The organism is Cupriavidus sp. R6-3 (genome assembly GCF_059772245.1).
Genome location: NZ_JCBAJO010000020.1, coordinates 1 through 43855 on the forward strand (window position 1 = coordinate 1; position 43855 = coordinate 43855).

General features: G+C 67.3%; 39 protein-coding genes and 2 pseudogenes. 29 read left to right on the forward strand and 12 right to left on the reverse strand.

Annotation, left to right across the window (positions count from 1 at the left end; genetic code table 11):
* The first annotated feature begins 51 nt into the window (after positions 1-51).
* The 4 genes from AC6EI8_RS06085 (at position 52) to AC6EI8_RS06100 (ending at position 4156) form a co-directional block, all read left to right on the forward strand.
* A complete protein-coding gene (locus tag AC6EI8_RS06085; protein ID WP_498381522.1) occupies positions 52-1101 on the forward strand; it encodes an ABC transporter ATP-binding protein in 1050 nt (349 codons plus the stop codon).
* Positions 1102-1129: 28 nt separating this feature from the next.
* Positions 1130-2665: an ABC transporter substrate-binding protein gene (locus AC6EI8_RS06090; RefSeq protein ID WP_498381523.1), complete on the forward strand. Its 1536-nt coding sequence runs from the start codon at positions 1130-1132 to the stop codon at positions 2663-2665.
* Between the two features lie 83 nt (positions 2666-2748).
* A complete protein-coding gene (locus AC6EI8_RS06095) occupies positions 2749-3276 on the forward strand; it encodes a carboxymuconolactone decarboxylase family protein (RefSeq protein WP_498381524.1) in 528 nt (175 codons plus the stop codon).
* A gap of 28 nt (positions 3277-3304) precedes the next feature.
* Complete coding sequence (locus tag AC6EI8_RS06100) at positions 3305-4156, forward strand: SDR family NAD(P)-dependent oxidoreductase (protein ID WP_498381525.1); 852 nt, start codon at positions 3305-3307, stop codon at positions 4154-4156.
* Positions 4157-4239: 83 nt separating this feature from the next.
* Here the strand turns inward: AC6EI8_RS06100 and AC6EI8_RS06105 are convergent, their stop codons facing one another.
* From AC6EI8_RS06105 to AC6EI8_RS06115, 3 genes are all read right to left on the reverse strand, one after another.
* Positions 4240-5019, reverse strand: coding sequence for a GntR family transcriptional regulator (locus AC6EI8_RS06105; RefSeq protein WP_498381526.1), 780 nt, complete (start codon positions 5017-5019; stop codon positions 4240-4242).
* Positions 5020-5098: 79 nt separating this feature from the next.
* Positions 5099-6139 (reverse strand): TauD/TfdA family dioxygenase, encoded by a 1041-nt coding sequence (locus AC6EI8_RS06110; protein ID WP_498381527.1) that lies wholly within the window; start codon positions 6137-6139, stop codon positions 5099-5101.
* A gap of 121 nt (positions 6140-6260) precedes the next feature.
* Complete coding sequence (locus AC6EI8_RS06115) at positions 6261-7235, reverse strand: tripartite tricarboxylate transporter substrate binding protein (protein ID WP_498381528.1); 975 nt, start codon at positions 7233-7235, stop codon at positions 6261-6263.
* Between the two features lie 292 nt (positions 7236-7527).
* Here AC6EI8_RS06115 and AC6EI8_RS06120 point away from each other — a divergent pair, with 292 nt between their 5' ends.
* From AC6EI8_RS06120 to AC6EI8_RS06150, 7 genes are all read left to right on the forward strand, one after another.
* On the forward strand, positions 7528-8418 hold the full coding sequence (locus AC6EI8_RS06120) for an isocitrate lyase/PEP mutase family protein (protein ID WP_498381529.1): 891 nt from the start codon (positions 7528-7530) through the stop codon (positions 8416-8418).
* A complete protein-coding gene (locus AC6EI8_RS06125; protein ID WP_498381530.1) occupies positions 8415-9827 on the forward strand; it encodes a 3-isopropylmalate dehydratase large subunit in 1413 nt (470 codons plus the stop codon). Before AC6EI8_RS06120 ends, AC6EI8_RS06125 begins: the two co-directional genes overlap by 4 nt.
* A 14-nt stretch (positions 9828-9841) precedes the next feature.
* Entirely contained in the window at positions 9842-10462 is a 621-nt protein-coding gene (gene leuD, locus AC6EI8_RS06130; RefSeq protein ID WP_498381550.1) for a 3-isopropylmalate dehydratase small subunit, read from the forward strand.
* A 75-nt stretch (positions 10463-10537) separates the two neighbouring features.
* Positions 10538-11722 (forward strand): 2-methylaconitate cis-trans isomerase PrpF family protein, encoded by a 1185-nt coding sequence (locus tag AC6EI8_RS06135; protein ID WP_498381531.1) that lies wholly within the window; start codon positions 10538-10540, stop codon positions 11720-11722.
* A gap of 16 nt (positions 11723-11738) precedes the next feature.
* The gene (locus tag AC6EI8_RS06140; protein ID WP_498381532.1) at positions 11739-12743 is read left to right on the forward strand and encodes a Bug family tripartite tricarboxylate transporter substrate binding protein; all 1005 of its coding nucleotides are present in this window, start codon (positions 11739-11741) and stop codon (positions 12741-12743) included.
* A 12-nt stretch (positions 12744-12755) separates the two neighbouring features.
* On the forward strand, positions 12756-14180 hold the full coding sequence (locus AC6EI8_RS06145; protein WP_498381533.1) for an MmgE/PrpD family protein: 1425 nt from the start codon (positions 12756-12758) through the stop codon (positions 14178-14180).
* The gene (locus tag AC6EI8_RS06150; RefSeq protein WP_498381534.1) at positions 14173-15156 is read left to right on the forward strand and encodes a Bug family tripartite tricarboxylate transporter substrate binding protein; all 984 of its coding nucleotides are present in this window, start codon (positions 14173-14175) and stop codon (positions 15154-15156) included. Before AC6EI8_RS06145 ends, AC6EI8_RS06150 begins: the two co-directional genes overlap by 8 nt.
* Before the next feature lie 86 nt (positions 15157-15242).
* Here the strand turns inward: AC6EI8_RS06150 and AC6EI8_RS06155 are convergent, their stop codons facing one another.
* The gene (locus AC6EI8_RS06155) at positions 15243-16073 is read right to left on the reverse strand and encodes a GntR family transcriptional regulator (RefSeq protein ID WP_498381535.1); all 831 of its coding nucleotides are present in this window, start codon (positions 16071-16073) and stop codon (positions 15243-15245) included.
* Positions 16074-16180: 107 nt separating this feature from the next.
* Between AC6EI8_RS06155 and AC6EI8_RS06160 the strand changes: the two genes are divergently transcribed.
* Positions 16181-17155, forward strand: coding sequence for a tripartite tricarboxylate transporter substrate binding protein (locus tag AC6EI8_RS06160; protein ID WP_498381536.1), 975 nt, complete (start codon positions 16181-16183; stop codon positions 17153-17155).
* A gap of 10 nt (positions 17156-17165) precedes the next feature.
* Positions 17166-18344: a 2-methylaconitate cis-trans isomerase PrpF family protein gene (locus AC6EI8_RS06165; protein ID WP_498381537.1), complete on the forward strand. Its 1179-nt coding sequence runs from the start codon at positions 17166-17168 to the stop codon at positions 18342-18344.
* A 37-nt stretch (positions 18345-18381) separates the two neighbouring features.
* Here AC6EI8_RS06165 and AC6EI8_RS06170 read toward each other — a convergent pair whose 3' ends face one another.
* The 6 genes from AC6EI8_RS06170 to AC6EI8_RS06195 form a co-directional block, all read right to left on the reverse strand.
* The gene (locus AC6EI8_RS06170; protein WP_498381538.1) at positions 18382-18672 is read right to left on the reverse strand and encodes a DUF1330 domain-containing protein; all 291 of its coding nucleotides are present in this window, start codon (positions 18670-18672) and stop codon (positions 18382-18384) included.
* 153 nt (positions 18673-18825) lie between these two features.
* Complete coding sequence (locus AC6EI8_RS06175) at positions 18826-19650, reverse strand: alpha/beta fold hydrolase (protein ID WP_498381539.1); 825 nt, start codon at positions 19648-19650, stop codon at positions 18826-18828.
* A gap of 300 nt (positions 19651-19950) precedes the next feature.
* Positions 19951-20748, reverse strand: coding sequence for a metallophosphoesterase family protein (locus tag AC6EI8_RS06180; protein ID WP_226106285.1), 798 nt, complete (start codon positions 20746-20748; stop codon positions 19951-19953).
* Between the two features lie 2 nt (positions 20749-20750).
* Positions 20751-21731, reverse strand: a complete 981-nt coding sequence (locus AC6EI8_RS06185) for a diacylglycerol/lipid kinase family protein (RefSeq protein ID WP_226105622.1) — start codon at positions 21729-21731, stop codon at positions 20751-20753.
* Between the two features lie 138 nt (positions 21732-21869).
* Complete coding sequence (locus AC6EI8_RS06190) at positions 21870-22841, reverse strand: LLM class oxidoreductase (protein WP_498381540.1); 972 nt, start codon at positions 22839-22841, stop codon at positions 21870-21872.
* A gap of 96 nt (positions 22842-22937) precedes the next feature.
* Positions 22938-24341: a sensor histidine kinase gene (locus tag AC6EI8_RS06195; protein ID WP_498381541.1), complete on the reverse strand. Its 1404-nt coding sequence runs from the start codon at positions 24339-24341 to the stop codon at positions 22938-22940.
* Positions 24342-24463: 122 nt separating this feature from the next.
* Between AC6EI8_RS06195 and AC6EI8_RS06200 the strand changes: the two genes are divergently transcribed.
* From AC6EI8_RS06200 to AC6EI8_RS06225, 6 genes are all read left to right on the forward strand, one after another.
* The gene (locus AC6EI8_RS06200) at positions 24464-24922 is read left to right on the forward strand and encodes a helix-turn-helix transcriptional regulator (protein ID WP_265634017.1); all 459 of its coding nucleotides are present in this window, start codon (positions 24464-24466) and stop codon (positions 24920-24922) included.
* Between the two features lie 119 nt (positions 24923-25041).
* Entirely contained in the window at positions 25042-25452 is a 411-nt protein-coding gene (locus AC6EI8_RS06205) for a VOC family protein (protein WP_265634018.1), read from the forward strand.
* A gap of 376 nt (positions 25453-25828) precedes the next feature.
* A complete protein-coding gene (locus tag AC6EI8_RS06210; protein ID WP_226105612.1) occupies positions 25829-26518 on the forward strand; it encodes a (2Fe-2S)-binding protein in 690 nt (229 codons plus the stop codon).
* On the forward strand, positions 26515-27648 hold the full coding sequence (locus AC6EI8_RS06215) for an FAD binding domain-containing protein (RefSeq protein WP_226105610.1): 1134 nt from the start codon (positions 26515-26517) through the stop codon (positions 27646-27648). Before AC6EI8_RS06210 ends, AC6EI8_RS06215 begins: the two co-directional genes overlap by 4 nt.
* A complete protein-coding gene (locus AC6EI8_RS06220; RefSeq protein WP_498381542.1) occupies positions 27645-29939 on the forward strand; it encodes a xanthine dehydrogenase family protein molybdopterin-binding subunit in 2295 nt (764 codons plus the stop codon). The genes AC6EI8_RS06215 and AC6EI8_RS06220 overlap by 4 nt, the downstream gene beginning before the upstream one ends.
* Before the next feature lie 229 nt (positions 29940-30168).
* Entirely contained in the window at positions 30169-30927 is a 759-nt protein-coding gene (locus AC6EI8_RS06225; RefSeq protein WP_395897204.1) for a MetQ/NlpA family ABC transporter substrate-binding protein, read from the forward strand.
* A gap of 22 nt (positions 30928-30949) precedes the next feature.
* Here AC6EI8_RS06225 and AC6EI8_RS06230 read toward each other — a convergent pair whose 3' ends face one another.
* Positions 30950-31864, reverse strand: coding sequence for an EamA family transporter (locus AC6EI8_RS06230; protein ID WP_498381543.1), 915 nt, complete (start codon positions 31862-31864; stop codon positions 30950-30952).
* Positions 31865-32018: 154 nt separating this feature from the next.
* On the opposite strand from AC6EI8_RS06230, the gene AC6EI8_RS06235 reads away from it, so the two are divergent.
* The gene (locus tag AC6EI8_RS06235) at positions 32019-32906 is read left to right on the forward strand and encodes a LysR family transcriptional regulator (protein WP_498381544.1); all 888 of its coding nucleotides are present in this window, start codon (positions 32019-32021) and stop codon (positions 32904-32906) included.
* A 57-nt stretch (positions 32907-32963) separates the two neighbouring features.
* Here the strand turns inward: AC6EI8_RS06235 and AC6EI8_RS06240 are convergent.
* Positions 32964-33086 (reverse strand): annotated as a pseudogene (locus tag AC6EI8_RS06240) (tetratricopeptide repeat protein); the annotation flags it as partial.
* 185 nt (positions 33087-33271) lie between these two features.
* Here AC6EI8_RS06240 and AC6EI8_RS06245 point away from each other — a divergent pair.
* The 9 genes and pseudogenes from AC6EI8_RS06245 to AC6EI8_RS06285 all read left to right on the forward strand — a co-directional run.
* Complete coding sequence (locus tag AC6EI8_RS06245) at positions 33272-33793, forward strand: sigma-70 family RNA polymerase sigma factor (protein ID WP_498381545.1); 522 nt, start codon at positions 33272-33274, stop codon at positions 33791-33793.
* Between the two features lie 87 nt (positions 33794-33880).
* Positions 33881-34915 (forward strand): FecR family protein, encoded by a 1035-nt coding sequence (locus AC6EI8_RS06250; protein ID WP_498381546.1) that lies wholly within the window; start codon positions 33881-33883, stop codon positions 34913-34915.
* Positions 34916-35020: 105 nt separating this feature from the next.
* On the forward strand, positions 35021-37480 hold the full coding sequence (locus AC6EI8_RS06255; RefSeq protein WP_498381547.1) for a TonB-dependent siderophore receptor: 2460 nt from the start codon (positions 35021-35023) through the stop codon (positions 37478-37480).
* Positions 37481-37490: 10 nt separating this feature from the next.
* Positions 37491-38231, forward strand: a complete 741-nt coding sequence (locus AC6EI8_RS06260) for a DUF4198 domain-containing protein (RefSeq protein WP_498381548.1) — start codon at positions 37491-37493, stop codon at positions 38229-38231.
* Positions 38232-38531 (forward strand): DUF3649 domain-containing protein, encoded by a 300-nt coding sequence (locus AC6EI8_RS06265; RefSeq protein WP_149318331.1) that lies wholly within the window; start codon positions 38232-38234, stop codon positions 38529-38531.
* 89 nt (positions 38532-38620) lie between these two features.
* Positions 38621-40219 (forward strand): PepSY-associated TM helix domain-containing protein, encoded by a 1599-nt coding sequence (locus AC6EI8_RS06270; RefSeq protein WP_498381551.1) that lies wholly within the window; start codon positions 38621-38623, stop codon positions 40217-40219.
* Entirely contained in the window at positions 40216-40503 is a 288-nt protein-coding gene (locus tag AC6EI8_RS06275; RefSeq protein WP_265634040.1) for a DUF3325 domain-containing protein, read from the forward strand. Before AC6EI8_RS06270 ends, AC6EI8_RS06275 begins: the two co-directional genes overlap by 4 nt.
* A 293-nt stretch (positions 40504-40796) precedes the next feature.
* Positions 40797-43058 (forward strand): DUF6603 domain-containing protein, encoded by a 2262-nt coding sequence (locus tag AC6EI8_RS06280; protein WP_498381549.1) that lies wholly within the window; start codon positions 40797-40799, stop codon positions 43056-43058.
* A 2-nt stretch (positions 43059-43060) separates the two neighbouring features.
* Positions 43061-43855 (forward strand): annotated as a pseudogene (locus AC6EI8_RS06285) (hypothetical protein); the annotation flags it as partial.

Sequence of the window (43855 nt, forward strand, 5' to 3'; positions counted from 1 at the left end):
CTGCGCCGCGCAGCTGTGCCGCTGCTGGCATCCGCTTGCGCTGGAGGCGATATGAGCGAAAGCAACGTGGCAACCCTGCGGCCGGCCGGCACGGCGCTGCTGTCGGTGGAGCATATACGGCTGTCCTATCGGCTGTCCGATGGCCGCCGCATGCGCGCGGTCGATGATGTCTCCTTCGCGCTGCACGCCGGCGAGACCCTGGCCCTGGTGGGCGAATCGGGCTGCGGCAAATCCTCCGTGGCCAGGGCCGTGATGCGGCTGGTGCGGCCCGAGTCGGGGCGCGTGATGTTCGCAGGCCAGGACCTGGCGACGATGCCCGAACGCGCGCTGCGGGGGCTGCGACGGCATTTCCAGATGATCTTCCAGGACCCGATCTCGTCATGGAATCCGCACCGGCGCATCGGCCCGGCGCTGATGGCCCCGCTCAAGCTCAATGGGCTGTACCGGCGCGGCGCCAGCGAAGCGCGGCTGCGCACGGTGCTGGAACAGGTCGGCATGGACCCGGATGGCGTGCTGCGGCGCTATCCGCGCCAGTTCTCCGGTGGCCAGTGCCAGCGGCTGTCGATTGCCCGCGCACTGCTGCTCGATCCCGAACTGCTGGTATGCGACGAGCCGGTGTCGGCCCTGGACGTGTCCGTCCGGGCTCAGGTGCTCAATGTGCTGAACGTGCTGCAGCGCGAACTCGGACTTGCCATGCTGTTCATCTCGCACGACCTGGCAGTGGTGCGCAATGTGGCCGATCGCATCGCGGTCATGTATCTCGGTGCGCTGTGCGAGACCGGACCGGCGGGCGACATCCTGGACCGTCCCGCCCACCCCTACACGGCGGCGCTGATCAGCGCCGTGCTGGAACCCGATCCGGATGCGCCGCGCCGGCGCATCGCATTGCGCGGCGATATGCCCTCGCCGCTCGCGGTACCGGACGGCTGCCGTTTCCGTACCCGTTGCCCGCAGGCGCAGCCGCGCTGCAGCGAGAGCCCGCCCGTGCTGGCACCGCTGCCGGGACGGCCGTTGCAACAGGTCGCCTGCCATTTCCCGCTCGGGCAAGCCGCCGGCACGCCGGCCGCCACGCCGGTGCTGCTGCGCACCGCGGCAACATGATTCGATTCCATCATAAGGAGACGCGCCCATGACAAGCTCGGCACTGCGGCTCGCCGCCATGCTGGCAGCCGCCTGCGTAACCGGCGGGTTCAGCGCTACGGCCCATGGCCAGCAACGCGGCGGCACCCTGACGATCGGCACCGAGGCCGAGTTCAGCGGCTTCAATCACCTGACGGCAAAAATCTTCAACCAGAATACCGCCGCGCCGGCCTCGTCGGTGATGGAAACGCTGTTTGCCTACGAGGGCAAGCAGATCGTGCCCCGGCTCGGCCTGGAGCTGAAGGAAGCGCCGGACCGGATGAGCGCCACGGTGACACTGCGCCGCAACGTCAAGTTCCACGATGGCACGCCGTTCAACGCCGAGGCCGTGGCCTTTCACTACAACCGGCTGCTTGCCCCCGATTCCGGCGTCAACGTGTCGATGATCGCGCCGGTCAAGACCGTCGAGGTGGTCGACCAGCACACCGTCCGGTTCGTGCTCAAGCATCCCTGGACCGCCCTGCGTTCCGCGCTGGCACTGGAAGGCTTGAGCAACTTCATCGGCTCGCCGACCGCGCTGCGTCAGGATCCGGCCGGCTTTCATCGCAAACCTGTCGGTACCGGCCCCTTCGTGTTCAAGGAATGGCAGGCGGGCGACCGCATCGTGATGGAGCGCAACCCGGACTACTGGGACCCGAAACTTCCCTATCTGGACCGCGTGGTCTATCGCGTGCTGCCCGATGCCAATACGCGCTACCAGAGCATCCGTTCGGGCGAGGTCGACATCGGCCGCATGGACACGGCGACCCATGTACTCGATGCCAGGAAAGACACTTCGCTGCGCGTGCATTCTTACGAGGGGTCCGGTGCCATCTCCTGGAACTTCAATCACAGCAAAGCGCCCTTCGACGACAAGCGGGTGCGCGCCGCGGTGGTTCACGCCTTCAACAGCCAGGCGATGATCGACACGTTCTTCCTCGGCACCACCCGGCCCACGCGCGATCTGCTCGGCGCAAATTCGGATTGGCATTGCCCGAGCCTGAACTGGCGCGGCTACGACCTCGCTCGCGCGCAGGCGCTGATCAACGAAGTCGGCAAGCCAGTGTCGTTCGAACTGGTCAGCACCAATACCCCGGCCGGGCGCCGGCAGGCGGCCATGGTGCAGCAGTTCGTCAAGGCGGCCGGCATGGACGCGCGCATCCGGCTGGTGGAACAGAGCCAGAACGTGCGCGTCGGGCTGAGCGGCGACTATCAGATGGACGTCTGGCGCTTCTCCGATATCGGCGGCGACCCCGACCTGGTGCTGTCGTACTACTTCGGCGGCGAAGCCGGCGAGCCGGTCAGCCGGCACGACACTCGCCAGATCGATGCGCTGCTGGCCAAGGCCCGCGTCGAAACCGACCGCGCCAGGCGCCACGCGCTCTACTGCGAGGTCGCGCAAAAGGTATCCGACGATGCCGTGCAGCTGATCCCGATCCGGGTCACGTATTTCGCCATCGCACGGCCGCCTGTCAAGGGCCTGCCCCCGATGCAAAACAGCCTGATCCGCGTACGGTCGATGTGGCTCGACAAGGCCGCTCGCTAGCAAGCACCGGCGCACTGCCGGAAAAGATTGATCCGCTTGCGGCGCGGCCGTTGCCACCGCGTTCGCCACTGAAAGGAGCCCTCATGGCACGCATTCCCTATTTCGATCTGGCGCAGGCCCCTGCCGACTATCTGGAGCGTCTCAAGGGCCGGCCGCCCCTGAACCTGTACCGGATGCTGCCGCATGCGGGACCGAGCGCCTCGAACGGCTTTCTCGCGCTTGGCAGCGCCATTCTGCGCGACAACGCGCTGGACTCGCGGCTGCGCGAGATCGTGATCCTGCGCGTGGGCCTGCTCAGCGGCGCCAGCTACGAGGTCCACCAGCACAAGCGCGTGGCCCGAAACGTCGGCCTGGAAGAAGCGAAGATCGCCGCCCTTACGCCTGGCGCCGATCAACACGCGCTGTCGCCGCTCGAGCGTACGCTGGTGGCCTTCACCGACGAAGTCGTGCAGCGGGTCAAGGCCACCGATGCCACCTTCGACGCGCTTGCCGCGCAGCTCAGTCACCGCGAGTTGAGCGAAGTGCTGCTGACCATCGGGTTCTACATGTTGGTCAGCCGCTTCCTCGAAAACCTCGAAATCGATCTGGAACCCCCCGGCGCCATTGCTTGAGCGCCGCCCCATGACATCTGGAGCTTCCATGCACCTGCCTCCCAACGACATCGATCCTTCCGTTCAAATTTTTGCCGAATCGCTCGGGCAGCAAGCCGGGCGCGGTCGCCTGCAGGGCCGCCGCGTGCTGGTAGTGGGTGCCGGCCAGCGCCCCATCCCCGAGCCGTCGCCGCCGGTCGGCAACGGCCGCGCCATCTCGATGCTGTTTGCGCGCGAAGGCGCCAGCGTCGCCTGCGTCGACATGGCCGAAGGCGCCGTGCGGGAAACCTGCGAGCTGATCCAGGCCGAGGGCGGCAAGGCGCGTCCCTATGTGGCCGATGTCGGGCAGGCCGACACCATCGCGCCGTTGGTCGACCGAGTTGCCGCCGAGCTGGGCGGCCTGGACGGGCTGGTGCTCAATGTGGGGATATCCAGGGGATTGGGCCTGGCCGATCAGAGCGCGGCCGCCTGGGATGAGGAATATGCAGTCAATGTACGCAGCCATATGCTGTTCAGCCAGGCTGCGCTGCGCCTCATGGCGCCGGGCAGCGCGATCGTGCTGATGTCATCGCTGGCCAGCCAGCGCTGCACCGGCCGCAACCCGGCCTACGAATCGTCCAAGGCCGCGCAGGTCGCGCTGGCGCGCAGCATCGCCGCCGCGGGCGAGGCGCGCGGCATCCGCTGCAATGCCTTGCTGCCCGGCCTGATGGACACGCCGATGGGGCGCGATGCCAGCCGCCGCAGGCCCACGCGGGCGGCGGCGGTACCGTTCGGCCGGCAGGGCACCGGCTGGGAAGTGGCATACGCCTGCCTGTTCCTGATCTCGCACGAGTCGAGCTACGTCAACGCGCATGCCCTGCTGGTCGATGGCGGATTGGGTGTTGGCGTGAGTCGCGCTTGAGTGTGGCCGCGGCGCGCGCGGCCATTGCCAACATCAGAACCGAGGAAACAGCAAGCCATGCGCCGCCCGGGTCGAACCTGTCCCTATCCGACATCATGCACAAGATGTCCCGCGCCGATGCTATTGAGTTGCTTCCCGGGAATCGACATCACCATGCGGCTGCGTTGCGGCGTGGAGCGAATCACCAGGTATTGGATCGGCCGCTGCTCGCTGTCATGTACTAGCCGCGTAACGCGCAGAATCGGTGAGTTGGGCTCAACGGCCAGTGCATCCGCCACAGTGGGATCGGCTATTTCGGCGGTGACCTCCTGCACAACCTCGCCCAGTTGCAGATCGTCCCCGATCAGCAGCTCATACAGCGGGCGCTGGCGCAATTGGATCGTCGAGACGCGGGATTGGAAGCGGGACGGCATCCAGGCATCGAGCAGAAGCAACGGTGTACGGCCGCGCTTGCGGATGCGCAGCACGTGCAGCGCATCGCTGCTCTCCTCGAGCTGCAGAATGCTTGCAACGCTAGGTGGCGCCGGTTCGATGCCGACGCTTAGCACCGTCACCTGGGTCTGGCTGACCACCTCGCGCAGCCCTTCCAGATACGTCAGCGATACCGAGGCCGGAAGGGCCCGCTTCATGGGGAGGACGAAAGAGCCAACGCCCTGCTCGTTCTGAATCCACCCTTCCTTTTGCAATTCGGCTAGTGCGCGTCGCACGGTAATGCGCGACACCTTGAAGCGCTCCGTCAATGCCTCCTGCGTCGGGAGACGGTCGCCTTCGCGATAGATGCCGTTCAGGATTTGCTGCTTGAGCGCAAGAAACAGCTGCCGGTGCAGCAGTGTGCCTTGGGATTTGAGCGAAACGCCGGCCATAGTGGAAGAAGAGTGATCGCGACCTGGGCGCGTATTTTGCCATGGCGAGTACGGTCAGGAATCGGACCCTCCCCTCGCCTCAGGAAAGACGCATGCCCATTGCCGCCGCTTGCTCGATATCGAACCGCAGGCAGCGGTCATCGTACTGGTTCCCCTTGCAGCCGCCTCGAACCGTTGCGGGTTCGCGCGAGCCGGTATAGAGCTCCCAAGCCGGCGGCAGACGCAGAGAATCAGGCATGGCCAGCCACAGACGAAACAGCGTGCGTTTACGTTCGGGCTCGGGATGGTCCTCGAAATGGGTGCGCGAGTGCAGCATGGTCTGGTTGCTCAGCAGCTGCACATCGCCCGGTTCCAGCTCCATGGTGAGCATTAGATCGGGTCGCCGCACCACGGCATCCAGATAGCCGATCGCCTCGCGCTGCAAGCCCGTCAACGGTGGTACACCCTCGAGCTGCTGCGCGTTCTCGACGCGATTGCGGTTCCATACACAGAAGATGCGACCATCCTGGAAGCCGTAGATCGGCGCGTTGACCCACGCCGCTTCTCCCGGTTGCTGCTCGCCGTTGCGGCTGAAAGGGTAGTTGCTCTGCAGTATCGTCGCCAGATCAGGGCGCTCCTCGGCAATGACTTCGTACGCCTTCACCGAACTGGTACACATGCTCATGCCGCCCACCGGCGCCTGGTTATAGCAGCTCAGCAGCACGATGTCCGAACCGTCGACATGGAAATCGAGCTGCGCGTTTGACGAGTATCCGCGTCCCGTCGGACTCCGATACTGTCCGCCCACGTCCTGCACCCTGTTCAGGTAGCAGCTGGCGCGATCCTGCGGTCTCGCCACGCCGAAATGCAGACCGATGGCCCATGTCATCAAGGCGAACTCGTCCGGCGTCACGCCATCACGCGGAAGGTTCTTGACCAGCGCCATGCCCCGCCCGTCACGTACTTCGCGGAATGCGGATGAAAGCGGCTCCAGCACCCGGTCCAGCGAAAAATCCTGCCGGCGATACTCAAGCAGCGGTTTGCCTTCTACGTGCCCGGCCCTGACGGCGGCCAGCAATTCGTCCGCTTGTTCGAAGTTGAGTCGGTAGATCCAGTTGGTGTCCGTCGTGACCTCGCTCACGGTCCACGCCTGCGGTGAGCCAGTGCGGTGGACATGAGCATGCAGCTCGGTTGTAGTCATGATGCGTCCTTGCAATGAGGGAGGTGAATGCATACCGGCCGGGCCGGTGTGCGCGGATGGCTTAGTTCGGACCCAGCCCGAGGCGTTTGATCATCGCTCCATAATCCGCGAGATCGGCCTGAAAACGGTGCTGGAACTGCGTGGGCACTTCTCCGCCGGGTTCGGCGCCGAGGACGCGCAGCTTGTCGTGGACGTCTTTGCTATCCATTACCAGCTTGATATCGGCGTAGATGGCTTGCACGAGCTTGGGTGACATCTTCCCGGGGCCAAACAATCCGTACCAGCTCCGCGATTCCATTTGCGCGATACCCTGCTCGCTGAAGGTCGGGATCTGCGGCATCAGAGGGCTGCGCTGGCGCGCCGCGACGCCAAGCACCTTCAGCCTGCCTTCCTTCAGGAAGGGCAGCGCCGAAGTGACGCTCGCAAAGCCGGTGTCGACATTGCCACCAAGCAAATCCGTCATCCACTGCGCCGAGCCTTTGTATGGCACGTGCACCATATCGATCTGCTGCTGTTCCTTAAGCCGCTCCCCATACATCTGCGTACTGGTCTCGGCGCTGGCGAACGTGAATTTGCCCGGCACCTTGCGCGCAGCTGCTACGAACGATGTCACATCATCTACCTGGACCTTGGGTGAGGCGACCATGACGACGACGGGCAATGCCAACGACGTGATCGGCGTGAAGTCGGTGCGCGTCTCATACGGCAGCTTCGGCTGCATGTACGGATTGATCGCGATCGAAGCGACGGACAGCAGCAGCGTATGGCCGTCAGGGGCGGCCCTTGCCACCAGGGCCGATCCAATGGTGCCGTTTGCCCCTGCGCGGTTTTCCACGACGACGGGCTGGCCCCATAACTCGCTCAGCTTCTGCGCAAACAGGCGCCCCACCACATCGGTACCGCCGCCGGCGCCATAGGGCACGATCAACGTGACGGGACGAGTGGGATGGAAGGCTGGACCCTGGGCGGTCGCTGCTTCGCCCGCGGCCGAAGCTGCGCAGCACAGCGCTGCGAAGGCGAGGCGGAAGCGTTTCATGCTGGTCTCCTGAATCGTTATGTTGGTGATGCCGCGAGAATTCATCGCAGACTGGGTCATGCCGATGTCCGGCGGGTGTGCCTGATTTTCAAGGAACGTTACATTCGGCATGTTGGTATCACAATATGCCAATTGGCATGGCGCTGATAGTTAGGGTATGTACCGGGTCTAACGGTTTGCAGCGGTCGACGCGACATACCGCCTTCCATTTTCTTGATATGTCGTTATATACTTGATACATCCGATGACGACGCATCGGCATCGCCCCACAACCCACCAGCCATCGACATCCATGCCCTCGACATCCTTGACGCAAACATCGTTGCGCGCTCTCCTGACGGAAAACGCATTGATCGCCGCCCCGGGCGCCTATGACGGAATCACCGCCCGCATGGTCGAACAGGCCGGCTTCGCCGCCGCCTATATGACCGGGGCCGGCGTCTCGGCCTCGCGCGGCTTTCCGGACTATGGCCTGCTGACGCTGACTGAAATGGCTCAAGCCGCGGGCATCGTGGCGCAATCGGTATCGATCCCAGTGATTGCCGATGCGGACACGGGATACGGCAACGAATTGAACGTGACACGGACCATCCGTGAGTACGAACGCGCCGGGATCGCGGGCCTCCATATCGAAGATCAGGTCTCGCCAAAGCGCTGTGGTCACCTGGACGGCAAGGAAATTGTGCCGCGCGAGGAATTTGTGGCGAAGATCCGCGCCGCCGTAGCGGCGCGGAGAAGTCCGGACTTCATCGTCATCGCGCGCACCGACGCGCGCGCCGTGGTGAGCCTGGACGAGGCGATCGCCCGGGCCAACGCCGCGTTGCGTGCCGGTGCCGACATGGCATTCGTCGAGGCGGCGCAGAGCCTCGAGGAAGTCGCGCTGATTCCCCAGCGCGTGGAGGGCCCCTGCCTGCTCAACATCGTACGGGGCGGCAAGACGCCGGACGTGTCACTCGAGGCCGCGCGGGACATGGGATACCGACTGGCCATCCTCCCCAGCCTGCTGATCGGCGCAGTCACGCAAGCCTGTGACGAGGCGTTGCACGCGCTGCGCGAAACCGGTCGTCCGCCCTCGTCCGCGAACTCGATACCGGTTTCGGAGCGGTTCCGGCGTTTCGGGGCCGATGAATGGGATGCGCTGCGCTCCCGGTTCCGCGACTCACCCGCCGGAGTTGGCGAATGAACGGCGTTTCGATCCCGAACCTGGTGCCGGCGACCCTGTTCGAGAAGGTCTGGAATGCGCATGTCATCGAGGAGTACGAGGATGGCTGGGCGTTGATCCATATCGACCGGCAATTGCTGCACGACTTGTCCGGTACGCGCAGCTTCGAGGACCTCGCTGATCGGCGCTTGCCAGCGGCCATGCCTCAGTTGAGCTTTGCCACGCCGGACCACACGGTTTCCAGCGCGCCTGGCCGCCGCGGAGATGATTCACCGTTCAGTGTCCGTCTGGAGCACGGCGCGCGCGATCATGGCATCCGATTCTTCGGCCTCGGCACGCCGGGCCAGGGAATCGTCCATGTCATGGGTCCGGAGCTCGGCATCGTGCTGCCCGGCACCACGGTCATCTGCGGCGACAGCCATACCTGTACCAACGGCGCGCTGGGGGCGATGGCCTTCGGCGTGGGCACCTCCGAGCTGACGCACGCGCTCGCGACGCAAACGCTGTTGCAGCGCAAGCCCCGCAATTTTCGTCTGGTCTTCGAGGGAAAGCTCGCCCCTCGCGTGAGTGCGAAGGACATGATGTTGCACGCGATCGGCAAGCTAGGCGCCTCGGCCGGTACGGGCTATGCCATTGAATATGCCGGACCGGCGGTGAAAGCTCTATCGGTCGAGGCTCGCATGACCCTGTGCAACCTGTCCATCGAAATGGGTGCGCGCGTCGGCATGATTGCGCCGGATGACAAGGTGTTCGACTTTCTGCGCGGGCGTCGCTATGCCCCTTCCGGCCAGATGCTTGCGCGCGCGCTGGACGACTGGCGCACGCTGCGCTCGGACCCGGGCTCACGCTTCGATCGCGAGGAAGTCATCGACATCAGCTCGCTTCCGCCGCAGTTGACATGGGGCACCAGTCCCGAACACGAGATCGCCGTGAGCGGCATCGTCCCGCACGACGATGTCGCTCCGGATGCCGCCACGCGCGCGGCCTGGCGAGAGGCCCGTGCTTACATGGGGCTCGAGTCGGGCGATCCTATCGCAGGGCATCGCATCGATCGCGTATTCATCGGATCGTGCGCCAACTCGCGGCTCGAGGACCTGCGTACTGCCGCGTCGCTGCTGGGCGGCCGGAAGGTGGCGGCGCACGTTCAGGCGTGGGTCGTGCCCGGCTCCGAAGACGTCAGCCGCGCCGCCCGGCGCGAGGGGTTGGACGAGGCCTTCACTGCCGCGGGCTTTCAGTGGCGCGAGCCCGGGTGCAGCATGTGCGTGGCGGCCAACGGCGACGTCGCTGCTCCCGGACAACGCGTGGTCTCGACCTCCAACCGCAATTTTGTCGGCCGCCAGGGACCGGGCGTCCGGACCCATCTGGCCAGCCCCGCCACCGCGGTGGCTTGCGCATTGGCCGGCGAACTTGCCGATCCAAGGCAGCTATGACGGCAGGCATCCATATGAAACCGTTCATCACCGTGCAGGGTCCGGCAGCGCCGCTGCTGCTGGACAATATCGACACCGACATCATCATTCGCATCGAAAGACTGTCGTCATTGCCAAGCGCCGAACTGGGCCCGTTCGCATTCGAAGCGCTGCGCTTCCAGGCCGACGGCAGCGAAACGCCGGACTGCGTGCTCAACCGCGATGCGTTCAGGCAGGCGCCGATTCTGCTGGCCGGCCGCAACTTCGGCTGCGGTTCGTCGCGCGAGGGCGCGGTGTGGGCACTGGCAGGCCGCGGCATCCGTTGTGTCGTTGCGGAAAGCTTCGGCGAGATATTTCATGCCAATTGCTTCCAGAACGGCGTATTGCCCATCGTGCTGGGCCGCGCCGACATCGAGCAGCTCGCCAGCGAAGCCCGGGACGGCGCACCCGTTACGGTGGACCTCAGCGAATTGCGCATCATCGCGCCTTCCGGGCGGGCACTCACCTTCTCTGTCGACCCGATGAAGCGCTCCGCATTGCTCGACGGCCTGGACGAGCTCGGCCGCACGCTGCGGCAACACGACGCCATCTCGGCCTGGCAGGCCAGGGACCGGCAGATGCGGCCCTGGATCTGGCAACCCGTCGAACTGCCCTGACGGCACGAGGCCGCGCCGCGACCGCGGCGTAGGCCGTCCAGACGAGAACAAAAGAACGATTGAATGGAGACAACCATGCCCCTTTTATCTGCAACGCTGGACGGCGAACAGCTCGCGATCCCGTGCACGCTGATGCGTGGCGGCACCAGCAAGGGCCTGTACTTCAGGGCCGAGGATCTGCCTGCCCCAGGCGAGCAGCGCGACACCGTGCTCAAGGCGCTGATGGGCAGCGAAGACCTGCTGCAGATCGACGGCCTTGGCGGCTCGCGGCTCGTCACCGCAAAGTTCGCGATCGTCGGCCGCTCGCAGCGCCCGGATGCCGATGTCGACTACACCTACGGCATCGTGCCGCCGGGGCGCGGGATCGTGGTCTACACGAGCAACTGCGGCAACATCTCTTCTGGCGTAGGCCCGTTTGCGATCGATAGCGGTCTGGTTGAAGCACGTGAGCCGATCACGGAGGTCCGGATCTTCAACACGAATACCGCCAAGGTGCTGGTCGCCCATGTCCCGGTGTCCGGCGGCCGCGCAAAGATCAGCGGCAACTTTGCCATTCCCGGCGTGCCCGGCACCGGCGCAGAGATCTTCATGGACTATCGTGCCACCACCGGCGCCAAGACCGGCCGCGTACTGCCGACCGGCAATACGGTCGATGCGATCCGGCTCGAGGACGGCCGCGAGTTGGAGGTCACCATCGGCGATGTCGCCAATCCCTGCGTGTTCGTCCGTGCCAGCGACGTTGGCCGCAGCGGCAGCGAACTACCCGATGCGATCAACGCGGATGAAGCGCTGCTAGCCACGCTGCGCGAGCTGCGAGGCAAGGCCGCCGCGCTGCTGGGCTTTTCGCCGTCCTGGCAGGAAGCCGAAACCGTCTCGCCGGCGCTGCCGCTGGTCGTCATGGTGGCGCCGCCGGAGGACTACGCCGACAGCGAGCAACGTCCGCTGCGGGCAGGCGACATGGATCTGCGGGCCCGGCTGATCTTCTACAACAAGTGCCACGAGAGCATGGCGGGCACCGGATCGATGTGTACGGCCGCGATGTCGCGCATTGCGGGCACCGTGGTGCATGCCGTCACCACCGCGCAGCACACCGGACGCGGCGACACGCTGCGCATTGGCCATCCGCTCGGCGCGATGGAGGTGATGGTACGTGCCGCCCCCGGGAGCGAGATTGCCTTCGAGCGCCTCGGTTTCCGTCGTACAGCGCGACGGCTGATGCAGGGGCTTGCATATATCCCCGCCGCGCTGATGCAGCGTTGAACAGGAGAGCTCAGCCATGAACAACGAATCTCCATCCTCAACGCGCCGCCGCGTGCTGAAAAGCGGCCTCGCTGTCGCTGGCGCGGCCATTGGTCAGGCGCTGGCGCGGACGTCCGGCTCCGGCTACCCGAGCCGGCCGGTGCGCATCGTGGTGGGCTATCCGCCGGGCCAGACAGTCGACGTCACGGCGCGCGCCTATGCCGCGGTGCTGCAACAAGTGTGGAAGCAGCCCGTCGTGGTCGACAACATGGCGGGTGCGAACGGCATCATCGGCGCGCGGATGGTGAAGGCCGCCGCGCCGGACGGTCATACCTTGCTGTTCGGCACGTCGGGCCAGCTTGCCATCAATCCGGCCATCTATCCGTCGTTGCCCTACGCCACGCGGGAGGACTTTGCGCCGGTCGCGATGGGCGCGATCGGCCGGCTCTACCTGGTGGCCAATAACGCGCTGCCTGCATCGAATCTGAAGGAATTGATCGCCCATGCCAAGGCGAATCCAGGCAAGCTGAGCTACGGTTCCGGCGGCACCGGGATCACCGCCCATCTGGCGATGGAGATGCTGAAGGCGGCCACTGGCATCGACATGCTGCACGTACCGTACAAGGGTTCGCCCGCGGCGATCAACGGCCTGCTTGCCAACGACGTGCAGCTGATGTTCGATGCCGGCTCGCTGATCCTGCCCCAGCTGCGTGCGGGCAAGCTAAAGCCACTGGCGGTGTCCAGCAGCACCCGCTTTGCCGCCCTGCCCGATGTCCCGACTGTCGCGGAGCAAGGCTTCCCAGGCTTTCGCGTGGCGACATGGAGCGCGCTGGTCGCCCCCGCCGGCACACCCACTGCGGTTGTGGAGAAGATCAACGCGGCGATGCAGGCTGCGTCGCGAGTCGACGCGGTCGCTTCGGCGATCCGGGCTGGTGGCAGTGAGCCCCAGCAGTACTCCACGAGCCAGTTCGCCGACTTCCTCGCGAGCGAATTGAAACTGTGGGCAGACGCCGCGCGACACGCGGGCGTCGAGCCCGCTTGAGGGCGAATCACCATGACCACATTCACCGCTGCCGGACAACAGCAAGATCTGACGGCCTCTCGGCGCATCGCCGTCTTTTCCACCACCTTCGGCCCTGACCGGCTGGACGCCGACGAGCTTGTGCTGTGCGGCAGGTCGCTGGCCGACACCTATGGCGTGGCGGTAGCCGGCCGTCACGAGCATGCGCCGCGCGCTGCCTTGCGCTACCTGCGTGATGCCGGTCTGCTGGTCGGGTCCGAGGACGATCGCGCCGGCAGCGCGGCGCTCTGGGGCATGCCTTTCCGTGCCGCGCCCGAAATCGCCGCCTGGTGGAACGGCGTCGCAGGCCATGTGCTGGATTACGACGACGTCACCGTGCCGATGCGCGGCCATCCCAGCGTGGTGCTGTGGCCGGCGCTGCTGGCGCTGGCCCAGGCACGAGCGTTGCCGCCGCGGCGGCTGTCATCGGCGTTCTGCGTCGGCATGGAGGTCATCTGCAAGCTCTCGCGCGGCATCGCGATGGCGCACTACGGCATCGGCTGGCACGCGACCGCAACGATCGGCACGATCGGGGCGACCGTCGCCTGCGCGCATCTGCTTGGCCTCGATGCCACGCAGACGGTTCACGCGATCGGCATCGCGGTTGCCCAGGCCGCAGGCTCCCGCGAGAACGTCGGCACCGAGAGCAAGTCGTTCCAGGCTGGCCATGCCAACGGCGCCGCGGTCCGCGCGGCATCGCTGGCCGCCGCCGGCTTCGAGGCCGGCGAGCGCTCGCTCGATGGTGCGCATGGCTTCGTGCGGCTCTATGCCGGCAGCGGCAATGGCCCGGAGCTGGAGGATCTCGGCGAGGCGCCGCTGGAATTGCGGCGCAGCGGCCTGGACGTCAAGCAGTACCCGATGTGCTACGCCACCCACCGCGCCCTCGATGCCGTCCTGGCACTGCGGCGGGAGCATGGCATCACGCTGGCGGATGTCGAGCGCGTCGATGTCGAGACCAGCCCCGAGGCGTTGGTTCCGCTGGTGCATCCCTATCCCGTCACCGGCCTGCAAGGCAAATTCAGCATGGCGTATGCGATGGCAGCCGCGCTCGCCGACGGGGCCATCCGGCTGACCAGCTTCGTCAACGAGGCGGTAATGCGTCCCGAGATCCAGCGGTTCCTGCGGCACGTGCATGCGCGTGAATCCGATGTCCCCACGTCTGCCCGCTGGGCCGAGGTCACGCTTTCGCTGCGTGACGGCCGCCGCCTGAGCCGCCATGTCGAAACGCTGCACGGCTCGTCCAGCGATCCGCTGAGCGAGGCCGAGCTGATTGCCAAGCTCGACGACTGCCTGCAATGGGGCAAAGCGCGAGGGCGCGGCCGCGAACTGCTCGAGACCTGTCTTTCCCACCATCGTCTGTCGGCTCAAAAGCTGCTCGACAGGCTGCAGTCATATTCCAGGGAGGAGACCGATGACTGAATCCATGCACCCCGTTCGCCGTCACCGCCGCAAGCTCGTACCCGTGCTGCTGGCGCTGGCAGCCTGCTGTTCGCCGACCTTCGCGGCCTGGCCCGAGCGGCCCATCAAACTGGTCACCGGTTTTACCGCGGGAGGCGGGGCTGACGGCGTGGCACGGGCGCTCGCCGATGCCCTGGGCCGCCGTCTCGGCCAGCCGGTGGTGGTGGAAAATCGTCCGGGCGCGGGCACGACGCTGGCGGCGGGCATGGTCGCTCGGGCGCCTGCCGACGGCTACAGCCTGATGCTGATCACCACCACCAATACGATCTCGCCGGCGATGTACAAGAAGCTGTCGTACAACCCCGCCATCGACTTCACCATGGTCGGATCCGTGGCGCAGGGACCGATGGTGATCGCCGTGTCGAAGGACTCGCGCATCAAGTCGCTGGCGGACCTGATCGCCGCTGCGAAAAAGACGCCGGGTGTGCTGAACTATGGCGCGGGCGGGATCGGCACGACGCCGCACCTGGCCGCGCTGGTGCTTCAGCGGGAAGCCGGCATCAGCATGACTCATATCCCCTACAAGGGCGGCAGCGAAACGGCCGCGGCACTGGTCGGCGACCAGATCCAGGTCCAGTTCGGCACGCCGCCGGCTGTTGCACCCATCGCCTCGCGCGCTAATGTACTGGCGGTAACCTCGGCCAGCCGCACGGCCCTGGTGCCCAATGTGCCGTCCGTCGCCGAAACGGTGAAGGGCTACGATGTGGTCAGCTGGTATGGCATCGGTGGGCCCGCCCGCTTGCCCGTGGAGGTGGTCAATACGCTGTCGGCGGCACTGCGCGATGCGCTGGCCGACGAGACGGTGCGCAAGCATCTGGCCACGCTCGGTCTCGAACCGTACCGCACCACGCCCGCGGAAACGCAGCGCCTGTATTTGCAGGAGCTGCGACGGTGGGACAAGGTGGCCAGGACCGAGGGCCTGCGGGCGGAGGATTAGGCGACGGCCGACGGAACGGACGCGCGCGCGGGCGGTGAACAGGGCCGGCAGGCGCCACCGAACCGGGCAGCGCAGGCACGTCAGGGTCAGCGCGGAATGAGATCGTGGACGATCTGTCCGGCGCTCAGCGTATTGACGCTGTCGCCCTGGACGTCCATCAGGATGCGACTGCGCTCGGGCGTGATGTAGATCGTGTTATGCAGCACGGGGGCGTTCTTGTGGTCATGCATCAGCCGGATCAGCTTGAGCAGGGGCGAGCCGACCTCGACGTTGAGCAAACCGGCGAACTGCGGGTCGGCCAACTGCGCGGTAATTTCCTGCACCACGCTGCCGAAGCGCACGCCCTGCTTCATCAGTAGTTCGTACAGTGCATGCTTCTTCAGCGAGCTCGCCGACACGCCCGTGCCCAGTGCAGCGGGGATCCAGGCATCCGTCAGCATCACCGGACGCTGGTCGATGCTGCGCAGGCGCAGCGCGTGCAGTGCCCGTTCGCCTTGCGCCAGCCGGAGCTGCGCTGCGATATCGGGCGGCGCCTCCTGCTGATTGACCTGGATCACCTTGACCTGGGTCTCCCTGGCTGCCTTGCGAAGGCTTTCGAGCAGGCTCAGCGTCGGGGCTGGCCGGCCCGTCGCTGCTGCCTTGACGAAGGTGCCGAGGCCATGGCGGCGTTCGATCAGGCCCTGGGCTGCGAGATCGGACAGCGCTCGTCGCACGGTGATACGCGAAACGCCGAAGCGTTCGCAAATCGTTTCCTCTTTCGGCAGCGTCCCTGTCTTCGCGTAGATTCCCCGCGAAATCTCGTCACGCAGGACATTGAAGACCTGACGGTGCAGCGATGTACCGGCCACGCGGCCTACAGCAGGGACTGGTTGCACTTGGATTGACATGGGGATGCGAAAGATGGACGCGGCAAGCATAGCATATGCCGCTTGACCCGCATGTCATGTTGTTATTATTCTATAAACACAAGCAAAGAAATGCCCACGGGCGCCCCGACCCGGGCATGAAACGACGGAGGAGACAGATGTCCTATCCAATCGCATGGATGACAAGCCTGTGCATCGCCCTTGCGCTGGCCGGCCCGGCGCGAGCCGCATCGCCGGCCGCGCCCTGGAAGCCGGACAAACCGGTGACGCTGGTCGTTCCCTACGCCGCCGGTGGCGGCACGGATGCCATGGCGCGTGCCGTGTCGAAGCGACTTGCAGCCATTCTGGGACAACCGGTGGTCGTCGAGAACCTTCCGGGAGCCGACGGCCTGATCGGCACCCGGAAGGTCATGGAGGCCAGACCGGACGGACATACCCTGCTGCTGCAGGTACCCGCGATCCTCGTGTCCAAGTACCAGCCGGGCAAGAAAGGCCTGGATCCGCTGGCACGCCTGCAACCGATCACCACGGTAGCGCAATCGCCAGCAGCCATCGTGGCGAGCGGCAAGCTTCCGGTGACCTCGCTGGCCGAGCTGTTCGGCTACTGCCGGGCCGCCGCCCCGCCCTGCTCGGTGGCCAGCGGTGAAAGCCTCGCGCGCATCTTTGCCCAGCAGCTGGCTGCGGAAGCGGGGGTTCCCGGCCTGGTGGTGGTGAACTACCGCGGCACCGGACCCATCGTGACCGATATGATCGCCAACAATGTCAATATGGCCTTCACCGGCATCACGGCGGCCTTGCCGCACCACAAGGCCGGCACGCTGAGAATCCTGGCCACGATGGGACAGTCACGTGCGGCCGCCTTGCTCGACGTGCCGACCTCGGCCGAAGCCGGCTTTCCGCAATTCCAGTCAGTGACCTGGTATGGGCTGTTCGGGCCCAAGGGCACGCCTCAGGCGGTCAGCGATGCCCTGGTGTCCGCGGCACGCGAAGCCATCAAGGATCCGGAAGTTCGCAAGACGATCGCCACCGCTGGTGGCGAACCGTTGGCCAGCACCACCGCGGACTTCGCCGAGCAAGTGCACCGCGACAGCGAGCGCCTGCGCGACCTGGTCAAAAAATACCCATTCGAATGAGATGCCGACAATGCTACCCGACCAACTGGCCGTGCCATGCGTGCTGATGCGCGGCGGCACCAGCAAGGCGCTGTTCTTTCACGCGGCAGATATTCCGGAAGCCGGCCCCCGCCGCGACCGGCTGCTCAAGCGGATCATGGGCACGCCAGATATGCTGCAGATTGACGGACTCGGCGGATCGCGCCTCGTCACCTCGAAAATCGCAATCGTCAGCCGTTCGCAGCGAGCCGGCGCCGACGTGGACTATACGTTCTCGCAGGTCGACATCGAGCACGACCGCATCGGCTACGACGGCAACTGCGGCAACATTTCGTCGGCGGTCGGCCCCTTCGCCATTGACGAGGGTCTGGTGGACCTGGTCGAGCCCGTGACCACGGTACGGATCTACAACACCAACACCGACAAGCTGCTGATCGCCAAAGTGCCGGTGCGCGGCGGCAAGGCAAGCGTGCTAGGTGACTGCGCGATCCCCGGCGTGCCAGGAACCGGCGCCGAAATTCTGATGGATTATGCCGGCACGGTCGGCGCAAAAACGGGAAAGCTGCTGCCTACCGGCAACGTGATCGACCGTATCACGCTGGCCGATGGCCGCGCGGTCGATGCGACTTTGTGCGACGTGGCCAACCCGTGTGTGTTCGTGCCGGCCACCGAGCTCGGGTTGGCCGGCAGCGAGCTGCCGCAGCAGATCTCGGCCAATGCCGCGCTGATCGAAACCATCGCCGAGATTCAGGCGCGCGCCGGCCAGATGTTTGGCCTGTGGTCGGACTGGAAAAGCGTGCGCCTGCCCGGCCTGCCGCTGTGCGTCATGGTGGCGCCGCCTGCCGATTGCGTCGGCGCCGACGGCAAGCCCCTGCGCGCCGACGAAATGGACCTGCGCGCGCGTTTGGTCTTCCTTGGCAAATGCCACGACAGCATGGCAGGCACGGGCTCCATGTGCACGGCCGCGGCGTCGCGCATCCCGGGCTCTGTCGTCAACCAGGCGCTCCGCGATCCCAAGACGCAAGCGCCCGTCCTGCGCATCGGCCATCCGCTCGGCGCTATGCACGTGCGCGTCGAGGCCAGCGCAGCCGTGTCGCCGACGCAGATGCGTTACCCCGTCCTCGGGCTTGCGCGCACCGCGCGCCGCCTCATGAGCGGCACGGTGCATGTGCCGCGCGACGTCATGGCTGCCGCGATGTCATACGAATGATTCAACGACTTCCCGCCGTTCCCGCAACGTTATGGGGTCATTCGTACCCTTCGATGACGACGACATCCGCCTCGGAACAAGGCGCCCGCAGCGCGATCAATGCTTGATAGTCCGCAGACCTGTAGCACTCGAGGGCGCGCTGGTAGCTGTCGAACTCGATCACCACCACGCGCGACCGAGGCTGACCTTCGACGACGGTCTTCTGTCCATTTCGCACCAGAAATCGCGCGCCGAATTTCTCGAATACTGCCTTGTTGGCGGCGATGTATTTCTGATAGCCGACCGTATCGGCGACATCGACCATCGCAACCCAGTAACCCTTGGCCATACCATCCCTCATCACTTCAATTGACGCGTATCACGCCACCAGGGCACCCCGGAGGGCATCCATGCAGGCAAGTCTATATCGTGTGGCGGGAAAGACGACAAGCATGTCCTGGCACTGGCCCGCGACCGGTGCCAAGAAGCGCAACGTGCGGAATCACGCCATGACGAAGTCCAGCAGATCCGCGTTGATGATATCGGCATGCGTGGTACACATGCCGTGCGGGAAGCCCTCGTAGACCTTGAGGGTGCCCTGCTTCAGCAGTTTGACCGACAGCAAGGCAGAGTCCGCGATGGGAACGATCTGGTCGTCGTCGCCGTGCATCACCAGCGTCGGCACGTCGATCGACTGCAGATCTTCCGTAAAGTCGGTCTCCGAAAACGCCTTGATGCCGTGGTAGTGCGCATTGGCGCCGCCCATCATGCCCTGCCGCCACCAATTGCGTATCACACCGTCCTGTGCCGTCGTCCCCGGACGGTTGTAACCGTAGAACGGCCCGGCGGCGACATCGAGATAGAACTGGGCGCGGTTGGCCGCCAACTGCTGGCGGAAGCCGTCGAACACCTCGATCGGCAGTCCACCGGGATTGGCCGGCGTCTTGACCATCAGCGGCGGCACCGCACCGATCAGCACCAGCTTGGCGACGCGTCCCTTGCCGTGGCGGGCGACATAACGGGTTGCCTCGCCCCCGCCCGTTGAATGGCCGATATGGATCGCGTCGCGCAGATCCAGGTGCTCCACCATCGCGGCAACGTCCGCGGCATAGTGGTCCATGTCGTGGCCGCTTGCCGCCTGCGTCGAGCGGCCGTGCCCCCGCCGGTCATGGGCGATGACGCGGTAGCCCTTGCCGAGGAAGAACAGCATCTGGGCGTCCCAGTCGTCGCCGCTCAGCGGCCAGCCGTGGTGAAAGACGATCGGCTGCCCCTCCCCCCAATCCTTGTAGAAAATCTCGGTGCCATCCTTGGTCGCGATCATGCCCATGGTGTTGCTCCTTTCGGCTTGCTGGCTTTACCCCGGCTTTGCAGAGTGCGCGAGCATCGCCGCGGGCCGACAGCGCTACGGGCGCGCAATGGCCGCAGGCCAGAGGCGAAGAAGCGAAGCGGAACGGTTTGGGAGAGCTCGGGCTGAAGTCGATCGGGTCGACGGCAACCGCGTTCCGCCCGATCTGGTGTGACAGGAAGATTAGTCATTGAGCGGCCCATCGGCAAGGACGCCGATCCGTACCGGTAGCCGTACGGGCCAGGCGTGACCGCCAGCAAGCCGGCCGATTCCCGACCACGCTTACCGGCTGAGTTCGAGGACCTTGTTATCCACGGTGACGAACGCCCCGCCGCTCGCGTCGTAATCCCACCGCTGAACGCGACAATGGCGTCTTCCACCTTCCACGTGGTGCTCGATCACGTTCACCGAATTGGGGATTGTTCCGCGCACCCGGTGCGATACCGCCGTGCCGGCTTGTACCGCCCAGGCACGGCGGCCTGAATTCGTCGGCAGCGGCACCACGTACGGCAGGTGGATATGCCCGCCCAGCACCATGTCCGCGCCGGCATCCACCCACGCCGGTACCGCCGCATCGCGCCCGATCAGCAGATTGGCGGTATCCGACTCGACGACGGCGCGCACCGGCTGGTGCACCACGACCATACGCAGCTGTTCCGGCCGCGCCTGGCGAAGCTGCGTGCAGACGCGGTCGATCTGCTCGCGCGACACCTCGCCGTTCTTGTGCCGCGATGGCCTGGTGGTATTCACGCCGATCGCGAGGACCCGTTCATTGCTGAAGACGGGCTCGAGCGCCATACCGATCGCGCGCCGGTAGCCGCCATAGGGATTCCAGATCCGGGCCGCCACGTTGAAGAGCGGAATATCGTGATTGCCGGGGATGACCAGCGTCGGTAGTCCCAGCCTGGACAGAAACGCGCGCGCCGCGGCGAATTGGTCCGCTCTCGCCCGTTGCGTGATATCGCCCGACAGCACGACGACCTCCGGCAATAGCTCGCGCGCCAATGCCAGCACGGCCTCCACGACGGGCGCTTGCTCGGTACCGAAATGGGTGTCGGACAGGTGCAGGACGCGGGCCACGCTCATGAGCGATCCAACCGGCTCGTGTCTCGCGGAACCAGCAACTGCAGGCGCTTCGGAGACACCGAGAAATGCAGCGGCGTGCGAGCCCAGTGAATCTCGCCATCCATCGCCACCTTGATGCGCCGGCGGCCGCGAACGCGCACGGTCAGCGCTTCAAAGCCGAAGCTGATGACGCGCGAGGCATCGCCGAGCCGCCCCATCGCCCCCATCAGCAGCAGCCCATACAAGGCCAGCGTGCCCACCGGCTTCGCCAGCATCGCCACCAGACGGCCCTCTTCCAGATGGGCGACTTCCGGAATCCCGATCTGCTCGAGCTGCAAGCTGTTGTTGCCGACCACCAGCGTCGGGGTGCGCAACACCTGGTGTTGCCCATGGGACAGCAGCTCGAGCGTCAGCTGCGCCGGCGTGCGCATCAGCGTGACGAGGGCCGACAGCAGCGCCACCCAGCGCCGCCGGCCGAGCATCTGCTTGTAGACCTCGCGGTCTTCCAGCAGCTGCGGATACAGCCCCAGGCTGGCATTGACAAGGAACGGCCGCCCATCGAGCAGACCGACCTGTACTGGTTCGATGCGGGCATCGAGCAAGCTGGCCACGGCCTCGTCGGTTTCCCGCGAGATGCCATAGGTCCGGCCGAAGTAATTGAACGTGCCGCGCGGCAGGATGCCGAAAGGCAGCCCCGTCGGCAACACGGTTGCCGCCACCGCGTTCAAGGTGCCGTCGCCACCCACTGCGACCACCACGCCGTCGGCCTGCCTGGCGCGTGCGACGGCCATCTCGGCGATCTGCGGCAAATGTTTGGGCCGATCGACCGTGAAGATGGTATAGACGCGTCCCGCCTCGTCCAGTCGCTGCTCGATCTTCCTTCGCGTCTCCACGGCGTCGTCACTGCCGGAGCCGGCGTTGAAGACGATGAAGAGCGGTTCATTGCCGGACAAGGTGGCGATGGGCTCGGCCTTTGGGCTAGCGGCTGCGTCAGGCATGGGAAGAAGATACCTGCGGCTGCGAACCAGGACAACTCCAGCCTTGCGCTGGGGAAGCCGGCCACACCGGGCCCGCAGCGGGCAACGCGCCCCTACGTTGCATCATGCATCGTGCCGGCATCGCTCGGTCATCCATCGTCATGCGTTCTCTCCGTGGTGAAACACCGGCAATACGGCTTGCGCCAGTTCGTCGAGCACCTCTTCGACCGGCCGCTGCGAATTGGTGATGTTGAGCGCCACGTGATGGACGCCGGCGGCCCGCATCTCTTCGAGGATGGCAACGAGAGGCTGGGCGCCAGTCCGGTATCCAAGATTCAATGCCGTCGGCGGTTCCAATGCGTTCTCGCTCAATTCCAGGCGGACCGCCACGCCGAAGGCGCGGAAACGTCCCGGCGCGGTGCGCTCGCAGGCCGCGCGCCACATGCTGTGCCGGTCCCGCTGGGTAGCGGGATCGCGGTGGTAGGTCATCCAGCCGATGGCATGCCGGGCGATCCAGTCCACGCTCTGTCCGCCAGAACCGACCGCCAGCAATGGCACTGCGCGCTGCTGGCGCGGCAGCAGGTAGAACGCGGTCCCATCGTCGGCCTCGCGATCCGGCACCACACGCGACGGCAGCCCGACCGCCGCACCGACGACCTCCCAATGCTGGCGGAACAGCTCCCGCCGCGCGTTGCCGTCCTGCCCGAACGCCGCGTATTCGGGCGGACGATCGCCGGAGCCAAGGCCGAGAACAAAGCGTCCTCCAGACAGCTCCTGCACGGAGATCGCCGCCTTGGCGATATGCAAGGGATGGCGCAATGGCAGGACCACCGCACCACTGACCAGCATCACGCGGCGCGTGCGCGTGGCCAGTCCCCCGAGGAACACCCAGGGATCGAGATGGCCGATCGGGTCGGGATAGTCCGCGCTGTTGAGCGGCACGTCGCGGACCCACAGGGCACGGAACCCCGCCGCATCCGCCCGCTGGGCCAGATCGAGTTGCGCGGCATAGTCGGGCACCGTCTGTCCCTCGCGAAGCAGCGGCATCACGAGGCCGATCGACAGTTCGTGCTCGCGAAAGAGCGCGGACGCAGCGCTCTGCTGAAGCGGCGAGGTGCTGAAGTCGGACATGGTCCATCCGTCAGGGTTGGTCTCGGACGGATGATGCCACGCGTGGCGGCGCGCTGCCCTTCGGTGGTATCGCGTTCGGACAGACGCCCCGTCATGTCATGCGGTGGCCGCCGTGCCCGGATTCGCCGCGGGCGGCGCGGTTCGCAGCGGCAATACCACCCTCGCGACCAGCCCCGGCCGGCCATCCGCACGTCCCATCAGATCGACGCGGCCGCCGAGATTGCCTGCAATCGTCTGCACGATGGCCAGCCCGAGCCCGCTGCCCTCTTCGTCGGTCGCGCCGCCGCGATAGAAACGCTCGAAGACCCGCGCGCGCGCCGCCTCGGGAATGCCCGGCCCAGTGTCGGCCACTTCGATCACGACATCGCCCTTGCCATCGCCCTTGCCATTGCCGTCGCCCTTGCCTTCCCCTTCGTCGCGGCGCACGCTCAGGTCCACCCGCCCTCCCCGGCCGCCATACCGGATGGCGTTGTCCGCCAGGTTCTTGATCAGCATGCGCAGGTCCGTCTCCGTGGCGGCGAGCCGCACCTCGTCGAGCCGCTCCACGCCCAGGTCGACGCGGCGGTCGACGGCGAGCGGCAGCAGGTCGGTCACGACATCGCTGACGACCGCGGCCACTGCCACGTTATCCAGCGCGCGGGGCGTGCCGATTTCCGCGCGGGCCAGTTCGAGCAATTTGGCGATCAGGGTTCCCGTGCGACGGATGCCGCGGCGCAGCTCTTCCAGTTGTTCGTCGATGTGGTCGCGCGGCGCGTGGATCAGGTTCTCGACCTGCAACTGCAGGGCGGTCAGCGGCGACCGCAGTTCATGCGCGGCATTTGCGATGAAGCTGCGCTCCGTGTCGATCAGCCCGGATAGCCGGACCATCATCCGGTTGACCGATTCGAGAAAGGGTCGCAGTTCCTCGGGCGCCGTGCCGGTATCGACGGGCTCCAGGTGATTGAGGTCGGCCTGCGCCACGCGCTCGCCGATCACGCTCAATGGCCGCAGCGCGTCCCTGACGCTGACGCGGATCGCCCACAACAGCACCGGCAGCAACACCACGACCGGAATCACGGCCCATGCCGCCACGCGCCGGGCATTGGCCGTCCGAACCGCCCGCTGCTGGGCAATCTGCATGTAGGCGTCGCCCGCCTGCAGCGCAAACACGTCCCAGACGATCCCGCCGGTCTCCACGTCGGAGAAGCCCAGCTGCGCCTTTGGAAGCGGCACCCATGGCGCGCTGCTGTGTCCCGGCCGGACGCCGTCCCCCGGCCCCCAGGTCTGCACCAGCACGGGGGGCGCCGCCGGCGGCTTGCCGTGGGACGGTGCCGGCATGACTGGCGGCGCGGCCTGGATGGCGGCGGCAGCCTGCCGCAAGTCGTCGTTGAACTCGGCGGCGGCCTGGTGGACGACGATCCAGGCGCCGATCCCGCCCAGCAATCCCACCAGCAGCGCGAGACTGCCAAGCGACAGGCTCAGACGGCGATGCAGCGATCCGATGGCAGCAGATTTGGCCATGTCCGGCTCCGGTCGAGTTCACGACTCAAGTGTGGGCGATCGGCTCCCCGATGCCAATTGACGCGCGCCGATCCGGGCAGGCACCGGTTGAGGGTGCGCAGCGGGCATGGCAGCATACGGCGATGCCTGCCGCCCCTCCCGCCACCTCCACCCCCACCGACACCGTCCTCCGTGACCTCGCCCGCCTGCGCCGCGTCCGCGATCGCATCGACCGGGACTACGCCCAGCCCTTGGACGTCGAAGCGCTGGCTCAGGGCGTTCATATGTCGGCGGGCCATCTGAGCCGGCAGTTCCGGCTGGCCTATGGCGAATCCGTCTATGCCTACCTGATGACGCGGCGCATCGAGCGCGCGATGGCGCTGCTGCGCCGCGGCGACCTGAGCGTGACCGAGGTCTGCTTCGCGGTCGGATGCTCGTCGCTGGGCACGTTCAGCACCCGCTTCACCGAGCTGGTCGGCGTCCCGCCCAGCGTTTACCGGCGCGACTACGCGAGCCAGGCCGAGGGCATCCCGTCCTGCGTCGCCAGGCAGGTGACGCGACCGATCAGGAATCGAGAAGCGCGGGAACAGGCGTCCGTCTAGACTGCCGTCCAGGGTCCGGACCCTGCCGCGACGACCGCGACAACCGCCTCAACCGCGACTCCCGCGACGGCGAAGACGCCCGCGGCCAAACGCTCGATTGCCCATCACGGAGACTGATCTTGGATATCACGATTCACTCGACCTTCCTGCCCCACGCCGACCCGGAGGCCTCGCTGGCCTTCTATCGCGACACGCTCGACTTCGAGGTCCGCAAGGATGTCGCCTTTGGCGACCATCGCTGGATCACCGTCGGCCCGAAGGACCAACCCGAGACGTCCATCGTGCTGTACCCGCCCAACGCCACGCCGGGGGTCACGGACCAGGAAAAGCGCACCATCGCCGAGATGATGGCCAAGGGCACCTTCGCGATGCTGCTGCTTGGCGCCAAGGACCTCGAGGCGGTGTTCCAGCGCCTGCAGGACTGCGACGCGGAGATCGTCCAGGAGCCGACCGACCAACCCTACGGCGTGCGCGATCTCGGCGTGCGCGATCCGGCCGGCAACATGATCCGGATTCAGCAGCGCAAGTAGGGCTCGCCCGGCGTGGGGGCTGGCTCGCCTTCGGTCGAGCCGGCCACTTCGCCATGGCTGCCGTTCCGGCGTAGCCAGTGCCAACCGGGATGGGCATCCGCCGCGCAACGATCGCCGTTTTTTCCCACCGTTTTTTCCAACTGCTACCCGCCAGGATTGCATCGCCGCGCCCATACGCACCGGCCCGCACCGACTCGAGCGGGCCCGCGCCGGCCCCAGCGCCGGTCGCGGATGTAGCACGGCGCACGTTTACCTCCGATTCCGTACCCGCTCGACGGCCTGCCGCCGGTCCCGCCGCCTTGGCGCAGCCCTTGCGTGGCCGCCCAGAGTGCTCCGCTTTCGCCGGGGCGCCGATGGCGAAACACGGAGGACCGACATGCTGGCACCCGAGCCCAAACCGATCACCGCCTCCCCGGGCCCGAACCCGCCGCGCGCCCTGCCCCCGCGGCTGCCGGTACGCCTGCGCATCAACGGCGCGGATTACACGCTGCACGTCGAGCCCTGGGTCACGCTGCTGGACCTGCTGCGCGAGCAGCTGGACCTGACCGGCACCAAGAAGGGCTGCGACCACGGCCAGTGCGGCGCCTGCACGATTCTTGCAGACGGGCGCCGCATCAACGCCTGCCTGGCGCTGGCGGTGGCCTACGACCAGGCCGACATCACGACCGTCGAAGGACTGGCCCGCCTGTCCGGCGACCAGCGCGGCCTGCATCCGCTGCAGCAGGCCTTTATCGAATGCGATGCCTTCCAGTGCGGCTATTGCACGCCGGGCCAGCTGTGCTCGGCGGCGGGGCTGATGAACGAAACGCCTCCCCGCAACGTGCCGGAGATCCGCGAGCGGATGAGCGGCAACCTGTGCCGCTGCGGCGCCTATCCGCAGATCGTCGAGGCCGTGTCGCGCGTGGTGCTGAACGGGCACGGCACGGCGCGGGGCGAAGGCAAAGACGAAGGCGAAGGCGAAGGCGAAGGGAACCGCACGGCGGCCGGCGCAACCCCGTCATCGGCGTCATTGGAAGCGGGACCATCGACGCCATCGTCTTCGACGCCATCGGAGCCGACGCCATGAACCCGTTCCACTACGAACGCGCCGACACCGTGCCCGCGGCGCTCGCCCTGATCCATGAAGCCGCCGAGCGCGCGGAGGGCAACGCCTCCGCACGCTGCCTGGCGGGCGGCACCAATCTGGTCGACCTGATGAAGGTGGACGTGATGCGCCCCGTCGCGCTGGTCGACCTGGGCCTGCTGCCGCTGGCCGAGATCGAGGAACAGCCCGACGGCAGCCTGCATCTTGGCGCGATGGCCCGCAATGCCGATACCGCGGAGCATCCGCTGGTGCGCGAGCGCTATCCGCTGCTGCGCGCCGCCATCCTGGCCGGGGCCTCGCCGCAGATCCGCAATATGGCGACGAACGGCGGCAACCTGCTGCAGCGCACGCGCTGCTACTACTTCTACGATGCCGGCGTGCCATGCAACAAGCGCGCGCCGGGCACCGGCTGTCCGGCGGCGACGGGACTGGCCCGCCAGCACGCGATTCTCGGCGCCAGCGAGCATTGCATCGCCACCCACCCGTCCGACATGTGCGTGGCGCTGGCCGCGCTGGACGCGACCGTCCATGTCGAATCGGTCAATGGCACGCGCGAGATTCCCTTCGGCGAATTCCATCGGCTGCCCGGCGACCGGCCGGATGTCGATACCACGCTGGCGCCCGACGAAATCATTACGCACCTGTCGCTGCCGCCCGCGGAGGCCTTCGCCGCCCACAGCTGCTATCTGAAGGTGCGCGAGCGCGCGTCGTATGCCTTTGCGCTGGTGTCGGTGGCGGCGGCCCTCGACCTCGGGCCCGACGGCCGCATCCGCGCGGCCCGGCTCGCGTTGGGCGGCGTCGCCCACAAGCCCTGGCGCGACACCGAGGCCGAGGGCTTGCTGGTCGGCAAGCCGGCGGACGCCGAAGCCTTCGCCGAGGCGGCCCGCTTCATCCTGCGCGAAGCGCGTGCCTGGGGCGGTCCCGCCCTGCCGGAAAGCTGGCCGGCTGGCGTGACGGAAGGCTTGGCGGAAAGCCTGCCGGAAGGCGGCCCCAACAACGCCTTCAAGATTCCACTGGCCGAGCGTGCCATCGTGCACGCCCTGGAAATGGCGGCAGCCGGCATCCTGACCAACACCGGGCAGGACGCTTGCCGCGAGGAGACGCTGGCATGACCAAGACCGTGCTCGAACCGATCGACGAGAATCAGCAGCCGATGGCAGTGCCCGGCTCCGGGCAGTCCGGGATCGGCACGCCGACGCCGCGCATCGACGGCGTCGCCAAGGTGACCGGCCACGCCCGCTATGCGGCCGAACATCCCGCGCCGGACCTGGCCTATGGCGTGGTGGTCAACAGCACCGTCGCGCGCGGGCGCATCGTGTCGATCGACGCCAGCCGGGCGTTGGCGGTGCCGGGCGTCCTCGATGTAATCACGCATGAGAACCGCCCCAAGGTCCGTTCGCTGCGGCTGTTCTACAAGGACATGACCGCCCCGGCCGGCTCGCCGTTCCGGCCGCTGTATGACGACCAGATCCACTACAGCGGCCAGCCGGTCGCGCTGGTGGTGGCGGAAACCTTCGAGCTGGCGCGCTATGCCGCGATGCTGGTGCAGGTCGAATACGAGGCCGCGCCGCACGAAACCAACCTGCTCGCGAACCTGCAGCGCAGCCACGAGCCCTCGTCGCTGAAGGCCGGCTATTCGCCCACGCCGAAGCCCAAGGGCGACGCCGACGCGGCCTTCGAAGCCGCGCCGGTCAAGATCGATGCCGAGTACTACGCCGGCGTCGAGCACCACAACCCGATGGAGATGCACGCCAGCACCGTGATCCGTGACAGCCGCGGCCATCTGCTGATCCACGACAAGACCCAAGGCTCGCAGAATTGCCGCTGGATGGTGTCGCGCGTGTTCGGCCTGCCCAAGCGCAAGGTCGTGGTGCGCAACCAGTTCGTCGGCGGCGCCTTCGGCTCCGGCCTGCGCCCGCAGTACCAGCTGCTGGTGGCGGTGATGGCGGCGCTGAAGCTGCAGCGCTCGGTGCGCGTGGTGCTGTCGCGCCAGCAGATGTTCACCTTCGGCCATCGTCCCGAAACGTGGCAACGCGTCCGGCTCGCCGCCGACACCGACGGCCGGCTGAAGGCCGTGATCCACGAGGTCGCGGCAGAAACGTCGCGGCACGAGGACTACGTCGAGGTGGTCGCGAACTGGTCCGGGCAGCTCTACGCCAGCGAGAACGTCCGCCTGAAATACCGGCTGGTCGACCTGGACCACTACACGCCGATGGACATGCGCGCGCCGGGCGCCGCCCACGGCGTGCATGCGCTGGAAGTCGCGATGGACGAGCTGTCGTACGCCGTCGGCATGGATCCGCTGGCGCTGCGGCTCGCAAACTACGCCGAGCGCGACGGCAACAAGGGCCTGCCCTTCTCGACCAAGTCGCTGCGCGAATGCTACGAGGAAGGGGCGCGGCGCTTCGGCTGGGCCAAGCGCTCCCCGCAGCCCCGTTCGATGCGCGACGGCCATGAACTGGTCGGCTGGGGCATGGCCACCGGCACCTGGGACGCGATGCAGATGGCCGCGCGCGCCAGCGCCACGCTGCATGCGGACGGCACGCTGGAGGTCGCCAGCGCGGCCAGCGACATCGGCACCGGCACCTATACCGCCATGACGCAGATCGCCGCCTCGGCGATGGGCCTGCCGCTGGAGCGCGTGGTGTTCCGCCTGGGCGATTCGGAATTGCCGTTCGCGCCGATCGAGGGCGGCTCCTCGCATGTGGCGACGGTCGGCTCGGCGGTCGATGGCGCCTGCGAACGCCTGCAACGGCAGCTCTGGCGCCTGGCGCGGGGCCAGCGCAACGGCCGCTTCCAGGGCTGCAGCTTCGAACAAGTGGCGTTTCGGGACGGAATGATCTGCCTGCGCGCCGATCCCGCCGTCGCCATGCCGCTGACAGAACTGCTGTCGGCCCACGGCAAGGCGCAACTGGGCGTGCGCTACCTGCTGGTGCCGAACCTCGCCGAACAGAAGAAGACCGTGCGGGCGGTGCATTCGGCCGTGTTCTGTGAGGTGCGCGTCGACGAGGCGCTGGGCCTGGTGCGCGTCATGCGCGTGGTCAGCGCGGTGGCCGCCGGCCGCATCGTCAATCCGCTGACCGCCCGCAGCCAGGTGATCGGCGGCGTGGTCTGGGGCATCAGCCAGGCGCTGCACGAGGAAACCCATGCCGACCATGCGCTGGGCCGCTTCATGAACCATGACATCGCCGAGTACCACGTGGCCGCCAACGCCGACATCCGCGACATCGACGTCGTCTTTGTCGAAGAGGACGATCGCATCGTCAGCCGCATCGGCGCCAAGGGCGTCGGCGAGATCGGCATCGTCGGCGTCGCGGCCGCGATCAGCAACGCGATCTTCCATGCCACCGGCCGCCGCCTGCGGACGACGCCGATGACGCCGGACAAGGTGATGGCGCGGTAGATCGCCCTCCACGCCGGACGCAGCCCGTTCGTTGCGCATATGCGCTCGCCGCATATGCGCATGCCAATTTGCAGCTTCGCTCCCGTCTCGCCCGTCCCTACAATGGGCCGGCATGTTTGCCGGCGCCGCCGCGCCGTTCCAGAACAGAATCGAGAACCAACGGGAGAATTCGATGCGAGTCGCAAGCCGAGTCCGGATACTGGCCACCCTGCTGCTGGCCTTTGGCGCCATGCAGTCCGCCAGCGCGGCGGACCCCGACAAGAAGGAAATCCGCTTCGGTGCGACCGCCGGCCCCTATGCCGACCAGATCCGCCATGGCATCAAGCCGATCCTGGAGGGGCAAGGCTACAAGGTGACGATCGTCGAGTTCAGCGACTACGTGCAGCCGAACCTCGCGCTGGCCGATGGCGCGCTCGATGCCAACGCTTTCCAGCATGCGGTCTACCTGAAGACGTTCTCTGCCGATCGCAAGCTGCAGTTGTCGGAGGTGGTGCAGGTACCGACCGCACCGATCGGCATCTACAGCCGCAAGCACAAGGCACTCAGCGACGTGAAGCCGGGCGCCACCGTGTCGCTGCCGAACGACCCGACCAATCTGGCACGCGCCATCGCGATCCTGCAGCAGATCGGCTGGGTCACGCTCAAGCCCGGCACGGACGCGGTGCGCGCCTCGGAGCGCGACATTGCGGGCAATCCGCACAAGCTCAAGCTGGTGCAGCTCGAAGCGGCCCAGCTGCCCCGCTCGCTCGACGACGTCGACTATGCCTTCGTCAATGGCAATTTCGCGCTGGCATCGGGCCTGAAGCTGACCTCGGCACTGGCGCTGGAGAAGATCCCCGACTACTACATGAACCTCGTCGCCGTCAAAACCAGCGACCTGAACAAGCCCTTTGTGGCCGATATCCGCAACGCTTACCGTTCGGCCTCGTTCAAGGCCGTGACGCAGCAGCGCTTTGCGGGGTTCGTGGTCCCGGCGTACCAGAAGTAGCGCAATCAGAAGCAGCGCATCGTCAAGGCCGCCCCGCGCCCGCGGGGCAGCGTGGCGGCAGCAGTGGCCGGGCCACGATGGCCATCAGCGCCAGCCAGATCAGCGCGAGCGCCATCACCGTATTGGCCGACACCGGCTGCCGGTAGACGAACGTGGCGACGATGAACTGGGTGGTCGGCAACACGAACTGCAGCAGGCCGTTCATCGACAGCGACAGATGGTTGGCCGCGTACGAGAACAGCATCAGCGGGATCGCGGACACCAGCCCGGCCATGGCCAGCGCAGCCAGATGCAGCGTGGACATGCCGGCCGGCAAGGCCAGCGTCATGTCGGAGAACATCAGCGCCAGCCCGCAGCCGATCGACAGGAACACCGTCTCCATCAGCAGGCCGCTGACCGCATCCAGCGGCGTAAACCTCTTCAGGCAGGCATAACCGCCCCAGCTGATCGCGGCCGTCAGATAGAGCCAGTGCTGCAGTTCGCCGCTGCGCAACAGCAGCAGCGCGATCGCGGCCGCGATCACCAGTAGTGCCGCGGCGACGACCTTGTCGACCTTCTCGCGAAACACGATCACGCCGGCCGCGATCGAAATGCATGGCGCCGTCAGATAGCCCAGGCCCGTTTCGACGACATGGCCGTGGATCGAACTCCAGATGAAGACGGCCCAGTTCACCACCACCAGGCACGAGGCCGCGACATGCAGGGCCAGCACGCGCGGCCCCAGCTTGCTGCGCAATGCCCGCAAGCGCCCGGTCAACCAGAGGATGGCCAGCAGCGTCGTCAGCGAAATCAGGATGCGGTAGCCGACCAGCGTCGTCGGCGCGATGCCGGCCAGCAGCCGCCAGTACAGCGACGACGCGCCAAACACGACGTTGGCGGAAACGCCGGCCGCCGCCGCGGCCATGCCGTTGGGAAGTCCGGGACGCGATAGGGTCATGTACGTCAGCCTCGTCGATAGGTGGGGAGCGCTTGCGGTAGCCGTGCGCACGGCGGTGCAGCGCCGGATGCAAGGTGTCTTCATCCCCACTGTAGGCCCGCCGATCCATCGCGTAAAATGAATTTCCCCGAACCGATCATTCGGAGAAATCGATATGCTGGAATTGTCGGACCTGAAGACCTTCGCCGCGGTCGTGCAGGCGGGCGGCATCAACAAGGCCGCCGAAACGCTGCATCGCGCGCAGTCGAGCATCACGGTGCGTATCCAGCAGCTCGAAGAGAAGCTCGGCGTCACGCTGTTCCATCGCGACGGCCGCAAGCTGCAACTGTCGCCGGCGGGCAAGGTGCTGATGGACTATGCGGAACGGCTGCTCGATCTGGCCGACGAGGCGGCCGAGGCCACCCGCAACGACCGGCCCAGCGGCACGCTGCGGCTCGGCGCGATGGAAAGCACGGCAGCGGTCCGCCTGCCGCAACCGCTGGGCCTGTTCCACGAGATGTATCCGGACGTCGCCCTGGAGCTGTCCTCCGGCGACCCGGCGGAGCTCGCCGAACGGGTCATCGATGGCACCCTCGATGCGGCGCTGACCACCGATCCGGCAGCGGACAAGCGCCTGCATGCGATGCCGATCTACGAGGAGGAACTGGTCATCGTCGCCAATGCCGGCCATCCCCCGATCGCCTCGCCGAAGGACATTCCCTCGAAGACGATCCTGGCCTTCCCGCGCGGCTGTCCGCATCGCCGCTGCCTGGAGGACTGGTTTGCGCGCTCGCGCACCGCGCCGCGGCGCGTCGTCGAGGTCGGCTCCTATCACCTGATTCTGGGCTGCGTGGCGGTCGGCATGGGCGTCGCGCTGGTGCCGCGCAGCATCGTCGGCATCTACAGCGAGCGGGCCCGCCTCAGCCTGCATCCCCTGCCCGCCAAATCCGGCCGCATGGTGACGCGGCTGATCTGGCGCAAGGACGCCGCCGAGGCGAACATCCTGGCGCTCTCGCGGGTGTTGCTCAAGGGCAAGGCCGTGGCGCCGATCGGTCGGCCATAGCGGCCCCATATTGCGAGTCATTGCCCACGACGCAGGCCATTCGCCCGCCCGCCAGCGCTAGGGCTTGAGCGCCGGATGCTTCAGCGCGTGCGCCGTCTCCACCAGGTGGAAGCGGAAATTGCGCTCGTCGCGGTCCAGCCCCAGCTGGCCATCCCGGTAGGCCATGGCGAGCGCCTGGATCCTTCCCCTCCTCCGCTCCTTTTCGCCCGTCTTTCGCTTTCTTGCCGCCTTGACAGGTTTTGTTTAACTCTGTTATTAATAATGATTACTATTTACAACCTTTCTGACGCCATTTTGCCGTCCGCGTCGGCATGCCGCCTTCCGCTGCGCCGGACCGGCGGCCGAGCGGATCCACCTGCTGGAACATGAGTACGCCGGGCTGCCTCCTCCCTACGAGCATCGAGTCGCTGTATTGCGACCACCATCTATGGCTCAAGGGATGGCTCCATCGGCGTCTGGGCAGCGCCGAGCAGGCCGGCGACCTGGCGCACGACACCTTCGTGCGGCTGCTCAACAGCGATCGCGTGCCGAGCCGCCTGGACGAGCCCCGCGCCTACCTGACCACCGTCGCGCAGCGGCTGGTGTCCAACCACTGGCGCCGCGAAAAGCTCGAACGCGCCTATCTCGAAGCCCTGGCGCAGGCGCCCAGCCAAGTCGAACTGTCGCCCGAGGAGCGGGCGATCCTGCTGGAGACGCTGCTCGAGCTCGACTGCCTGCTCGACGGATTGCCGCGGATCGTCAAGGAGGCCTTCCTGCTGTCCCAGCTCGACGGGCAGACGCACGCGCAGGTGGCCGAGGCGCTGGGCATCTCGATCCCGACGGTCAAGCGCTACATCGTCAAGGCGCTGCAGCGATGCTTCTTCGCCGACCTGTCGTTCGTCGCATGAAGCCGCATGAAGCCGCCTGAAGCCGCAGCCCGTCGAATGACCGCGCATCCCGCCCCATCACCTCGCATCACGATCGGATAACGCCCCTTGGCTTCCTCCTGGTACCAGACCACCGCCGACGCCGCCAACATTCCGGCCGACGTGGCCGAGCGCGCGCTGGAATGGCTGCTCGAACTGCAGGGCGATGACGTGGCGCCCGAGGTCGTCGAGGCCTGGAAGTGCTGGCGCGCCGCGCATCCCGATCACGAGCGGGCCTGGCAGCGGATCGAATCGGTCAAGGACCGGCTGCGGCCGCTGTCCTCGCCGGTGACCTCCGATATCGCGCGGGCCGCGCTCGCCCCGCCGGGTTCGCCGGGTTCGCCGAAACGCCGCCGCGCGATCAAGGTGCTGGCGGTCTCGTTGTTCGCCGGGGGCCTCGCCTGGAGCGCGCGGGACCATACGCCGTGGCGCCAATGGGCAGCCGACCATCGCACCGCGGTCGGCGAGCGCCGTTCGCTGGTGCTGGCGGACGGCACGCAGCTGTGGTTGAACACCGCCAGCGCGGTCGACATCGACTTCGACGCGGCACAGCGGCGCGTCAGGCTGCTGGCCGGCGAGATCCTGATTGCCACCGCCAAAGACCAGGCGTCGCCACCCCGGCCCTTCCTGGTCGAGACCGCGCAGGGCACGGTGCAGGCGCTGGGCACGCGCTATGTCGTGCGCCAGCGCGGCGACGATACCGAGGTCAGCGTGTACGAGGGCAAGGTCCAGATCCGCCCCAACCGCAATGCCGCCAGCGCGATCGTGCTGCCGGCCGGCTATCGCGCCAGCTATACGGCGGACAGCATCACGTCGCCTGCCCCGGCCGACACCGCCGGCGCGACCTGGGCCGAAGGCTTCATCGTCGCCCGCAGCATGCGCCTGGACGATTTCCTCGTGGAGCTGGGCCGCTACAGCGACGATGCGCTGTCCTGCGACCCGGCGCTGGCCGGCCTGCGCGTGTCGGGCTCGTTCCCGGTCGACGACATCGGCAAGGTCCTGAGCGCGCTCGGCACGACGCTGGAAGTACGCACCGAAGTGGTGACGAGACTGTGGGGGCGAAGGGAGATCCGGCTTGTCCGGGCACCTGCCGCCAAGGGGTAGGCCCCGAAGACCTGAAAAATATTTGCCGCGAGCTGATCCGTTTTGGTTTCTCGCGGGTCATGGAGGTGAGCACTCCAACTTCTCCTCCTTCAGAAAGGTCAGATCATGGGTTCCCTCCGGGTCCACGTCACGGCGCCGACGCGCCAGCCTACTCACCGATTCCGGCGCAAGCTGCTGGCCCGCGCGGCGCGGCACATCGCCTTCGGCGCCGCCGTTGCCGCGCCGGCGCTGTCCGTTCCCGCGATCGCGCACGCCCAGCCGGCGGCGGCAAGCCGCAGCTATGACATCCCCGCCGGCACGCTCGAATATGCGCTCAGCCGCTTCGGCCGCGAGGCCGGCATCATGCTGTCGTTCAAGCCGGAGCTGACCGCCGGCCGCAGCAGCACGGGCCTGCAGGGCAACTACACGGTGCGCCGCGGCCTGGACACGCTGCTGGCCAATTCGGGGCTGGTGGCCGTCGAGCAGGCGAACGGCACCTATGTCGTCAATGCCGCGCCGCGGTCCGCGGATGCCGGCGAAGGCGTCGCGATGCTGCCCACGGCGACCGTGGTGGCCTCCGCCAGCGATGTCGGCCTGCCGGCGCCCTATGCCGGCGGCCAGGTTGCGCGCGGCGGCGGCCTGGGCGTGCTGGGCACGGCCGACGTGATGGACGTGCCGTTCAGCACCACCAACTACACCGCCGAGATGCTGCAGGACACGCAGGCCCGCACGCTTGCCGACGTGGTCGTCAGCGAGGCCTCGGTGCGCACGCTGACCTCCAGCGGCGGCTTCGGCGAGGATTTCCAGATCCGCGGCTATACCGTGTCGAGCGGCGACGTGGGTTTGAACGGCCTCTACGGCATGGCGTCGGCGAACCGGATGCCCACGCTGATGATGGAGCGTGTCGAGGTGCTCAAGGGCCCGGGCACGCTGATGTACGGCATCGGCCCGAGCGGCAGCATCGGCGGCGCGATCAACGTCGTCACGAAGCGCGCCGGCGACGAACCGCTGACGCGCCTGACCGGCACCTTCCAGAGCAAGTCGCAGCTGGGCGTGCAGGCGGACATCGGCCGCCGCTTCGGCGAGGACAAGGAATGGGGCGTGCGCTTCAACGGCGCCTACCAGAACGGCAAGACGACGCTGGACGACGGCCGCGCCGAACAGACCGTCGGCGCGATCGGCCTGGACTATCGCGGCCGCAGGCTGCGCTGGTCGCTCGATGCCTACAGCCAGCACGAGAGCATCGACAACTTCCGTCCGCAGATCGGCTTCCTGCCGACGGTCACCGCCATTCCGGACGCCCCCTCCGGCCACCGCAATTTCTATCCCGGCACGAAGCTGAACCTGCATGACACGGCCGTGATGAGCCGCGTCGAGTACGACATCGCACCGAACCTGATGGTCTGGGGCGCGGCCGGGTATCACGAGGGATCGACCTATCAGGACTTTCCTTCGGGCCGTGTCAACGCACAGGGCAACTTCACCGTCAACAACGCCTGGTATGACGCGTACAGCAAGACGCGGACCGCCGAGGTCGGCGCGCGCGCGAACTTCGCCACGTGGAACGTCGGCCATACCGTGACGTTCAGCGCCACGCGGCTCGACCAGGAGGCGGGCAACTTCTACCTGGCCAATCCGGCCGCCGACGGCGTGCCCTCCAGCATCTACAACCCCGTGCCGATTCCCCCGGTGCGTGGCATCCGCGGCGATGCGCAGCGCGCTTCGGAAACGGAGCTGACCAGCTTCTCGCTGACCGATACGCTGTCCTTCGCCGACGATCGCGTGCTGATCACCGGCGGCCTGCGCCATCAGCGCGTGGCACTGGAGAACTTCACCGCCGGCGTGCAGAGCGGCAAGTACGACGACAGCGCGGTCTCCCCGCTCGCCGGCATCGTGATCAAGCCGCTGTCCAACGTGTCGGTCTACGGCAACTACACCGCGGGCCTGACGCGCGGCGGCGTCGCCCCGGCCGGCACCGCCAACGCGGGCGAGGTGTTCGCGCCGTACAAGTCCAAGCAATACGAGGCCGGCGTCAAGGTCGACTGGAGCCGCCGCGTCACCACCACCGTGTCGGTGTTCCAGATCGAGCGCCCCAGCGCGGTCACCGATCCGGCCACCAACATCTACAGCTTCGACGGCGAGCAGCGTAACCGTGGCCTCGAGCTGTCGGCCTATGGCGAGGTGATGCGCGGCCTGCGGCTGATGGCGAGCGCCACCTTCTTCGATGCCAAGCTGACCCGTACCGCCGGCGGCGTCAACGACGGCAAGGACGCCAATAACGTGCCCAAGCGGACCTTCAACCTCGGCGTCGACTGGGATACGCCGTGGGTGCAGGGCCTGAGCCTGTCCGGCCGCATGCTGCATACCTCGTCGATGTACTTCAACGCGGCCAATACGCTGAGCCTGCCCAGCTATACCCGCTACGACATCGGCGCCCGCTATCGCACCCGCGTCGGCAGCACGCCGGTGGTGCTGCGCGCCAATGTGCTGAACCTGTTCAACGACAACCACTGGCTGGCCAGCGGTACCTATGTCACCGTGGCCGCTCCCCGCACGCTGATGCTCTCGGCGCAATTCGACTTCTAAGGGCTATCCCATGAAATCTTCCGCATCGCTCGCCTTCACGCTGATGGCCTTCGCCACCGCGGCGCATTCGCACCAGATCTGGATCGAGCAGGCGCCCGGCCAGAACGCCAGCGTCCGCTTCGGCGAATTCGCCGAGAACCTGCGCGAGGTCTCGCCCGGCACGCTGGACAAGCTCGGTGTGCCGAGCGCCGCGCTGCTCTCGGCCAAGGGCGAGCAGGCCGCCGACGGCGTCAAGACCGGCGACGGCTATACGTTGCCCTTCCAGGCCAAGCGCGGCGACGCGATCGTCGCGCAGGCGCCCCACTACCCGCTGTACCCGTTCAAGCGCGGCGACCAGCAGTTGACCGGCTGGTATTTCCCCGCCGCGCGGCTGGTGACGGACCTCGCGCCGCAGGCGCCCAAGCTGGTGCTCGACGTGGTGCCGGCCGGCAAGGCCGGGGAACTGCAGGTGTTCTTCCGCGGCAAGCCGCTGCCCAAGGCCAAGGTCGCGCTGGTGACGCAGTCGGGCTGGGCCAAGGAGAAGCAGACCGACGAGCAGGGCAAGGTCGCCTTCGATATGCCGTGGCAAGGCGTCTACGTCGCCGAGGTCAGCCATCAGGACGAAACCCCGGGCGAGCGCCAGGGACAGGCCGGGCCCGAGCGATATCATCGCGTCGACTATGTCAGCACGCTGACCTATGTCAAACCCGACGGCCTGCCCGCCGTGCCGGCCATTCCCGCACCCAACGCCGACAAGAAGGCCAAACAGTAAATGCAAGCTGCCGTGCCCCGAGCCCTGAAGATCGGCTCGCTCGTCTCGCGCATCGTCGCCGCCGTGCTGGGCGGCTATGCGCTCGCGGCGCTGGCCAGCGTCGCCGCGCTGGCGCTGCCGATCAGCAAGCCCCAAGCCGTGCTGACCGGCATGCTGGCCAGTTTCGCCTTCTATGCGGGCGCCGTGATCTGGGTGTTCGCGGTACGCAGCGCGCGGCGCGCATGGGCCGGACTGCTGGTGGCGGCCGTCCCGCTGCTGCTGGCGGCCTGGTATGCCGGCGTGGGAGGGAGCGCATCGTGAAGTCCACCGCGAACTCTACGGTGACGCCGCGCAACGTCATCGACAACCACAGCGACATCGCCGCCAGGGGCCGGGGCATCCGCCAGACCATGTCGGACCTGCATACGTGGGCCGGCCTGCTGGTCGGATGGATTCTCTACGCGATGTTCCTGACGGGCACGGTCAGCTATTTCAAGGACGAGATCTCGCAGTGGATGCGGCCCGAACTGGCGCATCAGCTCGAAGTGCCCGATCCCGCCGCGGCCGCGCAGCGCGTGGCCGACACGCTGGCGACCGTCGCCGCGGGCAGCCCGCTGTGGGGCATGGAGATGCCGACGGACCGGCACAACGTGGTCAGCGCGTTCTGGCGCACGGTGGGCGCCCCACCCGGCAAGCGCACGTTCGACAGCGGCACCTTCGACCCGGCCACGGGCCAGAAGGTCGCGGCGCGCGAAACCCACGGCGGCGAGTTCTTCTATCGCTTCCACTTCCAGTTCCACTACGTGCCGGTGCTGTGGGGACGCTGGCTCGCGGGCTTCTGCGCGATGTTCATGCTGGTGGCGATCGTCAGCGGCGTGATCACCCACAAGAAGATCTTCGTCGACTTCTTCACCTTCCGCTGGGGCAAGGGCCAGCGTTCCTGGCTCGATGCGCACAACGCGCTGTCGGTGTTCGGCCTGCCCTTCCACCTGATGATCACCTATACCGGCCTGGTGACCCTGATGGCGATGTACATGCCATGGGGCCAGCAGGCAGCCTTCAAGACGCCGGCCGAGCGGCAGCAGCTGACGGCGCAGCTGAATGCGTCGCCGCCGCCCGGCAAGCCGAGCGGCATCCCCGCCAAGCTCGCGCCGATCGATGACATGGTGCGCCAGGCCCAGGCGCGCTGGGGCCAGCACAACATCAGCCGCGTGACGATCGCCCATGCCGGCGATGCGTCGGCCCGCGTCACCGTGCTGCGCGGCGAGGCCGCGCGCGTGTCGATGAGTCCGCAGTACCTGGTGTTCGACGGCGCCACCGGCAAGCTGCTCGAGACGCGCGACAGCGTCGGCCCGGCCGCCGAGGTGCGCGGCGTCATGTATGCGCTGCATCTGGGGCGATTCAGCGATCTGCAATTGCGCTGGCTCTACTTCATCGTCAGTCTTGCCGGCACCGCGATGGTCGGCACGGGGCTGGTGATGTGGACCGTCAAGCGTCGCCAGAAGCTGCCTGACCCGGAGCGGCCGTATTTCGGTTTCTGGCTGGTCGAGCGTTTGAATATCGCCGCGATCGCCGGGCTTTCCGTTGCGATGACGGCGATGCTGTGGGGCAATCGTCTGCTGCCGGCGGAACTGGCAGCCCGCGGCGCCTGGGAGATCCACCTGTTCTTCATCGCGTGGGCGGCGACGCTGCTGGTCGCGCTGATGCGGCCGGCAAAGAAGGCGTGGATCGAGCTGCTGTGGCTGGGCGCCGCGCTGCTGGCGCTGCTGCCGGTGCTGAACGCGCTGACCACCGACCGCGGCCTGTGGGGCAGCGTGGCCGACGGCGACTGGGTCTTCGCCGGCTTCGATCTGATGATGTGGGCCCTGGCCGCGCTGCACGCGATGCTGGCGCTGCGCACCGCCCGGCATCGGCCGCGGATCAAGCCGGCCAGAAGAACGCGCGCGAGCACCGCCACCGCCGCCGCCACCACCTCCGCTCCTGCCACGCTGTCGGAGGACCGCGCATGATGGACCTGCTCGCCTTCATCCTTTGCATCGTCGCGTTCGGCGCGCTGGCCCTCGCGATGGAGCGGCATCAGCAAGCGGTGTTTGACGTTCTGCTGCCACGCTCGCGCACGCGCATGCTGCGCGCCGCCGGCTGGCTGGGACTGCTGCTCGCGTTGTGGGTCCTGGTGGGCCACCGCGGCTGGGCGCTCGGGTTGGTGCATTACAGCGGGCAGACCAGCCTTGCCGCGGGCCTTGTCCATGTCGCGTTGATCTGGCGGGAGCGGCGGCGCATGGCTGGCCGCTAGTTGTCTCCGCTGGTCGTCCCCGCCAAGGCGGCATCGATGGCCGCGCGCGCAAACGCCGCGGCCATGGCTCTGTTTCAGCCCTGATACGAATAAAACCGCACGCGGACCAGACCTGCACAGAATTCATTTGCGTCCATCGTTGCCGTCGCCTCTGATAAGACGTCCCTGTCCTTCCATCGTGTGAGGCATCGGGGGTGCCGAGCGGCACTGCCCCACCCGGATCGCACGGACCGCCTGCTCGCCCGGCCTGGCCGGGCGGTCCTCGATCGACGCAGTACGCCAGGGCACGACGCATGGCCAGCAGCGAAGTCATCCGATACGCGGTGGAATTTGGGGACAGCCTGCGGCGTGCGCTCGGCCCGGCCGCTCCCACCGCGGATCTGGATGCGATGCAGGCGGCCGCACAGCAATTGGATCTGCTCGCGCAGCAGGCGCCGTCCGCGAGCGCCTGGACGGCGGCGGTCGACGCCTGGACCGCCGCGCGCGACAAAATCGCCGCGCATCTGCACCGCTATCTGCTCGAAGGCCTGCCCGATATCCCGGGCCTGCAGGAGCTGGTGCGCGCATTGAACTGGGACAGCCCGCAGGGCCTCAATGGCGAACTGCCGCTCGGCCCGCTGAAGCTGGCGTTTTCCTCGTCATCGCTGGTGCTGCAGCCCAAGCTGCCGGACAACACCACGCTGCCGCCATTCACCGTGGGGCCGCAGCAGCCATCGGGCATCGCGGTATCGCTGCCCTTCCCGTTCGGCGGCGGCCTGCCGGGCGGCGGCGCGATCGTGCGCCTGCCTTCGTCCGCCGGCTTCGGCGGCGCGCTGAACGTGCCGCTGGGCCCGGTATCGGTCAGCGCATCGGCGGTGCTGGAGCGCCTGCCGGACGGCGTGCCGTCCTTTCTGGCGCTGATGGGCGTTTCCTTCGTGCCGCCGATCCAGCTGTCCTTCGGCTTCTCGCTGGACCGCGTCGGCGGACTGGTCGGCGTGCACCGTCGCGCCGATACCGAGGCGCTGGCGCTGGCCGTGCGGACCGGCGCGGCGGCCGACACGCTGCTGGCCACGCGCCCGCCGGCCAACCCCGGCATCGCCATCGAAGCGCTGCGCCGCTTCTTTCCGGCGTTCCGCGACCACCATCTGATCGCGCCGACCTTGCGGCTCGCGTGGCTGTCGGCGGGCGCGGGCAGCTTCCTGTCGCTCGATCTCGGACTGGTGGCCGAGGTCCCCAGCGGCAAGGTCGTTCTGCTCGGCGTCGCCCGCGCCGGCATCCCGGGCGTGCCGGGGCTGGTGCAGTTGCGGCTGGACCTGCTCGGCATCGTCGATCCGGCGCAGGCGTTGATTTCCATCGACGCCAGCCTGGTCGACAGCCATGTGCTCGGCGTCTTCTCGGTCTACGGCGATGCCGCGATGCGGCTGCACTGGGGCAGCCAGGCGTATGCGGTGGTGTCGATCGGCGGCTTCTACCCGGGTTTCAATCCCGAGCCGGCACAGCTGCCGGCCCTGCGCCGCGTCGGACTGTCGCTGCAAACGCTGGGCGGGCCGCTGTCGATCCGCGCCGAAGGCTATCTGGCGTTCACGAGCAACACCATTCAGCTCGGCGGGCGCTTCGACATCACGTTCTCGATGGGGCTGACCGCGCATGGCTTCCTGCAGCTCGATGCGCTGGTGCAGTTCCGCCCGTTTGCCTTCGTCGCCAATGCCTCCGCGGGCTTCGACGTGCGCGCAGGCGGCTTCAGCTTCGGCGGCGTGCGGCTCGACGGCACCGTGTCCGGTCCCGGGCCGCTGGTGATTCGCGGCCGGCTGACCATCGAGACCTTCCTGTTCGACGTCTCCTGGGACGAGACCTTTACGCTGGGCAGCGGCCCGGCCGATATGGCGGCCAGCCCCGGCGAACTGCTGACGATCGTGCAGCAGGAGATCGTGCGGGCCGGCAATGTGCGGGCCGCATCGATCGACGATCCGGCCGTGGTGCTGGCTCCGCGCCCCACACGCCCGGGCGTTGCCGCCGTGCCGCCGACCGGCGCCCTGCAATGGTCCCAACGTCGCGCGCCGCTGGGCCTGCCGATCGACCGCGTCGACGGCCTGCCGCTGCCGGCGCGCGCCGGCGTGCGCGTGGTGACGCCGGGCGATCCGGTCACCGAACGTTTCGCGCCGGGCCACTACTGCAACCTGAACGAGGCCGAACAGCTGAACCGGCCACCGTTCGACATGCTCGATGCTGGCGTGGTGCTGAGCAGCGGCGCGGTGCGCTACAGCACGCACGTGGACGACACGCGCGAGGTCGAGCTGGTCGTGATCCCGCCCGAACTGCAGGACGCAGAGGTCGCCGCGCGCACCGATCTGCGGGCGATCGCCCACCTGGTCGCGGCCAGCCATCGTCCCCCCGCACTTGGCAGTAACGCGCAGCTGATCCACGCCACCCGCGAAGTGTGGGCCACGGTTCCGCCCACGGAGTTTGCGAGCTACACCAGTGCCACCGCCGCGCATGCCTTCGCCCGCGGCAACAGCACCGGCGGGGCGGTGCCGATGGCGGACCTGCTGTCGCCGGTGGACCTGTCGGGAATCTGAGCATGGCCAAGTTCCATTCCTGGCAAGTCACCGCGCTGCGCCACGGCGCCAACGGCAACGTGGTGGCGGGACGCCTGCAGGCCGGCGCCACGCTGACGCTGGAGGAAATCGTCCTCAGCGGGACGCCCCGCTCGATCACCGCGCCCGCCCCCTACGAGTTGTTCGGGCCGGGCGATGTGCAACGGCTGGCGCCCGGGACCATCACCCGGCGCTATCCGCCCCCGGGCGCGTCCGATGCGGAAAACACCAAGCGCGCGCTGGTCGAATTCAGCCACGCCGATACGCTCGACCTGCCGTGGCGGTATTCGCCCGATCCGCGCCTGCCCGCCGCGATCCGGCCATGGCTGGTGCTGGTGGTGGGCCTGCCCACCGACGTCGTGCCGGGCCGCGATGGCCGCGTCACGCTGTCGCCGCAGGCGCAGGCCGCTCACCCGCTCGGCGACTCGCACCAGTGGGCGCATGTGCATGAGGTCGACGGCGACTGGTACAGCCGCATCCTGAGCCCCGTAAAACTGGAGCCCCAACGCGCCTATGTCGCCTGCCTGGTGCCCGCCTACGTGGTCGAGCCCGACGGCACGCTGCGCGATGCGTGGCCCGTCGTCGCGGGCCAGCCGGTGCGTGTCACGTGCTACGACAGCTGGGGCTTCCGTACCGGCGAAGGCGGCGACTTCGGCGAGATCGCCAAGCGGCTGCGCACGCCCGCCGATGGCGAACTGAAGGAGGACTTCGGCCGCGCGAAGCTGCATTGCGTGCGGCGCGGGCAGGCGGCTGCCGGCGAGCCTGCCATCGTGGCCCTG

Excerpts from the sequence above, each read along its gene's own strand:
- AC6EI8_RS06085 (WP_498381522.1), top strand. The coding sequence starts at position 52 with ATGAGCGAAAGCAACGTGGCAACCCTGCGGCCGGCCGGCACGGCGCTG.
- AC6EI8_RS06090 (WP_498381523.1), top strand. The coding sequence starts at position 1,130 with ATGACAAGCTCGGCACTGCGGCTCGCCGCCATGCTGGCAGCCGCCTGC.
- AC6EI8_RS06095 (WP_498381524.1), top strand. The coding sequence starts at position 2,749 with ATGGCACGCATTCCCTATTTCGATCTGGCGCAGGCCCCTGCCGACTAT.
- AC6EI8_RS06100 (WP_498381525.1), top strand. The coding sequence starts at position 3,305 with ATGCACCTGCCTCCCAACGACATCGATCCTTCCGTTCAAATTTTTGCC.
- AC6EI8_RS06105 (WP_498381526.1), bottom strand. The coding sequence starts at position 5,019 with ATGGCCGGCGTTTCGCTCAAATCCCAAGGCACACTGCTGCACCGGCAG.
- AC6EI8_RS06115 (WP_498381528.1), bottom strand. The coding sequence starts at position 7,235 with ATGAAACGCTTCCGCCTCGCCTTCGCAGCGCTGTGCTGCGCAGCTTCG.
- AC6EI8_RS06120 (WP_498381529.1), top strand. The coding sequence starts at position 7,528 with ATGCCCTCGACATCCTTGACGCAAACATCGTTGCGCGCTCTCCTGACG.
- AC6EI8_RS06125 (WP_498381530.1), top strand. The coding sequence starts at position 8,415 with ATGAACGGCGTTTCGATCCCGAACCTGGTGCCGGCGACCCTGTTCGAG.
- leuD (WP_498381550.1), top strand. The coding sequence starts at position 9,842 with ATGAAACCGTTCATCACCGTGCAGGGTCCGGCAGCGCCGCTGCTGCTG.
- AC6EI8_RS06135 (WP_498381531.1), top strand. The coding sequence starts at position 10,538 with ATGCCCCTTTTATCTGCAACGCTGGACGGCGAACAGCTCGCGATCCCG.
- AC6EI8_RS06140 (WP_498381532.1), top strand. The coding sequence starts at position 11,739 with ATGAACAACGAATCTCCATCCTCAACGCGCCGCCGCGTGCTGAAAAGC.
- AC6EI8_RS06145 (WP_498381533.1), top strand. The coding sequence starts at position 12,756 with ATGACCACATTCACCGCTGCCGGACAACAGCAAGATCTGACGGCCTCT.
- AC6EI8_RS06150 (WP_498381534.1), top strand. The coding sequence starts at position 14,173 with ATGACTGAATCCATGCACCCCGTTCGCCGTCACCGCCGCAAGCTCGTA.
- AC6EI8_RS06155 (WP_498381535.1), bottom strand. The coding sequence starts at position 16,073 with ATGCTTGCCGCGTCCATCTTTCGCATCCCCATGTCAATCCAAGTGCAA.
- AC6EI8_RS06160 (WP_498381536.1), top strand. The coding sequence starts at position 16,181 with ATGTCCTATCCAATCGCATGGATGACAAGCCTGTGCATCGCCCTTGCG.
- AC6EI8_RS06165 (WP_498381537.1), top strand. The coding sequence starts at position 17,166 with ATGCTACCCGACCAACTGGCCGTGCCATGCGTGCTGATGCGCGGCGGC.
- AC6EI8_RS06170 (WP_498381538.1), bottom strand. The coding sequence starts at position 18,672 with ATGGCCAAGGGTTACTGGGTTGCGATGGTCGATGTCGCCGATACGGTC.
- AC6EI8_RS06175 (WP_498381539.1), bottom strand. The coding sequence starts at position 19,650 with ATGGGCATGATCGCGACCAAGGATGGCACCGAGATTTTCTACAAGGAT.
- AC6EI8_RS06185 (WP_226105622.1), bottom strand. The coding sequence starts at position 21,731 with ATGCCTGACGCAGCCGCTAGCCCAAAGGCCGAGCCCATCGCCACCTTG.
- AC6EI8_RS06190 (WP_498381540.1), bottom strand. The coding sequence starts at position 22,841 with ATGTCCGACTTCAGCACCTCGCCGCTTCAGCAGAGCGCTGCGTCCGCG.
- AC6EI8_RS06195 (WP_498381541.1), bottom strand. The coding sequence starts at position 24,341 with ATGGCCAAATCTGCTGCCATCGGATCGCTGCATCGCCGTCTGAGCCTG.
- AC6EI8_RS06200 (WP_265634017.1), top strand. The coding sequence starts at position 24,464 with ATGCCTGCCGCCCCTCCCGCCACCTCCACCCCCACCGACACCGTCCTC.
- AC6EI8_RS06210 (WP_226105612.1), top strand. The coding sequence starts at position 25,829 with ATGCTGGCACCCGAGCCCAAACCGATCACCGCCTCCCCGGGCCCGAAC.
- AC6EI8_RS06215 (WP_226105610.1), top strand. The coding sequence starts at position 26,515 with ATGAACCCGTTCCACTACGAACGCGCCGACACCGTGCCCGCGGCGCTC.
- AC6EI8_RS06220 (WP_498381542.1), top strand. The coding sequence starts at position 27,645 with ATGACCAAGACCGTGCTCGAACCGATCGACGAGAATCAGCAGCCGATG.
- AC6EI8_RS06225 (WP_395897204.1), top strand. The coding sequence starts at position 30,169 with ATGCAGTCCGCCAGCGCGGCGGACCCCGACAAGAAGGAAATCCGCTTC.
- AC6EI8_RS06230 (WP_498381543.1), bottom strand. The coding sequence starts at position 31,864 with ATGACCCTATCGCGTCCCGGACTTCCCAACGGCATGGCCGCGGCGGCG.
- AC6EI8_RS06235 (WP_498381544.1), top strand. The coding sequence starts at position 32,019 with ATGCTGGAATTGTCGGACCTGAAGACCTTCGCCGCGGTCGTGCAGGCG.
- AC6EI8_RS06245 (WP_498381545.1), top strand. The coding sequence starts at position 33,272 with ATGAGTACGCCGGGCTGCCTCCTCCCTACGAGCATCGAGTCGCTGTAT.
- AC6EI8_RS06255 (WP_498381547.1), top strand. The coding sequence starts at position 35,021 with ATGGGTTCCCTCCGGGTCCACGTCACGGCGCCGACGCGCCAGCCTACT.
- AC6EI8_RS06260 (WP_498381548.1), top strand. The coding sequence starts at position 37,491 with ATGAAATCTTCCGCATCGCTCGCCTTCACGCTGATGGCCTTCGCCACC.
- AC6EI8_RS06265 (WP_149318331.1), top strand. The coding sequence starts at position 38,232 with ATGCAAGCTGCCGTGCCCCGAGCCCTGAAGATCGGCTCGCTCGTCTCG.
- AC6EI8_RS06270 (WP_498381551.1), top strand. The coding sequence starts at position 38,621 with ATGTCGGACCTGCATACGTGGGCCGGCCTGCTGGTCGGATGGATTCTC.
- AC6EI8_RS06275 (WP_265634040.1), top strand. The coding sequence starts at position 40,216 with ATGATGGACCTGCTCGCCTTCATCCTTTGCATCGTCGCGTTCGGCGCG.
- AC6EI8_RS06280 (WP_498381549.1), top strand. The coding sequence starts at position 40,797 with ATGGCCAGCAGCGAAGTCATCCGATACGCGGTGGAATTTGGGGACAGC.